Source organism: Rhodanobacter sp. LX-99, assembly GCF_018599185.1.
In the GTDB taxonomy this organism is placed as follows: domain Bacteria; phylum Pseudomonadota; class Gammaproteobacteria; order Xanthomonadales; family Rhodanobacteraceae; genus Rhodanobacter.
This window is the reverse complement of the sequence record NZ_JAHFVL010000001.1, coordinates 2,084,795-2,142,465: the sequence shown is the minus strand read 5'-3', so window position 1 is coordinate 2,142,465 and position 57,671 is coordinate 2,084,795. Positions and strand designations below refer to the sequence as shown.

Annotated in this window: 46 protein-coding genes (1 of these 46 cut by a window edge); 12 read left to right on the top strand and 34 right to left on the bottom strand. The window is 69.0% G+C overall.

Features of this window, described 5'->3' with window-relative positions; genetic code table 11:
• On the bottom strand, positions 1 to 313 hold the 5' portion of the coding sequence (folK, locus tag KK131_RS09845) for a 2-amino-4-hydroxy-6-hydroxymethyldihydropteridine diphosphokinase (RefSeq protein WP_214556464.1). Its footprint begins 176 nt before the window's first position; 313 of the gene's 489 nt are visible here — the first part of the coding sequence; it begins with the start codon at positions 311 to 313; the stop codon falls past the left edge of the window.
• Between the two features lie 3 nt (positions 314 to 316).
• Entirely contained in the window at positions 317 to 676 is a 360-nt protein-coding gene (gene folB, locus KK131_RS09840; protein ID WP_214556463.1) for a dihydroneopterin aldolase, read from the bottom strand.
• Between the two features lie 96 nt (positions 677 to 772).
• Here folB and dbpA point away from each other — a divergent pair, with 96 nt between their 5' ends.
• A complete protein-coding gene (gene dbpA / locus KK131_RS09835) occupies positions 773 to 2,152 on the top strand; it encodes an ATP-dependent RNA helicase DbpA (protein ID WP_214556462.1) in 1,380 nt (459 codons plus the stop codon).
• Between the two features lie 29 nt (positions 2,153 to 2,181).
• Entirely contained in the window at positions 2,182 to 2,958 is a 777-nt protein-coding gene (locus KK131_RS09830; protein WP_214556461.1) for a glutaminyl-peptide cyclotransferase, read from the top strand.
• Between the two features lie 21 nt (positions 2,959 to 2,979).
• Here the strand turns inward: KK131_RS09830 and KK131_RS09825 are convergent, their stop codons facing one another.
• Genes KK131_RS09825 through KK131_RS09815 form a run of 3 tightly spaced genes read right to left on the bottom strand, consistent with a single transcriptional unit; the run spans position 2,980 to position 7,463 of the window.
• A complete protein-coding gene (locus KK131_RS09825) occupies positions 2,980 to 3,687 on the bottom strand; it encodes a c-type cytochrome (RefSeq protein WP_214556706.1) in 708 nt (235 codons plus the stop codon).
• 14 nt (positions 3,688 to 3,701) lie between these two features.
• A complete protein-coding gene (locus KK131_RS09820; RefSeq protein ID WP_214556460.1) occupies positions 3,702 to 6,317 on the bottom strand; it encodes an MtrB/PioB family outer membrane beta-barrel protein in 2,616 nt (871 codons plus the stop codon).
• Positions 6,318 to 6,329: 12 nt separating this feature from the next.
• Entirely contained in the window at positions 6,330 to 7,463 is a 1,134-nt protein-coding gene (locus KK131_RS09815; protein WP_214556459.1) for a DmsE family decaheme c-type cytochrome, read from the bottom strand.
• A gap of 256 nt (positions 7,464 to 7,719) precedes the next feature.
• On the opposite strand from KK131_RS09815, the gene KK131_RS09810 reads away from it, so the two are divergent.
• A complete protein-coding gene (locus KK131_RS09810; protein WP_214556458.1) occupies positions 7,720 to 8,682 on the top strand; it encodes a LysR substrate-binding domain-containing protein in 963 nt (320 codons plus the stop codon).
• An 11-nt stretch (positions 8,683 to 8,693) separates the two neighbouring features.
• On the opposite strand, the gene KK131_RS09805 is transcribed toward KK131_RS09810, so the two are convergent.
• Positions 8,694 to 9,929, bottom strand: a complete 1,236-nt coding sequence (locus KK131_RS09805; protein WP_214556457.1) for a TIGR03862 family flavoprotein — start codon at positions 9,927 to 9,929, stop codon at positions 8,694 to 8,696.
• Between the two features lie 827 nt (positions 9,930 to 10,756).
• Between KK131_RS09805 and KK131_RS09800 the strand changes: the two genes are divergently transcribed.
• Together KK131_RS09800 and KK131_RS09795 are read left to right on the top strand one after the other, a co-directional pair.
• Positions 10,757 to 13,108 (top strand): protease pro-enzyme activation domain-containing protein, encoded by a 2,352-nt coding sequence (locus tag KK131_RS09800; RefSeq protein WP_214556456.1) that lies wholly within the window; start codon positions 10,757 to 10,759, stop codon positions 13,106 to 13,108.
• A 256-nt stretch (positions 13,109 to 13,364) separates the two neighbouring features.
• Complete coding sequence (locus KK131_RS09795; RefSeq protein ID WP_214556455.1) at positions 13,365 to 14,768, top strand: M20/M25/M40 family metallo-hydrolase; 1,404 nt, start codon at positions 13,365 to 13,367, stop codon at positions 14,766 to 14,768.
• A 21-nt stretch (positions 14,769 to 14,789) separates the two neighbouring features.
• On the opposite strand, the gene KK131_RS09790 is transcribed toward KK131_RS09795, so the two are convergent.
• From KK131_RS09790 to gspE, 14 genes are all read right to left on the bottom strand, one after another.
• Complete coding sequence (locus tag KK131_RS09790; RefSeq protein ID WP_214556454.1) at positions 14,790 to 15,476, bottom strand: helix-turn-helix transcriptional regulator; 687 nt, start codon at positions 15,474 to 15,476, stop codon at positions 14,790 to 14,792.
• Positions 15,477 to 15,533: 57 nt separating this feature from the next.
• The gene (locus KK131_RS09785) at positions 15,534 to 18,146 is read right to left on the bottom strand and encodes an EAL domain-containing protein (protein WP_250887421.1); all 2,613 of its coding nucleotides are present in this window, start codon (positions 18,144 to 18,146) and stop codon (positions 15,534 to 15,536) included.
• 172 nt (positions 18,147 to 18,318) lie between these two features.
• On the bottom strand, positions 18,319 to 20,853 hold the full coding sequence (hrpB, locus tag KK131_RS09780; protein ID WP_214556705.1) for an ATP-dependent helicase HrpB: 2,535 nt from the start codon (positions 20,851 to 20,853) through the stop codon (positions 18,319 to 18,321).
• Between the two features lie 53 nt (positions 20,854 to 20,906).
• A complete protein-coding gene (gspD, locus tag KK131_RS09775; RefSeq protein WP_214556452.1) occupies positions 20,907 to 23,237 on the bottom strand; it encodes a type II secretion system secretin GspD in 2,331 nt (776 codons plus the stop codon).
• Positions 23,238 to 23,240: 3 nt separating this feature from the next.
• Positions 23,241 to 23,975 carry a general secretion pathway protein GspN gene (locus tag KK131_RS09770; protein ID WP_214556451.1) on the bottom strand — a complete coding sequence of 245 codons (735 nt, stop codon included), beginning with the start codon at positions 23,973 to 23,975 and terminating at the stop codon, positions 23,241 to 23,243.
• Positions 23,972 to 24,619: a type II secretion system protein GspM gene (gene gspM / locus KK131_RS09765; protein ID WP_214556450.1), complete on the bottom strand. Its 648-nt coding sequence runs from the start codon at positions 24,617 to 24,619 to the stop codon at positions 23,972 to 23,974. The genes KK131_RS09770 and gspM overlap by 4 nt, the downstream gene beginning before the upstream one ends.
• Entirely contained in the window at positions 24,616 to 25,788 is a 1,173-nt protein-coding gene (locus tag KK131_RS09760) for a PilN domain-containing protein (RefSeq protein WP_214556449.1), read from the bottom strand. Before KK131_RS09760 ends, gspM begins: the two co-directional genes overlap by 4 nt.
• Positions 25,785 to 26,654 carry a type II secretion system protein GspK gene (locus KK131_RS09755; protein ID WP_214556448.1) on the bottom strand — a complete coding sequence of 290 codons (870 nt, stop codon included), beginning with the start codon at positions 26,652 to 26,654 and terminating at the stop codon, positions 25,785 to 25,787. The genes KK131_RS09760 and KK131_RS09755 overlap by 4 nt, the downstream gene beginning before the upstream one ends.
• Positions 26,651 to 27,307 (bottom strand): prepilin-type N-terminal cleavage/methylation domain-containing protein, encoded by a 657-nt coding sequence (locus KK131_RS09750; RefSeq protein WP_214556447.1) that lies wholly within the window; start codon positions 27,305 to 27,307, stop codon positions 26,651 to 26,653. Before KK131_RS09750 ends, KK131_RS09755 begins: the two co-directional genes overlap by 4 nt.
• Positions 27,304 to 27,738, bottom strand: a complete 435-nt coding sequence (locus KK131_RS09745; RefSeq protein WP_214556446.1) for a prepilin-type N-terminal cleavage/methylation domain-containing protein — start codon at positions 27,736 to 27,738, stop codon at positions 27,304 to 27,306. The genes KK131_RS09750 and KK131_RS09745 overlap by 4 nt, the downstream gene beginning before the upstream one ends.
• Positions 27,735 to 28,193 (bottom strand): GspH/FimT family pseudopilin, encoded by a 459-nt coding sequence (locus tag KK131_RS09740; RefSeq protein ID WP_214556445.1) that lies wholly within the window; start codon positions 28,191 to 28,193, stop codon positions 27,735 to 27,737. Before KK131_RS09740 ends, KK131_RS09745 begins: the two co-directional genes overlap by 4 nt.
• Positions 28,194 to 28,197: 4 nt before the next feature.
• Positions 28,198 to 28,623 carry a type II secretion system major pseudopilin GspG gene (gene gspG / locus KK131_RS09735; protein ID WP_214556704.1) on the bottom strand — a complete coding sequence of 142 codons (426 nt, stop codon included), beginning with the start codon at positions 28,621 to 28,623 and terminating at the stop codon, positions 28,198 to 28,200.
• 111 nt (positions 28,624 to 28,734) lie between these two features.
• Positions 28,735 to 29,952, bottom strand: a complete 1,218-nt coding sequence (gspF, locus tag KK131_RS09730; RefSeq protein ID WP_214556444.1) for a type II secretion system inner membrane protein GspF — start codon at positions 29,950 to 29,952, stop codon at positions 28,735 to 28,737.
• Between the two features lies 1 nt (position 29,953).
• Positions 29,954 to 31,648, bottom strand: coding sequence for a type II secretion system ATPase GspE (gene gspE / locus KK131_RS09725; RefSeq protein ID WP_214556443.1), 1,695 nt, complete (start codon positions 31,646 to 31,648; stop codon positions 29,954 to 29,956).
• 378 nt (positions 31,649 to 32,026) lie between these two features.
• Between gspE and KK131_RS09720 the strand changes: the two genes are divergently transcribed.
• The gene (locus KK131_RS09720) at positions 32,027 to 32,824 is read left to right on the top strand and encodes a TatD family hydrolase (protein WP_214556442.1); all 798 of its coding nucleotides are present in this window, start codon (positions 32,027 to 32,029) and stop codon (positions 32,822 to 32,824) included.
• Between the two features lie 9 nt (positions 32,825 to 32,833).
• Here the strand turns inward: KK131_RS09720 and KK131_RS09715 are convergent, their stop codons facing one another.
• The 3 genes from KK131_RS09715 to KK131_RS09705 form a co-directional block, all read right to left on the bottom strand.
• Entirely contained in the window at positions 32,834 to 33,370 is a 537-nt protein-coding gene (locus tag KK131_RS09715; RefSeq protein WP_214556441.1) for a pseudouridine synthase, read from the bottom strand.
• Positions 33,371 to 33,383: 13 nt separating this feature from the next.
• Complete coding sequence (locus KK131_RS09710) at positions 33,384 to 34,295, bottom strand: methyltransferase (protein ID WP_250887395.1); 912 nt, start codon at positions 34,293 to 34,295, stop codon at positions 33,384 to 33,386.
• Positions 34,296 to 34,398: 103 nt separating this feature from the next.
• A complete protein-coding gene (locus KK131_RS09705) occupies positions 34,399 to 35,061 on the bottom strand; it encodes an NYN domain-containing protein (RefSeq protein ID WP_214556439.1) in 663 nt (220 codons plus the stop codon).
• A gap of 141 nt (positions 35,062 to 35,202) precedes the next feature.
• On the opposite strand from KK131_RS09705, the gene KK131_RS09700 reads away from it, so the two are divergent.
• Positions 35,203 to 37,320, top strand: coding sequence for a TonB-dependent receptor (locus KK131_RS09700; RefSeq protein ID WP_214556438.1), 2,118 nt, complete (start codon positions 35,203 to 35,205; stop codon positions 37,318 to 37,320).
• A gap of 31 nt (positions 37,321 to 37,351) precedes the next feature.
• Here the strand turns inward: KK131_RS09700 and KK131_RS09695 are convergent, their stop codons facing one another.
• Complete coding sequence (locus tag KK131_RS09695) at positions 37,352 to 38,464, bottom strand: S-(hydroxymethyl)glutathione dehydrogenase/class III alcohol dehydrogenase (RefSeq protein ID WP_214556437.1); 1,113 nt, start codon at positions 38,462 to 38,464, stop codon at positions 37,352 to 37,354.
• Positions 38,465 to 38,534: 70 nt separating this feature from the next.
• Positions 38,535 to 39,455, bottom strand: a complete 921-nt coding sequence (locus KK131_RS09690; RefSeq protein WP_214556436.1) for a LysR substrate-binding domain-containing protein — start codon at positions 39,453 to 39,455, stop codon at positions 38,535 to 38,537.
• Between the two features lie 108 nt (positions 39,456 to 39,563).
• Between KK131_RS09690 and KK131_RS09685 the strand changes: the two genes are divergently transcribed.
• Positions 39,564 to 39,758, top strand: a complete 195-nt coding sequence (locus KK131_RS09685) for a hypothetical protein (protein ID WP_214556435.1) — start codon at positions 39,564 to 39,566, stop codon at positions 39,756 to 39,758.
• A gap of 86 nt (positions 39,759 to 39,844) precedes the next feature.
• Entirely contained in the window at positions 39,845 to 40,789 is a 945-nt protein-coding gene (locus tag KK131_RS09680) for an aldo/keto reductase (protein ID WP_214556434.1), read from the top strand.
• 19 nt (positions 40,790 to 40,808) lie between these two features.
• Here the strand turns inward: KK131_RS09680 and KK131_RS09675 are convergent, their stop codons facing one another.
• The 7 genes from KK131_RS09675 to KK131_RS09645 all read right to left on the bottom strand — a co-directional run bounded on the left by KK131_RS09675 (position 40,809) and on the right by KK131_RS09645 (position 53,363).
• A complete protein-coding gene (locus KK131_RS09675; protein ID WP_214556433.1) occupies positions 40,809 to 41,813 on the bottom strand; it encodes a TraB/GumN family protein in 1,005 nt (334 codons plus the stop codon).
• A gap of 124 nt (positions 41,814 to 41,937) precedes the next feature.
• The gene (locus tag KK131_RS09670; RefSeq protein ID WP_214556432.1) at positions 41,938 to 44,163 is read right to left on the bottom strand and encodes an NADP-dependent isocitrate dehydrogenase; all 2,226 of its coding nucleotides are present in this window, start codon (positions 44,161 to 44,163) and stop codon (positions 41,938 to 41,940) included.
• Between the two features lie 231 nt (positions 44,164 to 44,394).
• Positions 44,395 to 44,913: a hypothetical protein gene (locus tag KK131_RS09665; protein WP_214556431.1), complete on the bottom strand. Its 519-nt coding sequence runs from the start codon at positions 44,911 to 44,913 to the stop codon at positions 44,395 to 44,397.
• Between the two features lie 15 nt (positions 44,914 to 44,928).
• Positions 44,929 to 45,225: a LysM peptidoglycan-binding domain-containing protein gene (locus tag KK131_RS09660; protein ID WP_214556430.1), complete on the bottom strand. Its 297-nt coding sequence runs from the start codon at positions 45,223 to 45,225 to the stop codon at positions 44,929 to 44,931.
• Between the two features lie 116 nt (positions 45,226 to 45,341).
• Positions 45,342 to 48,476: an efflux RND transporter permease subunit gene (locus tag KK131_RS09655; RefSeq protein ID WP_214556429.1), complete on the bottom strand. Its 3,135-nt coding sequence runs from the start codon at positions 48,474 to 48,476 to the stop codon at positions 45,342 to 45,344.
• 294 nt (positions 48,477 to 48,770) lie between these two features.
• Positions 48,771 to 52,010, bottom strand: coding sequence for an efflux RND transporter permease subunit (locus tag KK131_RS09650; protein WP_214556428.1), 3,240 nt, complete (start codon positions 52,008 to 52,010; stop codon positions 48,771 to 48,773).
• Positions 52,011 to 52,112: 102 nt separating this feature from the next.
• On the bottom strand, positions 52,113 to 53,363 hold the full coding sequence (locus tag KK131_RS09645; RefSeq protein ID WP_214556427.1) for an efflux RND transporter periplasmic adaptor subunit: 1,251 nt from the start codon (positions 53,361 to 53,363) through the stop codon (positions 52,113 to 52,115).
• Positions 53,364 to 53,857: 494 nt separating this feature from the next.
• Here KK131_RS09645 and KK131_RS09640 point away from each other — a divergent pair, with 494 nt between their 5' ends.
• Positions 53,858 to 54,379, top strand: coding sequence for a c-type cytochrome (locus KK131_RS09640; protein WP_214556426.1), 522 nt, complete (start codon positions 53,858 to 53,860; stop codon positions 54,377 to 54,379).
• A gap of 185 nt (positions 54,380 to 54,564) precedes the next feature.
• Here the strand turns inward: KK131_RS09640 and KK131_RS09635 are convergent, their stop codons facing one another.
• Positions 54,565 to 55,158 (bottom strand): ACP phosphodiesterase, encoded by a 594-nt coding sequence (locus KK131_RS09635; RefSeq protein WP_214556425.1) that lies wholly within the window; start codon positions 55,156 to 55,158, stop codon positions 54,565 to 54,567.
• A gap of 48 nt (positions 55,159 to 55,206) precedes the next feature.
• Between KK131_RS09635 and KK131_RS09630 the strand changes: the two genes are divergently transcribed.
• Both KK131_RS09630 and zapE read left to right on the top strand, forming a co-directional pair.
• The gene (locus KK131_RS09630; protein ID WP_214556424.1) at positions 55,207 to 55,896 is read left to right on the top strand and encodes an alpha/beta fold hydrolase; all 690 of its coding nucleotides are present in this window, start codon (positions 55,207 to 55,209) and stop codon (positions 55,894 to 55,896) included.
• 16 nt (positions 55,897 to 55,912) lie between these two features.
• Entirely contained in the window at positions 55,913 to 57,037 is a 1,125-nt protein-coding gene (gene zapE, locus KK131_RS09625) for a cell division protein ZapE (protein ID WP_214556423.1), read from the top strand.
• 9 nt (positions 57,038 to 57,046) lie between these two features.
• Here the strand turns inward: zapE and KK131_RS09620 are convergent, their stop codons facing one another.
• Positions 57,047 to 57,595, bottom strand: coding sequence for a DUF1453 domain-containing protein (locus KK131_RS09620; protein WP_214556422.1), 549 nt, complete (start codon positions 57,593 to 57,595; stop codon positions 57,047 to 57,049).
• Between the last annotated feature and the right edge of the window lie 76 nt (positions 57,596 to 57,671).

Here is a 57,671-nt window from a genome sequence, read left to right as displayed (position 1 = left end):
CGTCGAGCACCAGCGCGTCGTAGAACACGATGTCGACGTCCAGCGTGCGGTCCGAATAGCGCGGCACGTCGCGGCGGCGGCCCTGGCGATCCTCCAGCGCGTGCAGCCAGTCGTTCAGCGCCTCGGGCGACAACTCGGTATCCAGCCCCACCGCCAGGTTGACGAAGTCCGCGCTGTCGAAACCCACCGGCTTGCTGCGATAGGCCGGCGACACCGCGATGTCGCCGAAGCGCTCGCGCAAGGCGGCGATGGCCGCCGGCAGATGACGCCGGGGTTCGACGTTGGAGCCCAGGCTCAGATAAGCGCGTGCCATCAGTCAGTCCGGCCGCGTGCCGCGTTCGATCCGCACGCCCACCGCCTTCGCGCCGCGCACCGCGCCCGGCTTGGACAGCTTCAGGCGCACCCAGCCGACCCCGAACTCCTCGCGGATGATCGCCGCGCAGCGTTCGGCCAGCGTTTCGACCAGGCCGAAGCTGGACGCTTCCACGTAGCCGATCAGGCGCTTCGACACGTCCTTGTAGTTCAGCGTCAGCGCGATGTCGTCGCTGCCCGCCGGCACGGTGTTGTCGAACGCCATCTCGATGTCGAACGACAGCGTCTGCCGCACGCGGCGCTCCCAGTCGTAGATGCCGATGACGGCGTCGATGCGCAGGTCTTCGATGAAAACGGTATCCATGGCGATGATCACGAGAGGCGATAGCCGTACAGGGTCCGCGAGCCGGCCGCCGGATGCAAGCCTGTGGCGCGCTGGCCGCCATGCGATCATGTGCGGATGACCGCCTTCAACACGCTCCCGCTCAAACCCGCCCTGCTCGCCAGCGTCGATACGCTCGGCTACGCCGAGATGACCCCGGTGCAGGCGCAAAGCCTGCCGCCGATGCTGCAAGGGCGCGACGTGATCGCACAGGCGCAGACCGGCAGCGGCAAGACCGCGGCGTTCGGGCTGAGCCTGCTGCAGACGCTGGACGCGGACGCGGTCCGGCTGCAGGCGCTGGTGCTGTGCCCCACCCGCGAACTGGCCGACCAGGTCAGCAAGGCGATCCGCAAGCTGGCCGCGAACATTCCGAACGTGAAGCTGCTGACCCTGTGCGGCGGCATGCCGCTGGGGCCGCAGCTGGCCTCGCTGACGCACGATCCGCACATCGTGGTCGGCACGCCCGGCCGCGTGCAGGAACACCTCAAGCGCGGCAGCCTGCATGGCGGCGGGATCAAGGTGCTGGTGCTGGACGAGGCCGACCGCATGCTCGACATGGGTTTTGCCGAGGCGATCGACGACATCATCGGGCGCATCGCGAAACACCATCAGACCCTGCTGTTCTCGGCCACCTACCCGGACGAGATCCGCGCGGTGAGCCAGCGCGTGCAGAAGGACCCGGTGGTGGTCACGGTGGACGCGCCGGCCGAGCAGAAGCCGGCGATCGAGCAGCAGTTCATCGAGGTGGATCCAGCGCAGAAGCCCGATGCGCTGGCGCAGCTGCTGGCCGGCGAGCGCGGCCAGCACGCCTTGGTGTTCTGCAACATGCGCCGCGACGTGGACGCAGTGGCGCAGGAACTGGACCGCCGCGGCTACTCCGCGCTGGCCCTGCACGGCGACATGGAGCAGCGCGACCGCGACGAGGTGCTGGTGCGCTTCGCCAACCGCAGCTGCAACGTGCTGGTGGCTACCGACGTGGCCGCGCGCGGCCTCGACATCGTCGCGCTGCCGCTGGTGCTGAGCTACGACGTGGCGCACGACCCGGACACCCACACCCACCGCATCGGCCGCACCGGCCGCGCGGGCGAAGCGGGCCTGGCGATTACCCTGTGCACGCCGCGCGAGCGGCCGAAGGCGGCGAACATCGAGGAACTCGGCGGCGCACCGCTGCCGTGGCGTGCGCTGAAAGTGACGCCGCCGCGCGGCAAGACCCTGCACCTGGCGCCGATGAAGACGCTGGTGATCGACGCCGGCCGGCAGGACAAGCTGCGCCCCGGCGACATCCTCGGCGCGCTCACCGGCGACGCCGGGCTGGAGGCGAAGGACATCGGCAAGATCGACGTGTTCGCCACCCGCGCCTACGTGGCGATCGGCCGCGCACTGGCGAACAAGGCGCTGGAGCGCCTGCGCGCGGGCAAGATCAAGGGCCGCAATTTCCGCGTGCGTCCGCTAGGCTGAGCGGCCCAACCCGTCCGGAAGCCGACCCGATGCCGCGCTGGCCCACCTGCACCCTCGCCTTCGCCCTGCTCGCCTGTGCCGCTCCGGCCTGGGCGGCCATCCCGGTCTACGGCTACCAGGTCGTACGCGCCTACCCGCACGACACCGGTGCCTATACCGAGGGGCTGTTCTACAAGGACGGCTATCTCTACGAGAGCACCGGCCAGGTCGGCCAGTCGACCGTGCGCAAGGTGGCGCTGGAGAGCGGCGACGTGGTGCAGCGCCACCGCCTGCCAAAGCAGTACTTCGGCGAGGGCATCGTCGACTGGAAGGACCGGCTGGTGCAGCTCACCTGGCAGAGCCAGACCGGCTTCGTCTACGACCTGGCCAGCTTCACGCCGCAGCGCAATTTCAGCTACTCCGGCGAAGGCTGGGCGCTGACCCGCGACCAGCAACACATTTACATGAGCGACGGTTCATCGACACTGCGCGTGCTGGATCCGGAATCGCTGCAAGTGGTCCGCCGCATCACGGTCACTGCCGACGGCGCGCCGGTCAACAACCTCAACGAGCTGGAGTGGGTCGACGGCGAGATCTACGCGAACGTATGGCTGACCGACCGCATCGCACGGATCGACCCGGCCAGCGGGCATGTCGTGGGCTGGATCGACCTCGCCGGCCTGCTCGACGTCAGCCGGCTGCCGAACCCGGTCGACGACGTGCTCAACGGCATCGCCTGGGATGCGGAGCACAAGCGCCTGTTCGTCACCGGCAAGTGCTGGCCGCAGCTGTTCGAGATCAAGCTGGTGAAGCGGCCTGCACCGTGAACCCGTGCCGCGGCGGCGGCGTCACCACGTGCTCAGCCAGGTCGACAGCGCCTGCACGTCGTCGTCGCCGAGCGTGGCCGCTATGCCATGCATCACCTTCGCATTGCTGCTGCCGGCGCGTGCGCCGCTCTTGAAATCGCCCAGTTGCTTGGTCACGTACAAGCCGGACTGGCCACGCAGATGCGGGAAGGTCGCCCACGGCGGCTGCGGCGCGCTGCTGGGGTGCGGCTGCGGACCCAGCCCGGCCGGGCCGTGACAGCCTTGGCAGGGCGGAATGCCCTGCGCCGGATCGCCGGCCAGATACAACTGCGCGCCGCGCGAATTTGCATCGGCCTGGCCCGCCGGCTTCGGCGCCAGCGCGGCGTAGTAGCTGGCCAGATCGCGCATGTCGGCGTCGCTCAGCGCGGCGGCCTGGCCGCTCATCACCGGGTCGCTGCGCTGACCGTCGTGGAACTCCTTCAGTTGCACGTACAGATAGGTGGCCGATTGTCCGGCCAGGTTCGGAAAGTTCGGCGCGATCGCCACGCCCTGCGCGCCATGGCAGGCCGCGCATACCGCGGCCTTGCCGGCACCGGCCTGGGCGTCGCCGCTGACCGGCTGCACGCGGCGCAGATCCAGCACGCCGGCCGGCGCGGCGGACGCCGTCGTGGCGGGTTGCTGCGCGGCGACGTCGAGCACGGCGGTCGACAGCAGCAGGCCGGCCAACAGGAGACTGGTGCGATACGTCATCACGATCACGGCTCCTACAACTTCAGGTTCAACATGACGCCGACCAGGCTCACGTTGTAGTGCAACTGGCCGCCCTTGTCGGTGTAGAGGCGGTGGTCGTAGCTGAGCGTGTTGTCCAGCCCGGCGTAATGCCAGTCGCTGAATGCGCCGGTTTCGTAGCGGCCGTACAGGCGCACGCCGACGTTGCGGTTGACGCGGAAACTCAGGCCCAGGTCGAGCGTGTTGGTGCGGTACTTGTTGTCGGGAAAGCCGTTGGCGGCCGCGGCCACGCCGGCAGGATCGCGATAGGCCAGCGCGCCGATGGTGGCGTAGTTGTAGCCGACATGACCGAACGAGCCGGTGTAGTTGTAGCTGAGATCGGCACGCGCGCGACCGAAGTCGTGGCTGAAGCTCAAGCCCGCATTGCGGTTGCTTTCGCGGTCGAACTCCCACCACTGGTTCGCGTACGGATACAGCGGCCCGCCGAGATCGGGGTTGACCTGGTCGGGCGTGCCGAAGACGGCGCCGTTGTCCGGCCCGTCGGCATCGTTGACGTTGGAGATGCCCATGCGCGAGGTTTCCGCGCCGAGGTAGGCGTTCATCGTGGTGGCCGGGGTCGGCTGCCAGTCCCACTGCAAGGTGGCGCCGGTGGTGCGGGTGTCCTGCCGGCCGATCAGGGCGTCGTACTGGTCGCGGTTGCCGTAGAACGTGGCCGACAGCGTGGCCGACTCGCCCCACGGGTAGGTGACGATCGCGCGCGCCTTGCTCTCGGTGCGGTCGGACAGGTCGTACTTGCGCATGTCGGCGACGGTATGCGCCGGCAGGCCGTTGGCCGGATCGACGAAACCGGGCAGCGACTCGGAGAAGAACGGCACGTACGGATCGTAGTTGTACTTGTCGCCGTCGCGCCTGGCGTACTCCCAGCTCAACCGCACGGTGGCGCCTATGACGTCGCGGCTGACCCAGTCGAACTTGATGCGCTGCTCGTCGACGCGCTTGCGCTCGCGGTACTTCGGCCGGTTGTGGTCGTAGGTGTAGGTGACGCCGAGCGAGCTCTTGCGGCCGAGCTGCCAGTCCGCGCCCAGTTCGAGGATCGCGTCGGTATAGCCGAACGGCACGTTGCGCACGGTGACGTTGCGCGACCAGTACAGCGGGTTGGCCGGGTCGAAGATGCCGGTCTCGCCAGGCACCACGCTGCCCTGCGAGCCGTTCTCGGAGATGTAGCCGTACTGGCCGGTGAGCGGGTTGTAGGCGAGGTAGCGGGTCTTGTTGTCCTCGCGATACCAGCGCAAACCGGCGTGCCAGCCGAAGGCGGGGGTGGGACGGAAGGTGACCCGCGCATCGAACAGGCCGGTGTCGATGCGCGCGTTCGCGCTCTTCTGCGCCAGCGCCGCGGTGGTGTTCCAGTTCGCGCACTGGAAGGTGTAGTCGGCCGGCGGCGCGATGAAGATGCCGCCGGTGCCGGTGCAGGTGGTCGGCGGCAGCAGCGCATCGTTCTGGCGCATCGTGCCCCACGCGCCGGCCACGGTGAACTGGCCGTTCCACTTCAGCTCGCGCGACAGGTCCAGCCGCACGTTGTGGTAGTCGTTGTCCGGCTCCAGCGAGAACTGGCCGTCCTTGATGTCGGCCACCTGCGGCGTGCCGACCACGTTGTACAGGGCGAACGGGCTCTCGAAGTTCAGGTGGTCCTTGTGGTTGCGGAAGAACGAACCGTTGTAGGTGGCGAGGAAGCGCCATACCTTGCCGACGTTGCGCAGGCTGAGGTTGATGTCGGTGGTGCGGAAGTCGATCGGCCGCACCGTTTCCAGGATGCCGCCGTCGTCCGGGAACGGGAAGTTGAAGAACATCGAGCCGCCCCACAGGCGGGTGCCGCTGCGCTTCTCGTTGGTGATCGCGGCGGAGCCGATCCAGTTGCGGTACAGCACGCCTTCGTAGCTAAGCCCGGCGCGGGTGCGGGTGAGCCCGATGCTGCGCCGTGGCGTGGCGGCCGATGCGGCGGCCACCTGCGCCGGCGTGCTGGCGCCGGCGACCAGCGGCGCGGGCAGGGTCAGGTCGGTGCTGCCGACGCCGTTCCAGATCGGGTAGGCGCTGGTCGACACGGTATGCGGCATGTCGCGGTAGAAGCCCTCGATGCGGTAGCTGCCGTAGCGGCCGGCGCGCAGGCGGTAGTACTGGTCGTCGCCGCTGAGGCGGCTGCCGCGGACCTCAACGTAGTTGCCGGTCTTGCGGTTGTCGAAGTTGAGCGCGAACAGGCCCAGCACGGCGCCACTTTTCCAGTCGGCGTACTGGCGGAAGTATTCCGCGTTGCGGTCGCCGCCGACGTGCAGGTAACCGAACTCGATCAGCCCGGCGTAGGTCCAGTCGCCCTGGCCCAGCGGCTTGCCCGGATCGACCATCGGCGGATACGGATACAGCGCGCCGGTCGGCGTGCGCAGCATGCCGGCGTGCAGGTAGGACATGCCGTCGGGATCGGCCGGCTGCAGCATCGGTGTCCAGCCGCGCAGGTCGAGCGCATTGCCGAACTGCATGTCGCCCACGCGCATGGTGCCGCTGGTATCACCGGCCCGCACGCCCTGCGCGCCGAACAGCCCGCACAGCAGAGCCAGCGCCAAGGCTGTGGGCGTCGTGCGATTTCCTTTCAGCGCAAGCATCGTCCGCCTCCGTCACTTGTGGAACTTCGGTCCGGAAGGATTGTTCGAGCCGTGGATATTGCTGTGGCAAGTCAGGCAGCCGCGCCCGATCAGCCGCTCGTCCGGATGCGGGCCGGTGCCGAGTCCGGCCGCGCTCTGCAGATCGTTCGGATGCAGCGTCATGGTGTGGCACTGCTGGCACAGCATCGGGATCGGCGCGACCAGCAGGGTCTGCTGGTTGGAGCCGTGCACGTCGTGGCAGTTGAGGCAGTTCGCGCGCACCGGCGCGTGCTCGAACAGGAACGGCCCGCGCTTCTCGGCGTGGCAGGTGTAGCAGGTCTCGTTGACCGTATCGGTCTTCAGCAGCGGCTTGGTGATCGAGCCGTGCGGGTTGTGGCAGTCGGTGCAGGCCATCTGCCCTTCCGGCAGCGGCATGTGCGAGCGGCGGTTGAACTTGGCGCGGATGTCCTGGTGGCAGGTCGAGCAGACTTCGTTGATCGAGGATTTCGCCAGCACGCCTTCGGGCGACAGCCGCGCCATCGGGTTGTGGCAGTCGGTGCAGGACAGGCCGCGGTTCTGGTGGATCGAGCCGATCCAGTGCTGGCGCGCGCCGCCGGCATGGCAGGCGAGGCACACCCCGGCCTGGACCTGCGGCGAGGTTTTCGCATCGTGGGTGAAGGCGATGATCAGGCCCGGCGCGGTGGGGTCCTTGGCATGCTCGGAACCCGGGCCGTGGCAACTTTCGCAGGCCGCCTGCGGGCCGGTGTTCGCCGCGCCGGCACGGAACGAGGCCACGTGCAGCGTGTGCGAGGCCTGCACGTTTTCCTGCGCGTGGCAGGCCACGCAACTCTTCGCGCCGATCGCGTCGGCCTGCGGCGCCAGCGGGTTGGCCGGAATCGAAGCGGCGTCGAACGGCGTGGCCGGGCTGTCGCCGGCCGGCGGCAGGTGCGGATGGTTCGCCCGCGCCGCGCCTGCGCCCATGTCGGTGGCCGGCAGCATCTTCGCGATGTCGCTCTGGCTGAGCGCGCTGGACGGGCTGTGCGCGGCATCCGCCGGCGCGGGGGCGGTCGCCTGCTGGGCCTGCGCTACCCCGCACCCCGAGAGGATGCCACCGGCACCCAGCGCCACACACAGCAAGGCGGCAGGAAACAACGAAATCACACGCATGGCTTGACGCCCCTTGGCTAGCGTGAACAAACCGCAATCGGCCGGCGCGCCCCTGCCCGGTACGATCTCCCTGGCGGCCGGCCTTGTCCCAAGCCGGAGTATTCACCCGGAAGTGAAAGATTGTTAAGCCTTTTTGATTGCGTTAAATGTCCATGACCACAGAACAATCCCTGATGATTGTGCGTCGCAACAAGACATTGCGCCGTATCGCGCTAGCCTGATCCAAGCCGCCTGATCCCGGCCGCAAGGACATGCCGTGCAGGACCTCAACGACATTTACTACTTCGTGCAGGTGGTGGAGCTGGGTTCGTTCACCGCCGCCAGCAAGGCGCTGGGCGTGGCCAAGTCGCAGCTGAGCTTCCGGGTGGCGCGGCTGGAGGCCAGCCTCGGCGTGCGGCTGATCCAGCGCACCACGCGGCGCTCGCATGTCAGCGAAATCGGCCAGCGCTACTACGAGCAATGCCGGCAGTTGCTGGCCGCCGCCGAGCAGACCCAGCGCGTCATCGACGAAGCCCAGGCCGCACCGCGCGGGCGCATCCACGTGGCCTGCCCGGTGCTGTTCGCACAATTGCTGCTGGCGCCGATCCTGGTCGACTTCCTGCGGCGCCATCCCGAGGTGCAGGTCGACCTCGACATCTGCCACCACCAGGTCGACGTGATCGCCGGCGGCTACGACATCGCGTTCCGCGTGCACGATTCGCTCAAGGATTCCAGCCTGGTCATGCGCAGCTACGGCATGGACCCGCAGGTATTGGTGGCCAGCCCCGAACTGTTGCGGCGCCAGGGCCAACCGACCCAGCCGCTGGAACTCAAGCGTCTTTCCAGCGTGGGCCTGATCAGCGCGGAAGGGCGGCACTTCTGGCACCTGCAGGCCGCCGACGGCCGCACCCAGCAGGTGGAACATCACCCCAGCCTGACCAGCGACGACTTGCAGGTGCTGTACCAGGCGGTGATCGGCGGCGTCGGCGCGGCGCAGCTGCCGCAGTTCGTCTGCCGTGAACCGATTGCCGAGGGCCGGCTGGTGCCGCTGCTGCCGGCGTGGTCGCTGCCGGCGGGCAACGTGCACGCGGTGTACCCCTCGCGCCACGGCCACACCCCGGCGCTGCGCAGCTTCATCGAGTTCGTGGCGCAGCACATGCCGCAGGTACTGCGCCGCACGCAGCAGGGCGTGCTGGCCGAGAACGTGAAACCCGCGCCGGCAGGCCTGATCGCCGGCTGAAACCGGGGCGGCTACGCGCCCAGCCAGCGCGCCGCACCGCGACCGGCGACCAGGCCGCTGGCGAAACAGGCGGTCAGCAGGTAGCCGCCGGTGGGCGCCTCCCAGTCCAGCATCTCGCCGGCACAGAACACGCCGGGACGGGCGCGCAGCATCAGGTTTTCATCCAGCGCTTCCAGCCGCACGCCGCCGGCCGTGCTGATCGCCTCGGCGACCGGCCGCGGCGCGCGCAGGCGCAGCGGCAAGGCCTTGAGCCGCGCCGCCAAAGCAAACGGATCGGCCAGGGTGGGCTTGTCGGCGAGCTCGAACACCAGCGCGCACTTCGCCGCGTCCAGCCCGGCGCGGCGACGCAGCCAGTCGCCGATGCTGTGCTTGCCGCGCGGCGCGGCAAGGCGCGCGGCGAGTGCCGCTTCGGTGTAGCCGGGTACCAGGTCCAGCTGCAGCAGCGCTTCGCCGTACTCGCGAATCTGCTCGCGCAGCTCCGCGCCGATCGCATAGATCAGGCTGCCCTCGATGCCGTATTCGCTGAGCACGAATTCGCCCTGGCGCGAGCGGGCCACGCCGTGGCGGTCGACCCAGTGCGCCACCACCGGCTTCAGCGGCGCGCCGGCGAAGCGGCTGGAAAGATGGTCGCTCCACTCAAGTTCGAAGCCGCAGTTCGCCGGCTGCAGCGGTGCGATGTCGATCCCCACTTCCTGCAACGGTTCTACCCAGGCGCCGTCGGAACCCAGCTGCGGCCAACTGGCGCCGCCAAGCGCCAGCACCACCGCACCGGCCGGCACCGCGCGCGCGCCCTGCGGCGTGTCGAAGTGCAGCGCGTCGTGCGCCTGCCAGCCCAGCCAGCGATGGTGCATATGGAATGCCACGCCGGATTCGCGCAGGCGGCGCAGCCAGCCGCGCAGCAGGGGCGCCGCCTTCAGATCGCGCGGGAACACCCGGCCGGAACTGCCGGCAAAGGTTTCCACGCCGAGTCCATGCGCCCAGGCGCGCAGCGCATCCGCATCGAACGCGTCGAGCCAGCGCCCCACCTCGTCATGGCGCGCGCCGTAGCGTTCGACGAAACGTGCGCGGGGCTCGCCGTGGGTGAGGTTGAGCCCGCCCTTGCCGGCCAGCAGGAATTTCCGTCCGACCGAGCCCTTCGCGTCGTACAGGTCCACCGCCACGCCGGCCGCGCACGCGGCCTCGGCCGCCATCAGTCCCGCCGGACCGCCGCCGATGATCGCCAGTCGGGGAAAGGCTGTCCGGGTCATCCGCGCATGGTCGCATGCCGCCTGTGCGGAATGAACCGGCGGCTTCACCGCCACGGCGGCGAGTGAGCAACCGATCGCATGCCCTGTCTTGCACGACTACTGGTACTGGATCCCGGGGCAACGCCACGCCACCGAGCATTTCAGGGTGAATCAGACATGACCGGACATGGCCGCCATGAGCTGAAATGCCGGGAACGGAATGTGGCGTATCGAGCAATATCTTTCGGAGCACCCATAATAATATCGTTCCAAACGTAACTAATTACGCCAATAAATAGCCACGCCCGAGAAATAAATGCGACGCAAGGGCGCCGTCGGCGCATATCCAGATAATGCCGCCTCGGTGTGATTTTCTCCTAGAAAACCGGATTCATCATGCAATCCTTATCGCACAGCCCGCAGTGCTGAGCCATCTGCAGGCGTCTGCTCCGCGATTCATTCGCTCATTCGAAAATCGTAGATATTTACGCCATCCAGGCTTTTTCATAATCCGTGAATTGTGTGACGACAATCACCGGATCCCTGAAAAAATCCTATTGACGGTTTTCGGTCGCCAACTCTACCGTCAACCAGTTCGCCAATGGGGAGCTTGACGAATGATTCCGTGATGACGTCACACCACCGGCGTTTATTTATCCGGCGGCAAAACAAACCTGCGCGACAACCCGGAGGGATTGACGGGGGGAGGGTCGATCGCAGTACGCACGGGATCGCTGGGCAATCCAAAAAAACCAATGGTGCCGTGCCTGTCCACGGCGCTCACTTCATGAGGTCCACGTGGCCCCAGCGGCTTCGTTCGCCTCGAAAAAACCTTTCGGGAGCTATAAATGCCAAGTCATTTCCGTCTCACGCTGCTGACCGCCGCCATCGGCATGGCCACCATCGCGTCGGCCAACGCCACGTCGGCAAACAGCCAGGCCTTCGTCGCACTGAATCAGCGCGCCACCCAACTGCGCCAGGGCGACGTGGTCAGCGGCCCGCTGGCCACCTCGCAGCCGATCCACATCGAGGTGGCGCTGAAGCTGCGCAACCCGGACCAACTGCACACCTTCCTGGCCACGGCCAAGACCTCGACCCTGGCGATGGTGCAGCACAGGATGTCGAACCAGCAGTTCGTCGCCAACTACTCGCCGACCACGGACCAGGCCAACAAGGTCGCCGCGTGGCTGACCTCGGCCGGCTTCACCAACGTCACGATCGCGCCGAACCGCCTGATGATCTCGGCGGACGGCCGGGCCGACACCGCGCAGGCCGCGTTCAAGACCAGCTTCGCCAAGGTCCGCACCAAGGAAGGCCGCATGGCCTTCATGAACAACAGCGGCGTGCAGATTCCGGCCGCGCTGCAGGACAGCGTGCTGTCGGTGATCGGCCTGCAGAACGTGCACCAGGCGCACACCTTCGCCAAGCCCATGCAGGCTGGCTTCACCACCCAGGCGGTGACCGGCCACAACCCGACCGAGTTTTCCTCGATCTACGGCGGCAACGGCGTAGCCACGGCCGCCGGCGTGCCGGTGGGCATCGTCACCCAGGGCAAGATCACCCAGACCATCACCGACCTGAACACGTTCACCTCGCAGAACGGCCTGCCCACGGTCACCACCCAGACCGTCAACACCAACGGCACCAGCACCGACACCAGCGGCCTCGGCGAGTGGAGCCTGGACAGCCAGGATGTCGTCGGCATGGCCGGCGGCCAGGTCGGCAGCCTGATCTTCTACAACATCCCGACCCTGTCCAACGCCGACCTCACCGCCGACTTCAACACCATCGTCAACGCCAACGCCACCAAGATCATCAACGTGTCGCTGGGCGAGTGCGAGACCAGCGCGCAGGGCGACGGATCGGCCGCGGCGCAGGACCAGATCTTCCAGCAGGCGGTGGCGCAGGGGCAGACCTTCTCGATCTCCACCGGCGACTCCGGCGCCGACGAGTGCGGCAACGGCGGCGTCACGCCGAGCTGGCCGGCCGCATCGCAGTACGTGGTCGCGGTGGGCGGCACCACGCTGAACGCCTCCACGACCACCTGGAACAGCGCCACCGTGTGGGTCAGCGGCGGCGGCAGCTCCAGCACGTTCGAGCCGCAGCCGAGCTGGCAGAACGGCGTGGCCCCGGGCAGCACGCGCGGCCTGCCGGACATCGCCTATGACGCCGATCCCAACTCGGGCGCGAAGATCATCGTCAACGGCGCCACCCAGCAGTACGGCGGCACCAGCCTGTCCGCTCCGCTGTTCGCCGGCGCCTGGGCGCGCGTCATCGCCATCAAGGGCTCCACCGTGGGCTTTGCCGCACCGCTGCTGTACCAGCTGCCGGGCGCCGACTTCCACGACATCACCTCGGGCAACAACGGCGGCGAGACTGCCGGCGTCGGCTACGACCTGGCCAGCGGCCGCGGCGAGTTGATCGTCAGCGCGGCCGCCAGCGACATCGGTGGCGGTTCGCCGCCGGCCAACGTGCCGCCGGTCGCCAACTTCAGCGACTCGGCCAGCGGCCTGACCGTGAACTTCACCGACAGCTCCACCGACAGCGACGGCACCATCGCCTCGCGCTCGTGGAACTTCGGCGACGGCAGCACCTCGACCGCCACCAACCCCAGCCACACCTATGCGGCCGCCGGCACCTACAGCGTGTCGCTGACGGTGACCGACAACGGCGGCGCGACCAACACCAAGACGCAGTCGGTGACGGTCTCCAGCGGCGGCTCGTCGCAGTTGCTCGGCAACACCGGCTTCGAGAGCGGCACGGCCGCGCCGTGGACCATCAGCGCCGGCGCGCTGTGCAGCAACAGCACCTGCACGGGTGAAGTCGCCCATGCCGGCAGCTGGTTCACGTGGCTGGACGGCTATGGCACGACCCACACCGACACGGTGTCGCAGTCGGTGACCATTCCGAGCGGCAAGACCTCGGCCAACCTGTCGTACAGCCTGCATATCGACACTTCGGAAACCACGACAACGACGGCCTACGACAAGCTGAAGGTGCAGGTGTTCAACAGCTCGGGCACCCTGCTCAAGACGCTGGTGACCTACTCGAACCTCAACGCCAACTCGGGCTACACGGTGCACACGAACAGCCTCGCCGCGTACATCGGCCAGACGGTGACGATCAAGTTCACCGGCACGGAAGATTCTTCGCTGCAGACTTCGTTCGTGCTGGACGACGTCACCTTGACCGTGCAGTAAACCGGGGAGGCCTGGCGGCTTGCACGGAGCAAGCCGCCGCCGGTCATCCCCAACGAAAAGCCCGGCCGCGAGGCCGGGCTTTTTTCATCGCCGGCAGGACGAGAACACGCGCGGTGCGAACGAAGCCTGACGCCCACGGCCGCGCGGGTGCAGGGCATCCGCGCGACACCGCACACGCGACCCGAGCGCGGCCGAAGCTGCCGGGGCCTGCGCAGGCGTTGTATCGTGCCTCCTTCCCCGCTGAAGGACGCGAACGATGCTTCGAGCCATACCGGTCCTTTTCTTCTCGCTGCTGGCTGCAGCCGGCGCCAGCCAGGCAGCGGCCGTCACGCCGTCCGAGCAGCCGGCACTGCATGCACTGGCCAACGCCCCGAGCAAAGCGGAGCTGCGCGCGACGATCACCGCGCTGGTCGGTTTCGGCACCCGCCACACCCTGTCCGACACGAAGTCCGACAGTCGCGGCATCGGCGCCGCGCGGCGCTGGGTGAAGTCGCGCTTCGAGGCGATCTCGCGCGACTGCGGCGGCTGCATCGACGTGGTCACGCCGTCGCAGGTGTTCAGCGGCAAGCGCATCCCGCAGCCGACCGAGGTGATGGACGTGGTCGCGATCAAGCGCGGCAAGCGCGATCCGGACCGGGTGATCGTGATGACCGGCCACCTCGACTCGCGCGTCACCGACGTGATGAACGCCACCAGCGACGCGCCCGGCGCCAACGACGACGCTTCCGGCGTCGCCGCCCTGATCGAGGCGGCGCGACTGCTGTCGAAGCAGGACAACGACGCCACCCTGGTATTCGCCGCCCTGTCCGGCGAGGAGCAGGGCCTGTACGGCGGCAAGGTGCTGGCCGACTACGCGGTCGCGCACGGCTGGCAGGTCGAGGCCCAGCTCAACAACGACATCGTGGGCAACAGCCAGGGCCAGAACGGGGTGATCGACAACACCACAGTGAGGGTGTTCTCCGAGGGCACCAAGAGCAACGAGACGGCGGCCCAGGCGGACTACCGCCGCTACCACGGCGGCGAGGTGGATTCGCCCTCGCGCAACCTCGCCCGCTACATCGAACGCCTCGCCGACAACTACCTTCCCGACTTCCAGGTGCGCATGGTCTACCGCACCGACCGTTACGGCCGCGGCGGCGACCAGGTGCCGTTCCTCGAAGCGGGCTACCCCGCCGTGCGCGTCACCGAGGCGCACGAGAACTACACCCGGCAGCACCAGGACCTGCGCAGCGGACGTACCGATCAGGATCGGGGCGTGCACTACGGCGACACCATCGACGGCATCGACTTCCGCTACCTCGCCCGCGTCACCGCATTGAACGCCATCGCCATGGCCGCGCTGAGCCGCGCGCCGGCGCCGCCGACCGGCGTCGACAGCAAGGGCGCGCTGGCCACCGACACCACGCTCAGCTGGCACAAGGTGCCTGGTGCCGCCGGCTATCGCGTGCACTGGCGCGACACCACCGCGGCGCAATGGCAGCACGCGCGCGCAGTCGGCGACGTCGACCAGGCGGTGCTGCAGGACGTGGTGATCGACGACTGGTTCTTCGGCGTGTCGTCGGTCTCGGCCGACGGCTACGAGAGCCCGGTGGTGTTCCCCGGCTATGCCGGCAGCTTCGAGCGTTCGCCGGCAGCGGCATCGGGCAGCGCCGGGCGCTGAAATAACGCCGGCAGCGCCCGCTCAGTCCAACTGCACGCCCAGCAGGCCGAGCCGGTGCAGGCCGTCGGCGCTGGGTTGCAGCGCGCGGCTGCGCGGCAGCGGCCGCAACCAGCCGGCCTCGAGCATCGCCGCGGTCAGCGCCACGCCGAGCGGGCCGCCCAGGTGCATGCGCCGCTCGGTCCAGTCCAGGCAGCTGCGGCCGTACAGCCTGGCCACGTTCGGCAACGACAGTCCGCTGCCGGCCAGCGCATCGACGCCGGCCGGCAGCAGTTGCAGGCCGCGTGACCCGGTGTGCAGCCAGTCGCGTTGCAGCAACGTGGCGCAGAACGCCACGCCCAGCGCGCCGGCAAGGTGGCGATAGCAGCAACGGGCACGGCGCAGTTGCGCATCGCCCTTGGCCGGCAGCGCGTGCAGCGCCGGGGCGCGGGCCAGCGACAACGATTCCAGCATGGCCGCGACGCGCTCGTCGGCGAGCCGGTAGTAGCGATGCCGGCCCTGCGCCTGCAACGCCAGCAGGCCGCCGTCGAGCAGCCGGCGCAGGTGCGCGCTGGCGGTGGCCGGGCCGATCCCGGCCGTCTGCGCCAGCTCGCCCGCCGGCCGCGCGGTGCCGTCGACCAGAGCCAGCAGCATTGCCGCACGCGCCGGCTCGGCCAGCAGGCTGCCGAGTTCGGCCAGTTGATAGCGATTGAGCGGCGCGGCCTCGTCCATGCGTGCAGTCTAGCCAGCGCATGGCCCGGACGCTTCGCCGCGCGGCGAAACGACGGCTCAGTCGCGCTGGAACAGCGCCAGTTCGGGCCGGTGCAGGCTGAAACCCTGCACCCGGTTCACCCCCAGCGCCGCCAGCGCCTGCACGGTTTCCGCGTCGGCCACCCATTCGGCGACCACCTCCAGGCCGAGCCGGTGGCCGATGTCGGTGACTGCCCTGACCATCAGGTGGCTGACCGGGTCGGTAAGCATGTCGCGCACGAAACTGCCGTCGATCTTGATGATGTCCAGCGGCAGGTTCTTCAGATAGGTGAACGAGGACATGCCGGCGCCGAAATCGTCCAGCGCGATGCGGCAGCCCACTGCACGCAGCTGCTCCATGAAGCGCACCACCTGCGACAGGTTGCGCACCGCCACGGTCTCGGTGACCTCGAAGCACACCCGCGACGGCTCGACCCGGTAGCGCCGCAACAGCCCGATGATCAGGCCGGCGAGCTCCTCGTCCTCGACGCTGGCGCCGGACAGGTTGATCGCCACCATGCGCAGCACGCCGCCTGCCGGGTGCAGCTGGGCGAAATTCGCCAGCGTGGTCTCGATCACCCAGCGGTCGACCACCGGCATCAGGCCGTAGCGCTCGGCCGCCGGCATGAACACGCCGGGTACCACCAGTTGGCCGGATTCCTCGCGGAAGCGCAGCAGCATCTCGATGTCGGTATCGCCGCCGGCGGCCAGCGGCAGCGGCCAGATCTCCTGGTAGGTGAGCACCAGGCGATGCTCGTCGACCGCCCAGCGCAGGCGGTTCGCCCATTCCATCTCGCTGTGACGGCGCACCGTCTCGTCGTCGCGCTCCGAATAGAAATGCACGCGGTTGCGGCCGAGCTCCTTGGCCATGTAGCAGGCGGTGTCGGCCTGCGCCAGCAGGTCCTTCACCAGGATGCCGGGGCGGTCGATCATGACGCCGCCGATGCTGGCGCTGATGGTGTAGCTGCGCTGTTCCCAGAGGAATACATAGCCGTCGATGCAGCAGCGCACGCGCTCGGCGATCCGTTCGGCCTCCTCGCGATCGGCCACGCCGGTCACCAGCACGCCGAACTCGTCGCCGCCGAGCCGCGCGAGCATGTCGGTACCGCCCAACTGCTTGCGCATCACGATCGCCAGCTGGGCCAGCAGCTGGTCGCCGGCGAGGTGGCCGGAGGTGTCGTTGATCAGCTTGAACTGGTCGAGGTCGATGTACAGCAGCACGGCCGGCGGGGTACCGATGGTGGTCGCGGTCAGCGCGCCGTGCAGGCGGTGCTCGAACTCGCGCCGGTTGTACAGCTCGGTCAGCGCGTCGTGGCTGGCCTGGTGGCTCAGCAGCTCGGTCAGCTGGCGTTGCTCGCTGATGTCGCCGGCCACCATCAGCAGCTTGCCGCGACCGCTCAGCAGCACCCGCGAGATCGCCACGCTGGCCCAGAAGCGGACGCCTTCGCCGTTGTGCAGGGCCGCCTCGATCCGGCTGCAGCCGCGGGTATCGGCGTCCTGCAGCTGCGTGCGCAGATCCTGGTCCTCGAACAGGTCGGCCAGCTGCCGTTCGGTCACGTGCTCGCCGAGGCGGTCGCGCGAGGCCTGGTTCGCGTAGGTGATCTGCCCGCCATCGACCTCGGCCAGCAGCACCAGCGCCGGCAGCAATTCGTTCAACGCACGGAAGCGCTCCTCGCTCTCGCGAAAGCGGCGGCTCATCCGCCAGCCGAGCTCGAGCGCGCGCTGGCGGGTGCTCACGATGGAGTACACCAGCAACGCCAGCAACAGGCTCGCCAGCAGGCCGGCGGGCAAGGTGGACCGGCGCCAGTCGATCGCGAGCGCGCGGGAATCGCGCGGTTGCATCAACACGTTCCACACCCGGCCGCCATAGGCCAGCCGGCGCTCGAACCGGTAGCCGTCCGTCGCCGTCGCCACGCCCGGATCCGAGTCGAACAGCGGCAGCACGTGCCGGGCATCGGTGACGTCGCTGAGACGCAGGCGCAACTCGTGGGCCGCCTCGTCCGGCAAGGCATTGCCGATCAGGCGGCCCACCCGGAACGACACCGCGATCGAGCCGCGCATGCGTTGCCGCCGCTCCCCGACCGACTGCGGCGGATTCCCCGGACTGAATACCGGCAGCCGCAGCGTGATGCCGTCAGCCGCCCCGGCGATGGCCGGCTGCTGCACCGGCCGGAACGGCGCCGACAAGGTTGCCCGGTCGCTGTCGCGCGAAGCCAGCAGCCCGGCGAGATTGTTCGGCTGCGCGCCCACGTCGAGCCCGACCACCGCCTCGTTCCCCGCCATCGGCTCGACCCAGCGCGTCACGTAGCGCACGCCATCGGGGCCCGGTTCGCGCTGCGCATAGGCCAGCGCAAGCAGGCTGGGAAACTGTTCGCGGGGATGCAGATTGGTATAGAAGCTGTTGAACTCGGACGCAGTCACTTCATCCGAAGCGAGGAACAGGGTCTGCACCGCGCGCAGCAGCGACTCCGCCGAATGCAGCTTGCTCTGCAACCCGGCGTAGGTCTTGTTGGCCAGCTCGTCGCGGAGGAAGGTCCGTTCCGCCTCCTGCCGCTGTTTCTGCTGATGGTGCACGGCCAGTGCCAGTGCCAGTCCCGCGAGCAGGGCGAGCAGGCTCCACAGCCAAGCCGTCAGCCGCCACGACGAAGGCATCGGGATCGCGGGATCGGACTCGCCGCGACTGTCCGTCGCCGCCAGCGGATCAAACTCGTCGAAATCCTTGTTTCCTGGCAAGGGGCCCACCACGCGATACCGTGACCACGAATGGTACACAACTGCGTTGTGGTTGCACCGTCACATCCGTCACGATGCCCGTCGGCAGAACTCAACGCCGTTCGCGCGGCTTCGCCCGGTGGGTCGGCGTGGCGGTCCACGGGTCGTCCGGCCATGGGTGGCGCGGGTAGCGGCCCTTCAGTTCCTTCTTCACTTCCGGGTAGGTGCGTTCCCAGAAGCCCTTCAGGTCCTGGGTCACCTGGATCGGCCGGCCCGCCGGCGACAACAGGTGCAGGGTGACCGGGATGCGCCCGCCGCCGATGCGCGGCGTGTCGGCCAGGCCGAACAGTTCCTGCAGCTTCACCGCCAGCACCGGCGGCTCGCCTTCGGCGTACTCGAGCCGGCGGCTCTGCCCGCTCGGCACGAGCAGGCTTTCCGGCGCCTGCGCGTCGAGCGTGCGGCGCTGTTCGTAGTCGAAGCGCGACGCCAGCGCCTGCGACAGCTCCTCCGCACCCAGCGCGTCGAAGCGGTGCTTGCCGTCGAGGTACGGCGCCAGCCAATCCTCCAGCGAGGCGAGCAGCGCCGGCTCGGAAACATCCGGCAAGCCCAGCTCGGGCATCCACGCGCGCAGCGCCTGCATGCGCGCGCGCAGCCGCCGCGCATGGTCGCTCCACGGCAACGCGTCGAGGCCACGGGCGCGCACGGCGGCCAGCAGGGTCGGCAGCGCATCGGCGGGCTTCACCGGCACGCTGCGGCGCTCCAGCACGATCGCGCCGAAACGCCGTTCGTCGAACGCCTCGGCGGCGGCGCGTTCGTCGTTCCAGCGCAGCGTGCGTTCGCGCGAGAACTGCGCGGGATAGTCGCGTTCGAGCACGCGCGGATCGAGCGGCGCCGCGGCCAGGATCAGGCTGTCGCGCGCCTCGAAGCGCAGGTCCAGCGCGACCAGCCACGGCTCGCCCAGCAGCGCGGTGTTCTCGTGCAGGCGTGCACCGCGGCCGTTGGCCAGCGTGTAGCGCAGCGGGTTCGCCTCGTCGCGGCGCGCGATGCGGTCGGGAAAGGCGTGCAGCAGCAGATCGCCGACCGCGTGGCTGTCCGGCGTGCCGCTGGCGGCGCCGCGCACGTCCAGGCGACGACGCCAGCGCATCGACGCCTGCTCGATCGCGGCCAGCGCACCGGCGTCGGCGCCATGGCTGCGGCGATCGCGCCAGGCGTGCAACGCAGCCACGCGTTCGCGGAAGTCGTCGCTGCGGCCCCGCTCGCCGCGCAGCGGCGAACGCGCCTCCATCAAAGCCAGCAGGTCGGCGACCAGCGCGTGCAGCTCCGGCGGCGCGCGCAAGGCGGCGGCACCGAGCCGCGGCGTGGCGCCCAGTTCCAGCATGCGCCGGCCCAGCGCGGTGATGCGGCCGTCGGCGTCCAGCGCGGCAAGCTCCAGCAGCAGTTCGCGCGCCTGCGCCAGCGCGCCGGGCGGCGGCGGGTCCAGCCACGGCAGCCCGGCGCTGCTGCTCGCCGTGACGCCCCAGGCGGCCAGTTCCAGCGCCAGGCCCGACAGCTCCGCCTGCATGATCTCGGCCGTGCGTGCCGGCTCCAGCCGCCGGCCCTGCGCCCACAGCCGGTACGCCGTGCCCTCGGCCACGCGGCCGGCGCGGCCGGCGCGCTGGTCAGCCGAAGCCTGCGAGATGGCCACCGTCTCCAGCCGGGTGAAGCCGGAGTTCGGATCGAAGCGCGGTTCGCGCGCGAGCCCGCTGTCGATCACCGCGCGGATGCCCGGCGCCGTGACGCTGGACTCGGCCACGTTGGTGGCCAGCACGATCCTGCGCACGCCCGGCTCGGCCGGCGCCAGCGCGGCCTGCTGTTCGGCCAGCGACAGCTCGCCGTGCAGCGCGACGACTTCAATACGCGCGCTTTCCCCTCTCCCGGAGGGAGAGGGGAGCACCTGGCCAAGCACCGCCTGCGCCCGTGCGATCTCGCGCCGGCCGGGCAGGAACGCCAGCACGTCGCCGTCGTTCTCTTCCAGCGCCTGCCGCGCGACGCGAGCCAGCTGGTGTTCGAGGGTTTCCTGCGCGCGCGCCGGGGGATATTCGACGCGCACCGGGAAGCTGCGGCCCGGACTGCTGAGGCGCGGCGCATCCAGCCACGCCGCGATGCGCTCGCCATCCAGCGTGGCCGACATCAGCAGCAGGCGCAGCTCCGGCCGCAGCGTGGCCTGCACGTCCAGCGCCAGCGCGGCGCCGAGGTCGCCGGCGAGATGGCGTTCGTGGAACTCGTCGAACACGATCGCGCCGATGCCGGCCAGCTCCGGGTCGTGCTGGATCAGGCGGGTGAGGATGCCTTCGGTGACCACCTCGATGCGCGTCGCCGCGCTCACCTTCGACTCGAAGCGGATGCGGTAGCCGACGGTCTGCCCGACCGCTTCGCCGAGTTGCTGCGCCATGAACTGCGCGGCGGCGCGCGCGGCGATCCGGCGCGGCTCCAGCATCACGATCTTCTGTCCGGCCAGCCACGCCGCGTCGAGCAGGGCGAGCGGCACCTGGGTGGTCTTGCCGGCGCCCGGCGGTGCCTCCAGCACCAGCCGCGGCTGTGCCGCCAGCGCCGCACGGATCTGCGGCAGCAGCGGGGTGATCGGGAACGGGGGCGGCGCACTGCTCATCGCGCGCATGATAGCGGGCGCCGCCGTGCGCCCGCCCCCGATCGATCAGAACATCACTTGGGCTTCGCGCCGGCAGCGGCCGGTGCGCGCAGCGGCTCCAGCGATTCGAACTTGCTCTGGTAGTCGTCGGTGATCTGCTTCGCGTCCGCGCCGCCGCGGATCACCCGCGGCGTGATCAGCACGATCAGCTCGGTGCGGTTGCGGCTGCGGTTGGTACTGCCGAACAGCCGGCCCAGCACCGGGATGCGGTTGAGCCCCGGGATGCCGGTGTCGGTGTTGCCCTCGGCCTGCTGGATCAGGCCGCCCAGCAGCACGGTCTGGCCGCTCTGCACGGCGACCTGGGTGGCCAGCTTGCGTTGCGAGATGGCCGGGTTGCCGTTGACCAGCGGCACCGACTTGTCGGCCTGGCTGACTTCCTGGCTGATGTTCATGTAGACCAGGCCGCCGGGATTGATCCGCGGCTGCACGTTGAGGATCACGCCGGTGCTCAGATAGTTGACCTGGCTGTAGCTGGTGGGCGTGCCGATGCCGGTGTTCACGCTGGTCTGGTTGATCGGGATCTGGTTGCCGACCGCGATGCTGGCCACCTGGTTGTTCATCACCACCATCGACGGCGCCGACAGCGTCTTGGTGTTGCCGCTGGTCTCCATCGCGCGCACGGCGACCTGCAGGTCGCTGTTGAGGAAGGAGTAGAAGAACGGTTCGCCGCCGAACGCGTTGCCGCCCTGGCCCAGGCCGAGCTGGCGATGCCGGTACGGCTGGCCTAGCTGGAACGTGCCGTCCGACGTGCTGCCGGTGCTGCCGGTCAGTCCTTCCAGGTACCACTGCACGCCGAACTGGAATTCGCCGGTGAGGTTGACCTCGAGGATGCGCGTCTCGATCTGCACCTGCAGCGGCACGTTGTCGAGCTTGTTGATCGCGCCCTTGATCTCCTCCCACTGCGACGGGCGCGCGCGCACCAGCAACTGGTTGCTGCCGTCGACCGAGCTGATCCGCACGCTGCCGTCGCTGGAGCTGTACTGCTGCTCGCTGGCCGCGCCGTTGCCGCCGCCGGCCGGGTTGCTGCCGAAAGCGGTCGAGCTGCTGCCGAAACCGCCGGCCGCATTACCGCCGTCGCGACCGCCGGTGGCGCCGAGGCCGCTGCTGCCCATGCCAGAGTTGACCTGGCCGCCGCCGCGCGAGACATCGGCCGGGTTACCGAAGCTGCCGGCGGTGCTGCCCATGCTGGTCGCGCCGGCGTTTTCGGCGCTGCCCAGGGTAGCCCCGGCCAGGCCCGGCCCGACCTGGCCGCCGTTGTCGCCGCCGCTGCCGGCGCCGTTGGTGTAGATCTGCGCCAGGTACCTGGCCAGGTCCGACGCCTTGATGTTGCGCACGTCGTAGACGAACAGCTGCGGCTCGTTGCCGCCGCCGCGGTCGATGCGGGCGATCCAGTCGCCGACTTCCTGCAGGTAGTCGGGCTGGGTGCTGATCACCACCAGCGCGTTGGTGCGCTCGATCGGGATGAAACGCAGCATGCCGGCCAGCGGGGTGTTGCCCTGCGGGCCGAACATGCCGTCCAGCTTCGGCATCAGCTCGCCCACGTTCGCGTACTGCAGGTTGAACACGCCCACCGACATGCCGCGCAGCCAGTCGACGTCGAACGTGCGCACCATGCTCTGGTAGTTGGCCAGTTCCTGCGGCGTGCCGGACATCACCAGCAGGTTGCGCGCCGGATCCACCAGCAAGGTGGCGTCCGGCCGCGCGAACGGCTTGATCAGCTTCTGCATCTCGGTGGCGGAGATGTAATGCAGCGGGAACAGCCGCGCCTGCAGGCCGCCCTGCGGCGCGGCGGCGCCCAGGCTGGGCACCAGGTTGCCGGCCACCGCATCCTTCTGCGGCATCACCACGTAGCCGCCGTCGCGGCGCACCAGCGCGTTGCCGGTCCACGCCAGCAGGGTCTCCAGGATCGGCAGCGCCTGACTCGAATCGACCGGTTCGGAAGTGGAGAACGAGATGTTGCCCTGCACGCCGGGCACGATCGTGTAGTTCTGCTTGAGCAGGTCGCCGAGGATCGCCTTGACCACCGCCTGCACCGGCTGGTTCTCGAAGTTGAACGTCACCGCACCGTTGCCGCTGGCCGCCGGCCGCGGCGTGGCCAGCGCGCCGGGGCGGATGAACTGGCCGCTGCCGTGGCTGACCTCGGCGGTCGCCGCGGTTGCACTGCGGCTGCCGCCGTCGCTGTTCAGCGGCAGCGGCGCCGGCACCGGGTTTTTCGTGCCGGCCATCGCCTCGCGCTGCAGTGCGCCGTCGTCGTGCGGCTGCGGCAGGCTGGCGCAACCGGCCAGGCCCACGACGAGGGCGAGCGTGGCGGTGCGCAGGATTTGCTGGGTGAGCGTGCGGGACATGGATCAACGTACTCCTTCGTGGGCCGCGGCGGCACGGGCGGCCCGACGTTTCTGGATGTTTTTGCGCAGCCGCTCGGCGGCCGATTCCCCGGCAGGCTGCGGCGAGGCCGCCGGGGCGGGACGCATCGGCACGATCGTGGCGCGGCCGGAGCCGGCGCGCTCACCCGCCGGCGGCGCCCCGGCATCGCCTGGCGCGACCTGCATCGCCGCCTCGCCGGCCGGCTGGCCGCGCGCGTCCGGCCCGGCCCGCGGCTGATCGATCGGCGCGCCGGCCGGCAGCTTCAGTTCGGTGCGTCCCGCCGGCGAGTCGAACAGCGCCGAGCGCGGGCGCAGCTCGACCAGCTTCACGCTGCCGTCGGGCAGCGCCTCGCCTTCGCGCAGGCGCACCTGCTTGTCGCCGTTGCGGTCGTGCAGCAAGGCCATGCGCAGGCCGGGGGTGAGGATGATGCCGGTCAGTTCGAGATCGCCGAGATTGCTGCCGCCGTCGGCGGCGCGCGCGACGGGCTTGCGGTCGGGGCTGAACAACGGCTTCTGCCAGACCAGCGCGAACTGCTGCAACGGCACCGGCTGCGGCAGGTTGGCGGGATTGCCGGCCGGCGGCAGCGGCGCCAGCGGTCGCGGTTCGTCCCACTGTGCGCCGCGGCCGATGCCGGCCAGCAGCAACAGCAGCACGGCCCCCAGCACCACCACGAGCGCGATCAGCAGCGGGGTCAGCTGACGCTGATTGGCGGCGTTCATGGCGCGGCTCCCGCGGCGTCGGGCGAACGGCTGGACGGCGCCGGCGCATTGCGCGCCGGGCGCACATAGCCGGACAGGGTGAACTGCACCTCCAGCGGTGCGGCGCTGTCCTGCTGCGCGGCGACCGGGTTGCGGTAGATGCTGAGATCGTCGACGAACAGATACGGCGTACCCTGCTCCAGTGCCTGCAGCACCGCCGCCAGCGGCTCGACGTCGCAGCTCAGGCTGATGCTCACCGCCGCCTTGCGATACGGCTCGCCGGCGGTGGCCGGCGGGTTCGGCAACGGCATCTTCTGGCTCACCACGCAACGCCCGCCCGTGGTGTTGCCGGCGACCACGTCGACCACGCGCTGCATCAGGTCCGCCGCGGCGGTGTTCGGATCGTCGGCGGCGAGGAACGCGCTGCTGGCGGCCTGGCCGGCGCCGAGCGCGGCGATGCGCCGCTGCAGCGCCGGCTTCTCGGCGATCGCGGCGGCGTAGCGGCTGTGCGTGTCGCGCAGGTCGGCCATCTCGCTGCGCACCTGCTGCAACGGCGCCACGAACCACCAGTGCAGCAGCGTGAAGTAGGCCAGCAGCAGCGCCAGCAGCAACAGGAGGATCGCCGCGATGCGGCTGTCGCGCGGACTCAGGGCGGTCATCTTCATGGCGCACTCCCGCCGGTTGCCGGGGTCGCTGCCGGCGGCTTCGGCTGGTTCACGCGCGCGGTCAGGTAGAAACGCTCCTTGCCGGTGGTCGGGTCGGGCTGGATGCTGCCCTGGAAACTGGCGTCGGTGATCAGTTTCGAATCCTTCAGCGCGTCGAGCAGTTTCGCCGCCTGCTGGCTCTGCCCCTGGAAGCCGAGCTGGCCGGTGTTGTCGACGCTGAAGCGTTCCAGCCACGCGCTGTCCGGCAGCCGCGCGGTGACGTCCTGCAGCAGGCTGAGCATGGCTACCGTGTTCTTCTTGCGCTGGGCCAGGAAGCCGGCCGCACCGGCGTTGTCCTGCAGCTGCTGGCGCAGCGCGGCCACCTGCTGTGCCTCGCCGCGCATCGCCTCGACCTCGGCCTGCATCTGCGCCAGCGCCACCTGCCGGTTGTGCAGCCACTCGCCCAGCACCAGGGCCAGCAACAGCACGCACGCGGCCGCCAGGATCAGGTTCAGCCGGCGGCGCGGACGCGCGCGATGCGGCACCTGCTCCGGCGGCAGCAGGTTGACGCCGAGACGGCCGTCGCCCACCGCCAGGTCCACCGCGTCGACCTCGATGTCCTGCGCGCGCAGGCGCGCCAGCAAGGGATCCAGCGCGTCGCGGGTGACCACCACCAGTTCCGCGTTGAAGCGCCCGGGCGCGGCGGGCGTGCCCAGCTCGCGCACGGCGTAATGCACCTGCGCCACGCCGAACGGGGTCTGCCGGTCCATCTCGAAACCGGCCACCTGCAGCAGGTTATCGCGCGCGGCCAGCGGCAGCGCCAGCGTGCGCCGCAGCACCACCGCGGGCGGCAGCAGCAGCGCCAGCCGCAGGTCCTCGCGATCCACGCGCTGCAAGGCGGCGTTCAGCGCGACCGGCAGGACGCGCACGCCATCGGCGGCCATGTCGGCGCCGTCGTCCCAGTTCGCCAGCACGTCGCCGTGGCCGCTGCGGCGCAGGCTCCACTGCGCGCCGGCGTGCTGCAGCAGATGCCAGTCCGCGCCGCTGCCGAACCAGCCGCGCCAGCGCGGCGGCAGCATGCCGCGCAGCTCGCTGCCCCACCAGCCGAGGAATCCCGGCAACGGCGAAGCACGCCAGCCGCGGCGTACACGATCCACCCACGGCTGCAGCGACTGCGTTGCCGTACTCATTCTGCCTCCCCCTCCTGCCAGCGCAGCACGGTATACGGTTGCACCTGCCCCGCCTGCAGGCGAATCGTGGCGCGCAGGACCGCACGCGTGCCGTCGGCCAGCGTAGCCTCGGACCGGATACTATGCGTCGTTCCGTTGTTCAGAACCAGCCGCGGATCGTTCGCGTTCCGCTGCCGCGCCGCCTCGACCATCTTGCGCTGCTCCGGCGTCATCCCCGGGATCGCGGCCAGCGCCAGCGGCGGCGCGGTGTTCGGATCCGGGCTGGCACCACCTGCCCAGATCGTCACCGCCGGCGCCACCTGCCGGTACAGCGCCGGCGTCATGCCCAGCACCATCTGCAATTCCTCGATGCTGGCGAACGGGCCGTTGCGCGGGCCGTAGTCGCGCCCGTCCGCCACGTAGGCGGCACGCTGGCTGGCGGCCTCCCCTTCGAGGCCGACCGGGTTGCGCCAGTCGACCACGCGGTCGGCCAGGGCCTGTGCCTTGTCCGGCTTCAGCCCGGCGGCCTGGAACAGGCCAAGCAGCACGTCGGGCGAAGCGGCGTTGAGGTCGACCTTGCCGCCTTCGTCGATCGCACGCACGCTGACCGTGGCGCCATCGTAGCGGAACGTGTAGGCCCGGCCGTCGCCGACCCAGCGCTGCTCCGGCTGCGGGCTCTGCAAGCCGTAGACGGCGCGCATCAGGCCGGCCTCGGCGGCGTAATGCGCCTGGGTCTGGGCGAACTGGTAGCGTGCCTGCAGGCCTTCGGTGCGCGCCAGCGCGGCGTAGCCGCCGAGCAGGATCGCCAGCAGCGTGCACGCCCACAGCACCAGCAGCAGGGCGACCCCGCGCTGGCTGGCCGACGACCGCCGCGGTGCGCGCTTCATCGCAGGCTCCCGCCGCGCAGGCCCAGTTGCGGCAGGCCGGCCTGCGCCGGATTCACCCGCAGCGGCACGTCCAGTTGCGGCCAGTCCACCGTGTCCGGCACCTGCAGTTCGACGCGCACCAGCTGCGGCAGCAGGCGGCCATCGGCCCATATCGGCGACCACGGCAGCGCCGCGCCCTGCCGATCGACGCCGCGATAGTGGAAGCCGCCGGCCTTGATGTGGTCGAGCAGCACCTGCGGCTCGCCCAGCGGCTGCGGCGGCTGGCCGTCCGGCGGCAGCAGGGCCAGGCTCAACTCCAGCCGCAGCCCGCCATGGCCGTCGTCGACCAGTCGCAACCGCTGCAGCTGCGGACCCAGCTTGCCGAGGTAACCGGGCAGCGGCGCCACGTAACGCATCTCGCGCGCGCTGCCCTCGAAATAAACCGGCTCGCCATGATCGGTATGGCCGATCGGCTGGGTCAGGCTTTGCGCCAGTTCACGGCGCAGGAACTGCTGGGCCGAACGCACCTGGTCGATCCGCTCGATCGCCGCGGTGCCCGAGCGCACGCTGTGGGTGGCGGTGCGGATGCCCGAGTACACCCCGACCAGCAGCAACGCCAGCAGCACCAGCGCGGCCAGCACTTCCAGCAAGGTGAAGCCAGCGACGCGTTTCACGGGGACGCCTGCGCATTGCCGGCAAGCACCGGCCCACCCAGCCGCAACGTGCGGAAGTGCGCCGAACGCGGATGCGCCGACGGCCCCCACGACACGGCAAGGTCCAACTGATACAGCTGCAGCGCCGCGCCCGGCAACGCCGGCCCGGCCTGGTTCCACGGGGTCACGTCGAGTTGCCAGCGGTACTGCGGATCGAAGCGGCCGGAGCGGCTGCCCGGTCTGACCGGCTCGCCCACGAACGCGCTGTCGAGCAGGCTGCGCGCCCACATCGCCGCCTCGCTGTGTTCGGCCGCGTTGTGGGTCAGGTTGATCGAGGCGCCGGCCACCTTCATCAGCGCGGTGAACGCGATCGCCAGCAGCATGATCGCGGCGATCACTTCGAGCAGGCTGAAGCCGCCTTGATGCCGGGAATGGGGAATCCCGGCTTTCATCGCTGCGCCACCGCATCGACCACGCGCACTTCGCCGGTCAGCCACGACACGTTGACGTGCCACTCGCGCCGGCCGCTCTGCAGCGTGATGCGCCCGCCGGTGGAACTGCCGTCGGGGAAGAAGCGGATGCGCCCGGTATGGTCGTTCGGCTGATCTTCCTTGGCGCTGGTGATGCTCACGCGCAGGCCTTTCGGCAGGCGCATGCCCTGCCGCTTCGCGCCGTCGTAGCTGTTCGCGCGGGTGTCCACGTCGAAGTGCTGTTCCTCGCCGCGCACGATCGCCTGCGCGCGGGTGGCCCGCAACGCGCCGGCCAGCTCGCTGCTGGCCGCGCGCACGCGGGCACTGGCCAGGCCCTGGGTTACCGAGACCGACACCGCTGCCGCCGCGATCCCGATCAACAGGATCACTGCCAGCATTTCCAGCAGGGTGAAGCCGTTGGCGCGCGAGACTCTCACATGCTTACTGCCAGTTACCCACGTCCTTGCTGTAGCCGTCGCCGCCCGGCTTGCCGTCCTGGCCGTAGAAGATCAGGTCGAAGCCGCCGTGCTGGCCCGGATACTGGTAGCCGAACGCGTGGCCCCACGGGTCCTTCAGGTCGGACGCCTTCGCGTACGGGCCCTGCCAGTTCGGCGCATTCGCCGGCTTCACCGCCAGCCCTTCCAGTTGCTGCGGCGGCGCGCCGTTGTCCAGCGCGTAGTTCTCGATCTTCTGGCTCAAGGTCATCAGCTGCGCCTTGCCGGCGCCGTACTTGCCCTTGTCGACGTTCTTGCCGACCTGGGTCACCACCACCGCGCCGATGATGCCGATCAGCACGATCACCGCGAGCATTTCGAGCAGGGTGAAGCCTGCGGCGCGCGATGCGCGCCGCAGGCCGGGAGTCGGGATTCGGGAGTCGGGATTAGTGAAAGCGGACGGCCGGCGCTGGCGCACCCTGCCGAACCCCGCATCCCGACTCCCGAATCCCGTCATCTGTTCAGTCATGACTATCTCCACGTTTCATTGAATGTTGCTGGTCAGGCTGAGCAGCGGCAGCAGGATCGCGGCCATGATGATCGCCACCAGCACGGTCATCACGATGGTCAGCGCCGGTACCAGCGCGGCCAGCAGGCGGTCGATCGCGCGTTTGGACTCGAGCTCGAACGTGTCGGCGACCTTCAGCAGCATGGTGTCGAGCTGGCCGGCTTCCTCGCCGACCTGCACCATCTGCATCGCCAGCCGCGGGAACAGTTTCGACTGGCCCAGCGCCAGGCTCAGGCCCGCGCCGCCCTTGACCTGTTCGTGCGCCGCGTCCAGCGCCGCGTCCAGCGCGCGGTTGCCGGTGACCTGGCGCGCGATGCTCAACGCGCTGAGCAACGGTACGCCGTTCTTCAGCAAGGTGCCCAGCGTGCGCGCGATGCGCGCGGTCTCCACCTTCAGCAGCAGCGGGCCGACCAGGCGCAGCCGCAGCAGGCGGGCGTGCCAGGCCAGCCGCGCCGCCGGGTCGCGCAGCCGCGCGCGCCAGGCGAACAGGCCGCCGCCGAGCAGCAGCAGGATCAGCCACCACCAGGATTGCAGCGCGTTGCCGAGCGCCAGCACCGCGGCGGTGATCCACGGGATCGGCACCTGCATGTCCTCGAAGATCGGCACGAACTGCGGCACCACGTAGGCCAGCAGCAGCACCAGCGAGCCGAGCACGCCGACCAGCAGGAACGCCGGATAGATCAGCGCGTTGACGATGCTGCCGCGCAGCTGCTGCGCGCGCTCCAGATAATCGGCCAGCCGGCGCAGCGTTTCTTCCAGCGAACCGCCCGCCTCGCCGGCGCGCACCAGGCTGACGTACAGCTTGGGGAACACGCCATGTTCCTCGTCCAGCGCCGACGACAGGCTGTTGCCGCCGCGCACGCGATCGCGCACGCGCTCGACCAGCTTCTTCGCGTGCTCGCCCTCGGGCAGTTCGAGCAGGATGCCGAGCGCGCGGTCCAGCGGCTGGCCGGCGCCAAGCAGGGTCGCCAGCTGATGGGTGAACTGGGCCAGCTGGTCGCCACTGAACGGACCGCGCCTGAACAGCGCGGCGAGGCCGCTGCCGCCGCCGGCGCCATCGGCCGGCAGGGCTTCCAGCGGCGTGTGGCCCTGGTCCTGCAGGCGGCCGATCACTTCCTCGACACTGGCGGCCTCCATCTGGCCCTGCAGCGTCTCGCCGGCATCGTTGACCGCCTTGTAGCGGAACTGCGCCATCTCAGCCTTCCTGCGTGACGCGCAGGACCTCTTCGAGCGTGGTGATGCCGGCCACGGCCTTGGCGATGCCGTCCTCGTACATCGTGCGCATGCCTTCGGCGCGCGCCTGCCGCTCGATCTCGCCTTCGCTGGCGCGCTGCATCAGCAGCCGGCGCAGCGGATCGCTCATGGTGAGGAACTCCATGATCGCGCGACGGCCGCGATAGCCACTGGGATTGGCCGCGCTGCTGCCCGGCTTCCACAGGCGGATCGGGCGCTCGTCGGTGTACTTCTCCAACTCGAATTGCGCGATCACCTCCGGCAGCGCTTCGTACGGAATCGCCGTTTCCGGGTCGAGCCGGCGCACCAGCCGCTGCGCCAGGATGCCATTGATGGTGGAGCCGAGCAGGTAGTCCTCCACGCCCATGTCGAGCAGGCGCGTGATGCCGCCGGCCGCCGAGTTGGTATGCAGCGTGGACAACACCAGATGGCCGGTGAGCGCCGACTGGATCGCGATGCGGCAGGTCTCCAGATCGCGCATCTCGCCGATCATGATCACGTCCGGGTCCTGGCGCATGATCGAGCGCAGCGCGCCGGAGAAATCCAGACCGATCTGCGGCTTCACCTGGATCTGGTTGATGCCTTCGAGCTGGTATTCGACCGGATCCTCGACGGTGATGATCTTCACGTCGTTGGTATTGATCCGCGACAGCGCGGTGTACAGCGTGGTGGTCTTGCCCGAACCGGTGGGGCCGGTCACCAGCAGGATGCCATGCGGCTTTTCCAGCACGTCGACGAAGCGCTGCTGGAAGCTGTCGGTGAAGCCGAGCGAGGCAAAGTCGAACACCACCGACTCGCGGTCGAGGATGCGCATCACCACCGACTCGCCGAAACTGGTGGGCACGGTCGACACGCGCAGGTCGAGCTCCTTGCCCTGCACGCGCAGCTGGATGCGGCCGTCCTGCGGCAAACGACGCTCGGCGATATTCAAACGCGCCATGATCTTCACGCGCGAGATCACCGCGGCGGTGGACGACGACGGCGGCGCTTCCACTTCATGCAGCACGCCGTCGATGCGGTAGCGCACCTTCAGGCGGTTCTCGAACGGCTCGATGTGAACGTCCGACGCACGCTGCTCGACTGCGCGCTGCAGGATGAGATTCACCAGCCGGATGACCGGCGCCTCGGACGCCAGGTCGCGCAGGTGCTCGACGTCGTCCTCTTCCGCCGCGCTGCCGTCGAGGTTCTCCACGATGGTGCCCATCGCCGAACGGCCGCTGCCGTAATAGCGTTCGATCAGGCCGTCGATTTCCGAGCGCAGCCCGACCCGCAACGCCACGGGTCGACCGGCGGCGAGTTCGACCGCCTGCAGCGGATACGGATCGGCCGGATCGGCCACGATCAACGCCAATCCGTGCTCGTCGTCCTGCACCGGCACCACGTGCTGCTGCTTCAGGAAGCGCAGCGATACATCGAGGTCGGCCGGCGGCAGTTCCGGCGCGTCGCGCGCCGCCAGCAGCGGCACCTGCAGCAAATCGGCCCAGGCCTCGGCCAGGTCGCGTTCGGACACCAGCCCGAGCCGTGCCATCAAGGTGGTCAGCGTGCCCTCGGCCGATTCCTCGTGCAGGCGGCGGGCGCGACCCAGGTCGCTGTCCTTCAGGCGGCCGCGCGCGACCAGCCACGCGCAGACTTCCGCCTCGCGATCGTTCACGGCCATGCCCGCCCCGCTGACCGCCGGCTCAATGGCTGCCGACATCCTCCACCCCGCTCGATACCTGCAAAAGTCGCCGACGTCTCCTGCTGCAAAACGGCGATCGTCATTGTTATCACATACGCCAACCGGCAAGCGAGCATCATCCGCCGCCATATCCTGCCCGTTCATGCAGCCCGCTTGCCGGGAACGCCCATTGTGACGGCTGCACCCGGCCTCATGGGCGTCCGCGGCCTAGGAAAATTTCCCGGTCCGCGGCGGGTGTGATGCGGCTAGCGCAAGTTGTTCCGACGACATCGCAGCGCCGCCTCCCGGGCCCGAAGCCGTGGCCTGCGCCTGCCGGGGTCTGGGACAATGCCGGTCTTCGATGACCGGTCACCCACCATGCAACTGCTCGACATCGGCGCCAACCTCACCCACGAGTCGTTCCATCACGATCTCGATGCCGTGCTGCAGCGTGCGCACGCGCAGGGCGTGACGCGAATGGTGGTGACCGGTGCGTCGCGCGACGGCAGCGAGCATGCGCTGGCGCTGGCGAAGGCGCATCCCGGCACGCTGTTCGCCACCGCCGGCGTGCACCCGCACCACGCGATCGACTACGACGACGCCACCGATGCAACGCTGCGCGAACTGGCGCGGGATCCTGCGGTACGAGCGGTCGGCGAGACCGGACTGGACTACAACCGCAACTATTCGCCGCGCGACGTGCAGCTGCAGGTGTTCGAACGCCAGCTGCGGATCGCGGCCGACCTGCAGATGCCGCTGTTCCTGCACCAGCGCGACGCGCACACGGACTTCGTCGCGCTGCTCAGGCGCTATCGCGACAAGGTACCCGGCGCGGTGGTGCACTGTTTCACCGATACCGGCGGGGCGCTGCGCGACTACCTGGCGCTGGATTGCCATATCGGCATCACCGGCTGGATCTGCGACGAACGCCGCGGCACCCATCTGCGCGAACTGGTGCGCACGGTTCCGGCGAACCGGCTGTTGATCGAGACCGACGCGCCCTACCTGCTGCCACGCACGGTACGGCCGCCACCGGCGCACCGGCGCAACGAGCCGATGTACCTGAAGCACATCTGCGAGGAGATCGCGCGCGACCGCGGCGAGAGCGCGGAAACCACCGCGGCGAACAGCACGGCGACGGCCGAGGCGTTCTTCGGCTTGGCGCCCGTTCCGTAGGGCGCGTCCCTACCGCAAGAGCACGCGCGTCTCACCCGGCGCCAGGCCGTCCAGCGCGTATTCGCCGATACGCACGCGGATCAGCCGCAGGGTCGGGAAACCGGCCGCCGCGGTCATCCGGCGAACCTGGCGGTTGCGGCCTTCGCGCAGGGTCAGGCTGAGCCAGCTGGTGGGAATGGCCTTGCGGAAACGCACCGGCGGATCGCGTGGCCACAGCCAGTCAGGTTCGCTGGCGAACTCGGCTTCGGCCGGCAGGGTCGGCCCGTCGTTCAACATCACGCCGCGGCGCAAGGCCTGCAGTGCCGCCGCATCGATCGTACCGTCGACCTGCGCCAGGTAGGTCTTGGCCTGCTTGTGGCGCGGGTCGGTGAGCCGGTGCGCCAGCCGGCCGTCGTCGGTCAGCAGCAGCAGTCCCTCGCTGTCGTGGTCCAGCCGTCCAGCCGCATAGACGTCTTTTTGCCCGACGAAATCCGCCAGCGTGGCGCGGCCGCGATCGTCGGTGAACTGGCACAGCACGCCGTACGGCTTGTTCAGCGCAATCAGCACGGCGTGCGTCGGGTCAGGGGGTCGAAGCCGCTGCCGGCACCACGGGTTTGACGAAGCGCAGGGTCATCCGGTCGGACTCGCCGATCGCCAGGTACTTCGCCCGATCCTGTTCGCCCAGGGTAAGCGTGGGAGGCAGCGTCCACACGCCCTTCGGGTAATCCTTGGTGTCCTTCGGGTTCGCGTTGATCTCGCTGCTTTCGTCCAGCGTGAAACCCGCCTCGGTGGCCAGCTTCACCACGTAGCCGGTGGGCAGGTAGCCGCTGCGCTTCACCGCTTCCAGCGAGGCGCTGTCGTCGGCGCGGTGGTCGACCACGCCGAGTACGCCGCCGGGCTTGAGCACGGCGAAGAACGCCTTGAACATCGCCGGCGCGGTGCCGGCCATCACCCAGTTGTGCACGTTGCGGAAGGTCAGCACCATGTCGGCCGAAGCCGGCGCGCCGAACACCGGCGCCTTCGGATCGAACTGCACGATGCGGGCGTTGCCGTAGTGCGCTGCGTCGGCGGCGAATTTCCTGCGCAGGGCGCTGTCGTCGTCGCGGGCCTCGCTGTCGGCGGCGGGCGCCTTCTCCGCCGCGACATAGTGGCCGTTGTCATGCAGCAGCGGCGCCAGGATCTCGGCATACCAGCCGCCGCCGGGGGTGATCTCGATCACCGTGCGGTCCGGACGCACGCCGAAGAACTGCAAGGTGGCCTTGGGGTGGCGGTACACGTCGCGGGCGCGGTTCGCCTGCGAGCGCCAGCTGCCGGCCAGCACGCTGTCCAGCTGCGAGGCGGTGAAATCGCTGGCGCTGGTGGGGGGCACCAGCACGTCGGCCGGCTGGTCCGGCTCGGCCGACGCGGCCTGCGCCACTTGCGCGCCGGCCACCGCGGGCAGGCCCAGGCAGGCCGCCAGCAGCAGTGCCGCGACCAGGCGTGGCGTACCCATCCTTGTCACTCGTGTCCCGCGGTTCATCGATGACTCCTTGGCACGTTGGCCGTCCGGATTTGACGCAATATCACGAAAATCATGTGCAGACTGGGTAGATGGCTCAAAACGGCCGCGGGCACACCGATTGCAGGCCGTCGATATGTTCGTGCAGGTCCGGCGCGATGCCCTGCCACATCGGGTCGAGGATGAAGTCGATGCCTTCGTAGCGGGCCAGCTTCGCGGCCGGGATGAAATCCGCGTCGCCGGCGATCAGGATGATCTGGTCGACCAGCTTCTTGTAGGTCAGCGCGGCGATGTCGATGCCGATCTTCATGTCGACCTGGGTCTGCCGCATGTCCGGCTCGAAATGTTCGTCGCCCAGATCGTCCCAGTGCAGGCTGCCGTCGCGCAACTGCTGGTAGGCGTTGCGCTTCAACTGCCACTCGCCGCGCTCGGCCAGCCGGCCCAGCCGCAGCGCCATCTTGCGCTGGCGGCGCAGCTGGTCGTGCAGCTCGCGGCGGAACGCGGCGGCGCCGGTGCGGCCGAAGTCGATGCTGTCGCCGCTGATCGGCTTGACGAAGCTCTTTTCCAGCGGCGGGCAATCGTAGAAGAAGATGCGGTACAGCTGCTCGCGCGGCCGGTCGACCGCCTTCAGATGCTCCAGCGCCATGCTGAACACGGTCTTCGCCACCGCGCGCGCGTCGCCGGCATCACGCTCGCCGTACACCTTGCGGTAGCGGGCAAGAAAAAAGGCGCCGTCGACGAGGATGGCGGTGCGATTCATGAAGTGACCTTGGCGAATAAACGGGATGGATGCGCTGGCATGGCTGCGGATCGGCGTCGCCGGCGATGGGGTTGGCGACTCACGTATTCTACGGCATGCACCTGCCTCTGCAGCAGCGCCCGACGTTCCGACGGAACCGCCATGCCCGACCAGCGACATCTGCGCCACGGATCTTTCCTGCTCCTGCTGGGCATGACCACCACCGCCACCGCCGCACCGCCCCAGACGGCGCTGCCGCCGGTTTCGGTGACGGCGACGCGCAGCGCGCAGTCGCCGTTCGACGTGGCCGCCTCGATCGACGTGGTGGCCGTGCCGGCCAGCGGATCGCCCGGCATCAACCCGTCCGAGCTGCTGCAGGGCGTGCCCGGCATCCTTGCGCGCGACCGCCAGAACTACGCGCAGGACGAGCAGATCTCGATCCGCGGCTTCGGCTCGCGCACCACTTTCGGCATCCGCGGCGTGCGCCTGTACGTCGACGGCATCCCGGCCAGCATGCCCGACGGCCAGGGCCAGGTATCGCATTTCAATCTCGACTCGGCCGAACGCATCGAAGTGCTGCGCGGCCCGTTCTCCGCGCTGTACGGCAATGCCTCCGGCGGCGTGGTGCAGCTGTTCACCGCCGAAGGCAGCGACCCGCCGCAACTGCGCCTGGGCACGGTCGGCGGCAGCAACGGCCTGCTGCGCAGCAGCGCCAACGCGCGGGGTCTCGACGGCCCGTTCGACTACAACCTCGACTTCACCCGTTTCCAGACCGCCGGCTATCGCGCCCACAGCCGCGCGCGGCGCAACTCGGGCAATGCGCGGCTGGGCTGGCAGCTGGACGACCGCCGCCGGCTGACCGTGGTGCTGAACACGCTGAGCCTGCCGCAGGCGCAGGATCCGCTCGGCCTCACGCCCGACCAGTACCGCCGCGACCCGCGCCAGGCCGATGCCGCCGCCATGCAATACGACACGCGCAAGAGCGTCGCCCAGCAGCAGGTCGGGCTGACCTACGACGACCGGATCAGCGCCGCCAGCGAGCTGCACCTGATGGCCTACTACGGCGAGCGCAGGGTGCTGCAGTACCTGTCGATTCCGCCGGGCGCGCAGGCCAGCCCGCTGCATGCCGGCGGCGTGGTCGACCTGGGCAACGCCTATGGCGGCGTCGACGCGCGCTGGAACTGGCAGCACACCCTGGCCGGCCGGCCCTTCGAGCTGACCGCCGGGGCCAGCTACGACAACCAGCACCAGCGCCGCCGCGGCTTCGAGAATTTCGTCGGCGACACCCTCGGCGCGCGCGGCGCGCTGCGGCGCGACGAGCGCGATCGCGTGCGCGATGCCGACCAGTACGCCCAGGCCAGTTGGCGCGTGGCCCCTGCCTGGACGGTGACGGCCGGCCTGCGCCGCAGCGTGGTGAACTTCACCACCGCCGACCGCTACGTCACCGCCGGGAATCCCGACGACAGCGGCCGCGCGCGCTACTCGGCCAGCACGCCGGTGGCTGGCGTGCTGTACCGGCTCGCGCCGGGCGCACACCTGTACGCGTCCTACGGCAAGGGTTTCGAAACGCCCACCTTTTCCGAACTGGGCTACCGCGACGACGGCCGCGGCGGGCTCAACCTCGGCCTGCGCGCGGCGCACACGCGCAGCGCCGAAATCGGCCTGAAACTGCGGCCACAGCCGGGCACGCAGGCCGGCATCGCCGTGTTCCGCGCGGACAGCCGCAACGAACTGGCGGTGGCCACCAACCTCGGCGGGCGCACCACCTACCAGAACATCCACCAGGCCCGCCGGCAGGGTGCGGAGGCGTCGCTGGCCCATGCACTGGGCGCACGCTGGAAACTGCACCTGGCCTACACCTATCTCGATGCCGCGTTCCGCTCGCCGTTCCTCGCCTGCGCCGGCCGCTGCGCCACGCCGGCAACGCCGGTGGCGGCGGGGGCGCGCATGGCCGGAGTGCCGCGTTCGCAGGCCTACGCGGCGCTGCATTTCGGCGGCGAGCGCGGCTGGCAGGGCGACCTGGACGGACGTCACCTCGGTGCCGTGCCGGCCGACGACCTGGGCACCGTGTCGGCGCCCGCGCATGCCGTGTTCGGCATCGGCGCAGGTTACGTCGCCGTCCTCGGCCAGTGGCGCACGCATGCCTTCGCCCGCATCGACAACCTGCTGGATCGCCGCTACGTGGGCTCGGTCATCGTCAACGACGGCAACGGACGCTACTTCGAACCCGCGCCCGGCCGCAGCTTCCTGCTCGGCCTGGACCTGCGCCGGGAGCCATGAGCGGGCCGGCGCCAGGCTAAGGAGACGGGCGTCAGTAGTGGATCACCGAACGGATCACCTTGCCCTCGTGCATCAGCTCGAACGCCTCGTTGATGCGCTCCAGCGGCAGTACCTCGGTGATCATCTCGTCGATCTTGATCTCGCCGGCCAGGTAGCGCTCGACGTAGCCGGGCAGCTGCGAGCGGCCCTTGACCCCGCCGAACGCCGAGCCGCGCCAGACCCGCCCCGTGACCAGCTGGAACGGCCGCGTGCTGATCTCCTGGCCCGCGCCGGCCACGCCGATGATGATCGATTCGCCCCAGCCCTTGTGGCAGCACTCCAGCGCCGAGCGCATCACGTGCACGTTGCCGATGCACTCGAACGAATAGTCCACGCCGCCGTCGGTGAGCTCGACGATCACCTGCTGGATCGGCGTGTCCGGGTAATCCTTCGGATTGATGAAATCCGTTGCGCCGAGCAGTTTCGCCATCTCGAACTTCGCCGGATTGGTGTCGACCACCACGATGCGCCCGGCCTTCGCCATCACCGCGCCCTGCACCACCGACAGGCCGATGCCGCCCATGCCGAATACCGCCACCGACGCGCCCGGCTCGACCTTCGCCGTGTTCAGCACCGCGCCGATGCCGGTGGTGATGCCGCAGCCGAGCAGGCACACCTTCTCCAGCGGCGCCGCCTTGTTGATCTTCGCCACGGAGATCTCCGGCAGCACGGTGTATTCGCTGAACGTGCTGGTGCCCATGTAGTGCAGCAGCGGCTTGCCGCTCAACGAAAAGCGCGAGGTGCCGTCCGGCATCAGGCCCTGGCCCTGGGTGACGCGGATCTTCTGGCACAGGTTGGTCTTGCCGGAGCGGCAGAATTTGCACTCGCCGCATTCGGGCGTGTACAGCGGAATCACGTGATCGCCCACCTTGAGCGAGGTCACGCCTTCGCCCACTTCCTCGACGATGCCGCCGCCCTCGTGGCCGAGGATCACCGGGAACATCCCTTCCGGATCGGCGCCGGACAGGGTGAACGCATCGGTGTGGCAGACGCCGGTGGCGACGATGCGCACCAGCACCTCGCCGGCCTTCGGCCCCGCCACGTCGACCTGTTCGATGCTGAGCGGCTTGCCTGCTTCCCAGGCGACGGCGGCGCGTGACTTCATGATTCAACTCCTGACGATGGACCGGCACGACCCACGATGATGACGCGTCCGGCCCGTTTGCGAAACCGCATCAATCGACCGCCGTGTCGCCGGGCCGGAACGCCGACATCTGCCGACGGTAGTCGTCCGCCTCGGCCAGCAGCCATTCGCGGAACAGCTGCAAGCCGCGATGCTCCTGCGAGCGTGGCGGATACACCAGCCAGTACGCCTCCTTCACCGCCAGGTAGTTTTCGCCCAGCACCTGCAAGCGCCCGGCGTCGATCAGCGACTTCGACGTCACCATCCGCCCCAGGGCCACGCCGAGGCCTTCCAGCGCCGCATGCCGCAGCGCATCGAGGCTGTCGAACTGCGCCACGTAGCGCGTCGGCGGCGTGCCGCCGGTGCGGTTGAACCAGTCGCTCCAGCGCGTGGAAGGATTCGGCTCGCCGAGCAGCGGCCAGCGCGACAGGTCGCGCGGATCGACGCCGGCCATCCGCGCGATCAACGCGGGCGCGGCCACCGGTGCGATCCATTCGCCGAACAGCCGTTCGCAGTGCAGGCCGGCCCATTCGCCGCGACCGTAACGCAGGGCCACGTCGACCGGTTCGCGCGTAAAGTTCACCAGCGTCGAACCGGACTGCAGGCTGAGCTCCAGCTCCGGATGCGCGGCCACCAATTTCGGCAACCGCGGCACCAGCCAGCTGGACATGATGCCGGGGCTGGCGCTGAGCGTGAGCGCATCGTGGTGGCGCGTGCGGTAATGCGAGAGCGCGTGTTCGATGCCGTCGAAATGTTCGCCGACCGCCTCCAGCAGGCTGCAACCGTCGACCGTCAGCGTCACCCCGCGCGGGCCACGTTCGAACAGGCGCCGTTCCAGGCGCTCTTCCAGCTGGCGCATCTGATGGCTGAGCGCGCTGACGGTGAGATTCGCCTGCGCCGCGGCGCGCGACAGGTTGCCCAGCCGGGCGACCAGCACGAACTGTTGCAGCAGACCCAGCGGCAGCTTTCCCATCTTGAATATCTCTCAAGGCTGGCTTGCGAATATATCGCTTTTTGGCGACCTCAGGCACGCGTACCTTGAGCGCACCCCAAGTCCAAGGCTTCCCAAGGAGGCTTCCCCATGAGCTCGATCTGGAAAGATTTGCTGTTCCTGCACGGTCACCTCACCAACATCGATCCGTCCTGGCGGCCTGATCCGCAAGACGATGCAGGCGAACGCAAAGCCATCGCCGACAAGGCCGCCGCCAAGAAGGTCAAAGTGATCGCGGCGATGTGCTGCGCATCGGCGTGGCCGCGGCTCGTCCGGCCCCGCTGATCCGCACCGCGGCGGCCGGCGCTTGATTCCGGCGCCGGCGGCAACCACCTCGGATGGAGTGTCCCCAGCTCCGTCCGAGGTTTTCCATGCAGCAGCGTCCACTCGGCCATTCGCCGCTTTCCATCGCCCCGCTCGCCTTCGGCGGCAACGTGTTCGGCTGGAGCGTGGACGAGAAGCGCTCGTTCGAACTGCTGGATGCGTTCGTCGACGCCGGCGGCAACCTGATCGACACCGCCGACGTCTATCCGGCCTGGGTGCCGGGCAACGCCGGTGGCGAGTCGGAAACCATCATCGGCAAGTGGCTGAAGAAGAGCGGCAAGCGCGACCGCGTGGTGATCTCGACCAAGGTCGCCAAGTGGGCCGAGCATCCCGGCCTGTCGCCGGTGAACATCCGCCAGGCGGTGGACGGCTCGCTGCAGCGCCTGCAGGTCGACTGCATCGACCTGTACCAGGCGCACCAGGATGACGCCAGCGTGCCGATGGCGGACACGCTGGGCGAATTCGCGCGGCTGATCGAGGCCGGCAAGGTGCGCGCGATCGGCGCGTCGAACTTCGGCGCCGCCCGCTTCGCCGATGCGCTGGCCGTCTCGAAACAGCACGGCCTGCCGCGCTACGAAAGCCTGCAGCCGGAATACAACCTGGTCAGCCGCGCCGGCTACGAGAAGGAACTGGAGCCGCTGATCCGCCGCGAGAACATCGGCGTGATCAGCTACTACGCGCTGGCCAGCGGCTTCCTCAGCGGCAAGTACCGCAGCGAAGCCGACCTGGCCAAGAGCAGCGCACGCGGCGGCGCGGTGAAAAAATTCCTGAACCCGCACGGCCTTCAGGTGCTCGCCGCACTCGATGCGGTGGCTGCCGCGCACCACGCCACGCCGGCCCAGGTCGCGCTGGCCTGGCTGATCGCCCGCCCCGGCATCACCGCACCGATCGTCAGCGCCACCAGCGTGGAACAGCTGCGCGAGCTGCTCGGCGCCACTTCATTGCAGCTGAGCGACAACGAGATCGCGCAGCTCGACCTGGCCAGCGCCTGATCACGGCTCCCGGCGTACCTCACTCCGGCGCGTCGACCTGGTAGCCCTCGGCTTGCAGCGTGGCCAGGTAGCCATCCGGTTTCAGCAGCTCGTCCATCGGCAGCAGCGCGAAGGTCTGCGCGTTGCCGGCCAGCGCCTTGCGCGCGGCGGCCAGCCACACGGCGCGCTGCTTCGCCGGCACGTCGCCAAGCCCGAGCGCCTGCGCAAAGCCGGCGCCTGCCACCGCCGCCACGCAGGCGTCGTGGCGGTCGCTGTCGGGCAGTTCGCGCAGCGCCTGCAGATCGCCGGTGGCCCAGGCATTCGCGCGGGCGGTCATCGCCGGCATGTCGTGCTCGACGCTGTCCAGGGTGCGGATGAAGCAAGTGGTGTCGCGCGGCGCGGCCTGCTTGAACGCCTTGATCGCCGCGCGCGGATGCTCGATCAGCACGTGGTAGTCGGTCGGCAGCTCGGGCACGCCGTGGCGCTTGGCCAGCGCGTCGATGTTCGCCTTGATCCCGCCGGAACGGCTCAGCCCATTTGCCTTCAGCGCCTTGCGGTACAGCTCCTGCGACGCGAACAGCGGCCGCCAGCGCTCGATGCCGCGATCGTCGCCGATGTATTTCTGCTTCAGCGTTTGCCAGCGCGCATACACCGGCGGCGGCAGCACCTGCTGCAGGGTTTCGCCATCGGCGTTCTTGCGCGCGCTGTAGGCCGAAGGCAGCAGGAACATCTTGCCGAAGAAACCGACGTCGGCCTTCAACTGCACCGAAGGCGCCAGCAGCACCTGCTGCGAGGCGCCGATCGCCTGCTCCACTTCGCGCGACTGCCACTGCATGGCGCGCGGCAGCGGCGACAGCGTGCCGAGCACCCACATCACGTGATCGCCCTTGCTCACCTTCCACAGGCCGGGACCAGGCTGCACGCCGCTGACCACCACGGCAGGCAGGTCGGCCACGTCCGGCGCCGGCGGCGTGGCGGCCGACTGCGCGAACACCGGCGACAGCCCGCCCAGCGCGAACAGGAAAGCGAGGTACGGCAGACGCATGACGGACAGCTCCGGCTTCGACAGTCGCCATTGTGGCAGGACGACGCTGAGTCGCAGATGGCCGACGACGACAAAAAAACGGGGCGCCGTGCAGCGCCCCGTTCCGCAACCCATGGTCAGCGCATCACGCCGACAGCTTCGCCAGCGCGGCGTTGAAGGTGGCGCTGGGGCGCATCGCCGCGCCGACCCGCGCCAGGTCGGGGTGGTAGTAGCCGCCGATGTCGACCGGCTTGCCCTGCACGCGGTTGAGCTCGTCGACGATGGCCGCTTCATTTTCCGTCAGCGCCTTGGCCAGCGGCGCGAACCTCGCCTTCAGCGCGGCGTTCACGTCCTGCGCGGCCAGCGCCTGCGCCCAGTACAGCGCCAGGTAGAAGTGGCTGCCGCGGTTGTCGATGCCGCCGACCTTGCGCGAGGGCGACTTGTCGGTGTCGAGGAACTTGCCGTTGGCCTGGTCCAGCGTCTTCGCCAGCACGTCGACCTCGGCGCTGCCGTAGCGGTTGCCCAGGTGTTCCAGCGACGCGGCCAGCGCGAGGAACTCGCCGAGCGAATCCCAGCGCAGATAGTTCTCTTCCAGGAACTGCTGCACGTGCTTCGGCGCCGAGCCGCCGGCGCCGGTCTCGAACAGGCCGCCGCCGGCCATCAGCGGCACGATCGACAGCATCTTCGCGCTGGTGCCCAGCTCCATGATCGGGAACAGGTCGGTGAGGTAGTCGCGCAGCACGTTGCCGGTGACCGAGATGGTGTCCAGGCCCTGGCGGATGCGCTCCAGCGAGAATTTCGTGGCCGCCACCGGATCCATGATGCGGATGTCCAGGCCGCTGGTGTCGTGGTCCTTCAGGTAGCGCTCGACCTTCTTGATCACCTGGGCATCGTGGGCGCGCTGCGGGTCCAGCCAGAACACCGCCGGCGTGTGCCGCGCGCGGCTCACCGCCAGCTTCACCCAGTCCTGGACCGGCGCGTCCTTGGTCTGGCACATGCGCCAGATGTCGCCGGCTTCGACGTCGTGCTGCAGCAGCACGCTGCCGGCCGCGTCGATCACCTTGACCACGCCGTCGCCGGCGATCTGGAAGGTCTTGTCGTGCGAGCCGTACTCCTCGGCCGCCTGCGCCATCAGGCCCACGTTCGGCACGCTGCCCATGGTGGCCGGGTCGAACGCGCCGTGCGCCTTGCAGTCCTCGATGGTCGCCTGATAGACGCCGGCGTAGCTGCGATCGGGGATCACCGCCTTGACGTCCTGCAGCTGGCCCTGCGCGTTCCACATCTTGCCGGAGTCGCGGATCATCGCCGGCATCGACGCATCGACGATCACGTCGCTGGGCACGTGCAGGTTGGTGATGCCCTTGTCCGAGTTGACCATCGCCACGCCCGGGCGCTGCGCGTACTCGGCGTCGAGGTCGGCCTTGATCGCCGCCTGTTGCGCTTCCGGCAGCGCGCCGAGGCGCGCGTACAGGTCGCCGATGCCGTTGTTCGGGTTGAAGCCGATTTGCTTCAGCGCATCGGCGTGCTTCGCCAGCACGTCTTTATAGAACTCACTGACCGCCACGCCGAACATGATCGGGTCGGAGACCTTCATCATGGTGGCCTTCAGGTGCAGCGAGAACAGCACGCCTTGCCGCTTCGCGTCCGCGACCTGCGCGTCGACGAACGCGGCCAGCGCCTTGCGGCTCATCACCGCGGCGTCGATGATCTCGCCGGCCAGCAGCGCGGTCTTCGGCTTCAGCACGGCGTGGCTGCCGTCCTTGCCGAACCACTCGATGCTGACTTTGCCGGCCTGCGCGATCAGCGCGGACTTCTCGCTGCCGTAGAAATCGCCGCCGTCCATGTGCGCCACGTGGGTCTTCGAATCCTTGTTCCACGCGCCCATCTTGTGCGGATGCTTGCGCGCGTAGTTCTTCACCGAGGCCGGCGCGCGGCGGTCGGAATTGCCCTCGCGCAGCACCGGGTTCACCGCGCTGCCCTTGACCCGGTCGTAGCGCGCCTTGATGTCTTTCTCGCTGTCGTCCTTCGGCGCATCCGGGTAATCCGGCAGCGCGTAGCCCTGGCCCTGCAGCTCCTTGATCGCCGCCTTCAGCTGCGGCATCGAGGCGCTGATGTTCGGCAGCTTGATGATGTTCGCCTCCGGCGTGGTGGCCAGCTGGCCCAATTCGGCGAGATCGTCGGCCAGCTTCTGCCCGGCCTGCAGGCATTCCGGGAACAGCGCGACGATGCGCGCGGCCAGCGAGATGTCGCGCGTCTCCACCCGGATGCCTGCCGTGCCGGTGAACGCAGCGATGATCGGCAGCAGCGACTGCGTGGCCAGGAACGGGGCTTCATCGGTCAGCGTGTAGATGATCTTGGGCGTGGTGGACATTGTCTGTGTGGACCTCTTTAGCTACTGCATTGGCCGAAAGGGCACCGTGCTGCCGGACACTGGCGGCAGCCTGATACAAGCCTCCCATTGTCGCGTTTTCGCCGGGGTGGGGAAAGCGTGACGCGGCCACTGCCGTCAACATGCGGCAACGTACTGTGGCGTCACGCGTGACAAAACGACGAAGGCGCGGCATGGCCGCGCCCTCGTTTCATCCGTCATCGCCGCGACGACTTACTTCACCGAGAAATCCTTGCTGGCGACCTGGTTGCCGTTCAACGAGATATCCACCTTGTAGTTGCCGGCGGGGAACCCGCCGGGCTTGCTGATCATGAACGCGGTGGTCTCCGGGCCCATGGCGTTGAGGGCCTTGCTGTCCTCATGCACGACCTGGCCGTCCTGGTAGGTCCATTTCGCCGCCAGCGTGGCGTTGCCGCTGCCGCTGGTGTCGACCGAGGCGTAGATGCTGTCCTTCGGCGCGAAACTGGTGCCGCTGGCGAGGATCTTGTTGTTGGCGTCGACCGTCGAGCCCAGCTCCACCGAGCTGAACGTGACCCCGGCAGGCGCGTTGTTCATGGCCATCGGCGCCGTGGAGGCTGGCGCAGGCGCGGCAGGTGCTGGGGCCGTGGCGGCGGCTGGCGGCGTGGCGGACGGAGCCGGCGCGGTCGATTCATCATGTTTGCCGCATGCGCTCAGGGCCAGCACGGCAACCAGCGCTGCGGCGAGGATCAAGGGTTGGCGAGTCATCTTCATGGGATACCTCCTGCTTCAGGACTGGGCGGGAATCTTCAACGTCTGGCCGGGCTTGATCCGGTCCGGATCGGTCAGCTGGTCGCGGTTTGCGTCGAAAATCCGCTTCCACGCATTCGCATTGCCATAGAAGTGCCTGGCGATCTTCGACAGGTTGTCGCCTGCCGCCACGGTATAGGTGGTGGCCGCGTCGGCAGTCGATCTGACCTGCGACTGCACGCCACTGAAATCCGCCTTGGGCGGTGCATCCGGCGCGGTGGACTTCACCCCGCCCTGCACATCGGAAAAATCCGGTTTGCTGGTCTCGTTGCCCATCGCACGCAACTCCGTCTCGGAAGAGGAGTCAGTGATAACCACCTTGCAGTTAACGGGTTGTGAGTGCGTTGGCGGAGCGTTCAGCTGGGACCGCAACCACCCAGCGCCCCCTTGGATCAGCCAATGCCAGGCCTGGCCAGCAGCGCCTTGCGCCCTTGCCGCCGCGCCCACCACGCTCTCCGCCGCTCGGCGAGGCACGAGAAGATCACGTACAGCGCCGGGGTGCTGAGCAGGGTGAGGCTTTGCGAGATCAGCAGGCCGCCGATCAGGGCGATGCCGAGCGGGCGGCGCAGTTCGCTGCCTTCGCCGAGGCCGATCGCGATCGGCAATGCGGCGAGGATGGCGACCATGGTGGTCATCATGATCGGGCGGAAGCGCACGATGCACGCTTCGCGTGCGGCTTCCAGCGGCGGCTTGCCGTGTTCGCGTTCGGCGACCAGGGCGAAGTCGATCATCATGATCGCGTTTTTCTTGACGATGCCGATCAACAGCACCAGTGCGATCTGCGCCACCACCGACAGCTCGGTGTCGGTCAGCCACAGCGCCAGCAGCGCACCCACGCCGGCGGCCGGCAGGGTGGACAGGATGGTGATCGGGTGGACCAGGTTCTCGTACAGCATGCCGAGCACGATGTAGACGGTGAGCACGGCGGCCAGGATCAGCCAGCCCATGCCGCTCTGCGACTGCTGGAAGCGGCGGAAGTCGTTGCCCATCTGCACCCGGATGTCGCCGGGCATGCGCATGTTCTTCACGGTGGACTGGATGATCGCCATCGCCTCGCCCATGCTCACGTCGGGCGCGAGGTTGAAGCTCAAGTCCATCGTGGTGTACTGGTTTTCGTGGGTGATCTGCGACGGCGCCAGCCCCGGCTCCTGCCGCGCGAACGCGGTGATCGGGATCATCTGGCCGCTGCTGGAGCGCACGTAGATGCGGTTGAGCGCCTCCGGCGTGGCGGTCTGTTCGGGCAGCGCGTTGACCACCACCTGGTACTGGTTGATGTCCGAGTAGATGGTGGACACCTGGCGCTGGCCGAACGCGTCGTACAGCGCGCCGTCGATGCTGCCGATCGACACGCCGAGCCGCGCGGCCTTGTCGCGGTCGATCACGATGTTCTGGCGCAGGCCGGCCTCGTCGACGTCGGTGCCGACGTCGCGCAGCTTCGGGTTCTTCTTCAGCTCGGCCTGCAGTTTCGGCAGCCACTCCTGCAGGCTGGCCAGGTCGTTGCCCTGCAGCGACACCTGGTATTGCGCGCCCTGGCTGGTGCCGCCGCCACCGCCGCTGGGCAGGTCCTGCACCGGGCGCAGGCGCAGGTTGAGGTCGGGGTAGTTCGCGGCCTTCGCGCTGAGCCGCGCGAGCACCGCGAAGGTGTCGTCCTGGCGGCCTTCGGCGCGGGTCTTCAGGTCGATGTTGAACGAGCCGCTGGTGCCCTGCCGGCTGCTGCCCAGGCGCGAGCCCACGGTGGCGACATCGGGGTCGGCCATCAGCATCGCGGTGAGCCGTTCCAGCCGCTGCCTGCTTTCGGCGAACGACACGGTGGCGCTGGAACTGGCGCGGCCCCAGATCAGGCCGGTGTCCTGCGCCGGGAACAGGCCGGCCTTGACCACGCCGAACAGGTAGAACGTGGCCACGATCAGCACCAGCGGAGTCAGCGAGAACAGCAGCGCGTGGCGCAGCGAGAAGTTCAGCGCGCGGGTGTACACGCGCAGCATGCCGGCGTGGAAACCGTCCAATGTGCGCGCAAGCCGCGACGGCTGCGCCTTTTCCCTTGCGGCATGCCCGCCGAGGAAGCGGCCGCACAGCGCCGGCGTCAGCGTCAGCGAGACCAGCGCGGAGACCACGATCGCCGAGACCAGGGTCACCGAGAACTCGTGCATGAACATGCCGGTGACGCCGCCGGCGAACAGCAGCGGGATGAACACGGCGATCAGCGAGGCGGTGATCGAGACGATGGTGAAGCCGATCTCGCGCGCGCCGGCCAGGGTCGCCTGCATGCGCGACATGCCGCCGTCGATGTGGCGGATGATGTTCTCGATCACCACGATCGCATCGTCCACCACGAAGCCGATCGCGATCACCAGCGCCAGCAGGGTGAGGTTGTTTAGCGTATAGCCGAGGATGTACATCACCACGAACGCGCCGGCCAGCGACAGCGGCACCGCCACCGCGGCGATCAGCGTGGGGGCGAGCCGGCGCAGGAACAGCGCCATCACCAGAATCACCATCGCCAGCGAGATCAGCAGCGTGGCCTGCACTTCGTGCAGCGAGGCGCGGATGGTCGGCGTGCCGTCGAAGAACGGGGTCAGCACGGTGCCCGGCTGCAGGTATTCGCGCAGCAGCGGCAGCTGGTTCTTGACCAGGTCGACGGTGGCGATGACGTTGGCGTCGGCCTTCTTGTAGACGTACATCAGCACGGCCGGTTTGCCGTGGAACCAGGCGGCCTGATACGCATCCTGCTGGCCGGCGTAGACGTTCGCCACGTCGGCCAGCCGCACCGGCGTGCCGTTGCGGCTGGCGATCACCAGCTGGGCGAACTCGTCCGCGCTGTGCAGCTGGGTGGTGGCGCTGACCGACATGGTGGTGGTGCCGTTGGACAGGAAGCCCTCCGGCGAGGTCACGTTGGCCGCGCTCAGCGCATTGCGCAGCTGGTCCGGCGACAGGCCCATCGCGTTCAGCGCGCGCAGGTTCACGTCGACGCGGATCGCCGGCGTGGCCGCACCGGCGATCTCCACCGACGACACGCCCGGCAACTGGCGCAGCCGCTGCGCCAGCAGGGTGTCGGACAGGTTGTACAGGTCGGCCGCCGATTGCGTGGCCGAAGTCAGCGCGAGCGCGATGATCGGGTCGTCGTTCGGGTTCGCCTTCTGGTAGCTGGGCGCGCCGTTGAGGCCGCTGGGCAGGTCCGGTGCGGCCGAGTTGATCGCCGCCTGCACGTCGCGCGCGGCGGAGTCCAGGTCGGTGCCGTTGCGGAACATCATGAAGACGAAGGTGCGGCCCTCGGAGCTGGACGAGCGCATCGTCTCGATGCCGGGCACCTGGCCCAGGTGCCGTTCCAGCGGCGCGGCCACGGTCGACGCCATCGTGCTGGCGTCCGCGCCGGCCTGGCTGGCCTGCACGAAGATCGCCGGGAACTGCATGTTCGGCAGCGCCGCCACGCCGAGCAGGGCGTAGCAGATCATGCCGGCCACGAACAGGCCCATCGCCAGCAGCGAAGTGCCGATCGGGCGGCGGATGAAGGTGCCGGAGATGTTCATGGATTCAACGTGGACGGGGGATGGGCGGGGTACGGCAGACGGCGCGCGAACGAATCATCCCACCCTCAACGTCCATGCCGCGAAAAGGTTGATTGCGGGACTCCACGAAGAGCGCTCCTCCATCTGAAGGACTCCCCGCGGTCGCCCGGCCCTCCCCTGCGAGCAAGGGAGGGAGCAAGGCAAAGCAACTCCTGGTCGGGAGGGGGGGGTGCTTTTGACTTTGCGGCGAAGAATGACCCTTCCCCGGCCCTCCCCTGCAGGCAGGGGAGGGAGCAAGACGGAACATCGGCGGAATCACGCCGCGCTGCTGGCCTGGGCGTGGTTCAGGGCGCGCCGCTCGCGGCGGGCGGCCAGCCAGTCGGAGAAACGTTCCATGTACAGGTAGATCACCGGCGTGGTGTACAGCGTGACCAGCTGCGACAGCAGCAGGCCGCCCACGATCGACACGCCCAGCGGCCGGCGCAGTTCCGCTCCGATGCCGTTGCCCAGCGCCAGCGGCAGCGCACCGAGCATCGCCGCGGCGGTAGTCATCATGATCGGGCGGAAGCGCAGCAGGCAGGCGCGGCGGATCGCGTCGCGCGCGTTGAGGCCGGTGCGCCGCGCCTCGATCGCGAAGTCGATCATCATGATCGCGTTCTTCTTCACGATGCCTATCAGCAGCACGATGCCCACGATGCCGTCCACCGACAGGCTCATGCCGCAGATGATCAGCGCCAGCAGCGCGCCGACACCAGCCGGCGGCAGCGTGGAGATGATCGTCAGCGGGTGGATGTAGCTCTCGTAAAGCACGCCCAGCACGATGTAGATCACCACGATCGCGGCCAGCAGCAGCAGTACCTCGTCGCCCAGCGAGGAGGTGAACTCGGCGGCCTTGCCGACGAACTCGCCTCGGATCTGCGGCGGGAAATTCAACTGCCGCTCGACCTCGTGGATCGCCGCCACCGCGTCGGACAGCGAGTAGCCCGGCGCCACGTTGAACGCCAGCGTCACTGCCGGCAACTGCTGCTGGTGGCTGACCACCAGCGGCGCGCTGGTGACCTGGGCGCTGACCAGCGAGGACAGCGGGATGGTGCCGCCGCCGCCGATCTCGAAGCCGATGTTGCCGGTGTTGCCGATGCCCGACGGAGTCGCCGAGTTGCTCGACTTCAGCTGGCCGAAGCTGGTCGCGTTGCTGCCGGTGAGCGCGCCGTTGCCGTTGCCGCGCACGGTGAGCTTGTTGAGCAGGTCGTCGCTGCTGCGGAACTCCGGCGCCACTTCCAGCACCACGCGGTACTGGTTGAGCTGGGTGAAGATGGTGGAGATCTGGCGCTGGCCGAACGCGTCGTACAAGGTGTCGTCGATGCTCTGCACCGGCACGCCGAGGCGGCTGGCCTTCTCGCGGTCGATGGTCAGCTTCAGCGCGTTGCCGTTGTCGGCCAGGTTGTTGTCCACGTCGGCCAGCTCCGGCCGCTGGCGCATCGCCTGGGTCATCTGGCTGGCGTAGCCGGCCAGCTCCGACGATTTCACCGCGGACAGCGAGTACTGGTATTCGGTGGCGGCGACGCGGCTGTCCAGGGTCACGTCCTGCACCGGCTTCAGGTACAGTGCCACGCCGGGAATGCCGGCCACCGCGTGCTGCAAGCGCGGCAGCAGCTCGTCCAGGCCGTCGCGGTCGCCGCGGTCCTTCAGCACGATCGAGAGCTGGCCCTGGTTGAGCGTGGGATTGATGGTGCCGGCGCCGATGAAGGCGGCCACGCCGGCCACCGCCGGATCCTTGCGCAGCGCCTCGGCGACCGCCTTGGTGCGGTCCTCCATCTGCGGGAAGGCGATGTTGTCGTCGGCCTGCACCACGCCGGTGATCAGGCCGGTGTCCTGCTCGGGCAGCAGGCCCTTGGGGATCACGACGTACAGGAACACGGTGAGCACCACCGCCGCGCCGGCCACCAGCATGGTCAGGCGCTGGTGGTCGAGCACCCAGTCCAGTGAGTTCTCGTAGATATGCACCGTGCGCGACCACACCGTGCGCTTGCCGGCCGCGGCGTGGCGCTCGTGCGCGTCGTCGCCCTCGGGCAGCTGGTCGGGCTTGAGCAGGTAGGCGCACATCATCGGCGTCAGCGTCAGCGACACCAGCATCGAGATGGTCACCGCGATGGTCAGCACCCAGGCGAACTCGTGGAACAGCCGGCCGGTGACGCCGGGCATCAGCAGCAGCGGCAGGAATACCGCCACCAGCGACACGGTCAGCGACAGCACGGTGAAGCCGATTTCCTTCGCGCCGACCTCGGCCGCCTCCTTGCCGTCGCGGCCCTGCTCGATGTAGCGCACGATGTTCTCGATCATCACGATCGCATCGTCCACCACGAAGCCGGTGGCGACCGCCAGCGCCATCAGCGACAGGTTGTCCAGCGACATGCCGGTGAACGCCATCACGCCGAACGTGCCCATCAACGACAGCGGCACCGCCACCGACGGAATCACGGTGGCCCACAGCCGGCGCAGGAACACGAAGATCACGCCGATCACCAGGAACACGGTGAGGATAAGGGTGAACTCGACGTCGTGCACCGAGGCGCGGATGGTCACCGTGCGGTCGGCGAACACGTCCAGATGCACGTCGGCCGGCAGCGCGCTGCGCAGTTCGGGCAGCACGCGGCGGATCTGCTCCACCGTCTGCACGATATTGGCGCCGGGCTGGCGGCGCACGTCCAGCAGCACCGCCGGCTGGCCGTTCGCCCACGCGGCGAGCTGGTCGTTCTCGACGCCGTCGACCACCTTGGCCACGTCGGACAGCCGCACCGGCGAATTGTTCTTGTAGCTGATGATGGTGCTCTTGTACTCGGACGCGTCGCTCAACTGGTCGTTGGTGCCGATCGAGTAGCTCTGCGTCTTGCCGTTCAGCGTGCCCTTCGGCGCGTTGACGTTGGCCTGGGTCAGCGCGCTGCGCACGTCTTCCAGGGTCAGGCCGAGGTTGGACAGCTGCGCCGGGTTCACCTGCACGCGCACCGCGGGGCGCACGTTGCCGGCGATCGAGACCAGGCCCACGCCCTGCACCTGCGACAGCTTCTGCGCGATGATCGAGTCGGCCAGGTCGTTCACCTCGCGCAGCTGGCGGCTGTCGGAGGTGAGCTTGAGGGTGAGGATCGGCGCGTCGGCCGGGTTGACCCGGTTGTACACCGGCGGATACGGCAGGTTGCCCGGCAGCGTGCCCTTGGCCTGGTTGATCGCGGCCTGCACGTCCTGCGCGGCGATGTCGACGTCGCGGTCCATCGAGAACTGCAGGATGATCGTGGACAGCCCGGCGGAGGAATCCGAACTCATCATGGTGAGCCCGGAGATCTGCCCCAGGTTGCGCTCCAGCGGCGTGGTGATCAGCGCCGCCATGGTGCTGGCGCTGGCGCCCGGGTACTGCGTGCTCACCACCAGGCTGGGCGCCTCGATCTCCGGCAAGGCGGACACCGGCAGCTGGCGATAGCCGAGGATGCCGAGCAGCAGCACCGCCACCATCAACAGCGAGGTGGCGATCGGGCGGCGAATGAAGAGGGTCGAGAATCCCATGGCTATCCGTAACGTGTAGGTGCGGGTTCAGCCGCGATCATGGCCGGGGCACGGCCGGTTTCGCACGACTGCGGTGGCGTTGCACTGTCGGCGCGCGGCCGCTCAGCCGCGACGGCGACCGCCACCCTTGCTGCTCTGCTTGGCTTTCTCCAGTTCGGCCGCGGTCGGCGCCGCCGGCACTTCGCCCGGCTTCAGCGCGTTGACCTTGCTGCCCGGCTTCAGCCGGAACTGGCCTTCGGTGACGACGCGGTCGCCGGCCTTGAGGCCGCTGCCGATCATCACGTGGCTGTCGCCCACTTCACCGGCGACCGCCACCGCCTGCATCTTCACCGTGCTGTCGGCCTGCACCTGGTAGACATAGTCGCCGTCCGGCCCGCGCTGCACCGCTTGCGCCGGGATCACCAGGCCGCCGTCGACGGTGCTGACCAGCAGCTGCACGTTGACGAACTGGCCCGGCCACAATTCGTTCCTGTCGTTCGGGAACTCCGACTTCAGGCGGAACGTGCCGGTGCTGGTGTCGATCTGGTTGTCGATCACCTTGAGCACGCCGCCGCTGGCGATCGGGTGCGCATCGGTGCGGTCCAGCGCGGTCACCTGCAGCGAGGCGCCTTTCTGGGCGGCGGCGGCACGCACCATGTCGAGGTTCTGCTCGGGCAGGGTGAACATCACGTTGATCGGATGCAGCTGGGTCAGCGTGACGATGCCGGTGCTGGTGGTCACCACGTTGCCCGGATCCACGTTGCGGATGCCGGCGAGACCGTCGATCGGCGAGATCACCTTGGTGTAGGCCAGTTGCACTTGGCTGTCGCGCACGCTGGCCGCATCGGCGGCCACCATGGCCGCGTACTGGGCGGCCGTGTTGCGCAGGGTGTCCAGGTCCTGTTTCGAGATGTAGCCCTGGGCGGCCAGGTCCTGGCTGCGCGTCAGGTTGCTCTTCGCCGTCTCCAGCAGCGCCTGGTCCTGGCGCTGCTTCGCCGCAGCCTGGTCGTAGGCGGCCTGGTAGGTACGCGGATCGATCTGCGCCAGCACCTGGCCCTTCTTCACCGGCTGGCCTTCGGTGAACTCCAGGCTGAGCAGTTGGCCGCCCACCTGCGGATTCACGGTGACCGTGTTGAGCGCCTGCACCGTGCCCAGCGCGGTCAGGTAGACCGGCACGTTCTGCTTGACCACCGGCACCACGGTGACCGGCACCGGCGGCGTTTCATCCTTGCCGTCCTTGCCGCCCTTGCTCTTGGTGGCGGACTGCGCCGACGCGGTACCCGCCGGGGACGGCTTGTGCAGCAGGCGGAAACCCACCGTTGCCACCACGATCACGGCAATCACGATCAACGCGATCTTCCAAAAACGCGACATGTAAAACTCCTGGATTGAACGGTGCGCCCGACCGGCGCACGACTGCGTAGCATGCGTTTGCGAAATGACGGACGCCTGCCGGGCCATGCCGACACGCGTCTCTCGGGATCAAAGCATAGGGGCAGATCAACGAGCTTGAACAATGCCGGTTGACATGGGTCCGGCATGACCGATGGCAGGGGCGCCGCCCGCTGCAGGGCCATCCGCAGGCACCGCGCGGGCTGCCGCGGCAGGCACGGTCGCCGCGGCGGGTCGCCGCGGAGGCCTGAAACTTGCCGCGCGCTTCGTTTATAATCGCCGACTGTTGCCTGTCCGACCCACGAATCCGGGTCGAACGGCAAACGTGATCCGTGCCGTGCACTCACGCACGGCAATCCGCACCGGGATGCGTCCATCGGGCCGGTGCGACAGCAACAGGCAATTCAGGCAGGTCGGAACAGCCATCGTGGCGCTCCGTCCTGCCCACTGACAGGAGTACGTGCGTGAGCGGTCCCATGAGCAAATCCGATCAGAGCGTCTTGCGCCAGTTCTCGATCATGATCGGCGGTCTGGCCGTGCTGACGGTGGTGCTGATCTTCGCGGCGCTGGCGATCCACGACCACGAACCGAAGGAAACCAACCCGAAGCAGCCAGCCAAGGTTGCCGCGCGGATCGCGCCGGACGGCGCCGTCTACGCCGGCAATACCGGCCGCGCCGCCATGCAGGCCGCCGCCGATGCCGCCGCCAAGGCCGCCGCCTCGCAGGTTGCCTACGGCGGCACCACCGACGGCAAGGCGATCTACGACCACCTGTGCACCAGCTGCCACGGCTCCGGCGTCGCCGGCGCGCCGAAGACCGGCGACAAGGCCGCCTGGGGTCCGCGCCTGGCGCAGGGCATCGACACCCTGGTCAAGCACGCGATCGAGGGCTACCACGGCCCGGACGGCAACTTCATGCCGCCCAAGGGCGGCAACCCGGCGCTCACCGCCGAACAGGTGACCAACGCCGTGCACTGGCTGGCTGATCAGGCGAAGTAACTTCGCCTGATCCGGCAAGCTTTCGCCAAACGCCGCCTTCGGGCGGCGTTTTCGTTGGCCCCCTCTCCCCTCGGGAGAGGGTTGGGGAGAGGGTACGGGCCCACCCGCGCTCCACCAAAGCAAAAGCAAAAACCCGCAGGCAGCATTCTTTTTTTCCCCGTTCCCGCTTCGCGTGGAAAGGGGGCTCACCCCACGTGCGCCTCGACCCACGCCCGCGCGAACTCCCGCACCTGCGGGAAGAACGCCTCGAAGCGCGGCTGCAGCTGCGCCTCGCGCTGCTGCAGCACCGGCAGCGCCGAGGCCAGCGGATTGGCGCGGCGCAGGCGCTGGCCGATGCCGCCCAGCGCCTCGCCCAGCAGGTCGTCATCGGTGTACGCCGCCGGCAGGTCATGCGTCTCCATGTAACCGCGGAAGCGCCGCAGCTGTGGCGGCAGCAGCGCGTCCTGCCGCCACAGCAGGGCGCGCAGGGCGGCGGAATACTCCGGCAACGGCTGCGCACTCCAGCGCGGAAAATCGCGCGCCAGGCAGCGGTCGAACCACATGTCCAGCAGGATCCCGGCATAGCGTCGATACGGCGATGGCAGCAGCGCCTTCGCCGCCAGCACTTCGGGATGGGCGTCGGTGTACACGTCGATCGCCCGGTGCAGGCGGATGCCGGCGATCACCCGCGACGGGAACAAACTCCCGTCCGGCTGCCCGTGCACGAAATCGCCCAGCATTCCGCCGAGCTGCAGGGCCTCGTCGTCGCCGGCCAGCAACGCATGCGCCAGGTGGTTCATGCGGAGCGTCCGCGGCAGCCGATCCGCCCGGCGGTTATCATCGTGCACATGAATCCCACCGAGCTCTCTGCCGAACCTGCCAGCTTTCCGGACGTCGCCGCCAGTTTCATGCTCGATGGCCCCGCCGGCAAGCTCGAGACCATCAGCGACGTCGCCGAGCCCGCCTGCGCACGCCGCGGCGTGGCCGTGCTCTGCCATCCGCTGACGATCGAGGGCGGCAGCATGCACAACAAGGTGGTGACGATGGCCGAACGGGCGCTGCGCGAATCCGGGCTGGATACGGTGCGTTTCAACTTCCGCGGTGCCGGCAATTCGCAAGGCGACTACGACACGGGCCACGGCGAAAGCGACGACCTGGCTGCGGTGGTGGCCTGGGTGCGCCGCATGCGCCCGGACGATGCGCTGTGGCTGGCCGGCTTCTCGTTCGGCAGCTACGTGGCCATCGCCAACGCGGTGCGCCTGCGCGCCGATGCACTGATCAGCATCGCGCCGCCGGTCGGGCGCTGGCCGTTCGAGGCGATCGCGTTGCCGACCTGCCCGTGGCTGATCGTGCAGGGCGAGGCCGACGAGATCGTCGAACCGCAGGCGGTGTTCGACTGGGTCGAGACGCTGGCGCACCGGCCCGAACTGGTGCGCATGCCCGAAACCAGCCACTTCTTCCACCGCCGGCTGATGGATCTGCGCGGCGCGATCAAGCACGCGGTGCACGGCTGGCTGCCGCCGTTGCGGCATGGCTGACGCCTACCCACGCTCCATGAGTGAAATCCCCTCGCTCGCGCCCAGCGCGCGCTACCTCGAAGGCGTCGCCGCGCACCGCTGGGAGTCCGACCCGACCCAGCTGGCGCTGCTGCCGGAGTTCGACCGCATGCACGCGGCGCTGTGCACCGAGCCCGCCAGCGGCAACGGCAACGGCCTGTTCGGCCGGCTGAAATCGCTGCTCGGCAACGACCCGCCCGAGGCGGTCGCGGGGCTGTACCTGTGGGGCACGGTCGGCCGTGGCAAGACCTTCCTGATGGACCTGTTCGCGGCCAGCCTGCCGCACGGCGTGGCGCTGCGCCGGCACTTCCACCGCTTCATGGGCGAGGTGCACGAGAGCCTGCGCGCATTGGGCGAGCGGCAGAGTCCGCTGGTCGAAGTCGCCGCCGACATCGCCGCGCGTTGCCGCGTGCTGTGCCTGGACGAGTTCCTGGTCAACGACATCGGCGACGCGATGATCCTGTCCAACCTGCTCGACGCGCTGTTCGCGCGCGGCGTCACCCTGGTCACCACCTCCAACACCGCGCCGGCGAACCTGTACAAGGACGGCCTGCAGCGCGCGCGCTTCCTGCCTGCGATCGCGCTGATCGAACGGCACTGCCACGTAGTCGAGATGGCCTCCTCGCGCGACTGGCGCCTGCGTGCGCTGACCCAGGCACCGGTCTACCTGACCCCGCCCGGCGCCGAGGCGCATCGCGCGCTGGAGCGCATCTTCGCCAGCCAGGCCAGCGGCAACGTGCAGGAGGATGGCGTGCTGCACGTCAACAGCCGCGACATCCCGTTCCACAAGCGCGCCGACAACATCCTGTGGTTCGACTTCGCCGCGCTGTGCGAAGGCCCGCGCGCGGTCGCCGACTACATCGCACTGGCCAAGGCCGGCCCGGCGATCATCGTGTCCAACGTGCCGCAGTTCACCATCTACAGCGAGGACGCGGCGAAGCGTTTCGTGCAATTGGTCGACGAGTTCTACGACCGCCACGTCAAGCTGGTGCTGTCCGCCGCCGCACCGATCACCGAGCTGTACGACGGCGAACGCCTGCGCGCCGAGTTCGGCCGCACCGAGTCGCGGCTGATCGAGATGCAGAGCGAGGAGTACCTGGCGCTGGCGCATCGCCCGGAGTGAAGCGACGGCTCACAGCGCCGTCGCGCTACCGGCCTGCGTCCGCTGGAAGCGGCGGTGGTGGATCAGCAGGCCGCTGAAGTAGGCGATGTAGTAGCCGACCAGCAGGCCGATCACCAGCATGGTCAGCGGACTGGAGGCGTAGCCCGCCGGGTACGCGCCGGCCTGCGCCGCGGCCGGGTCGTGCTGCATCTGCGGCCACAACACCAGAAAGCGCCAAGCCAGCCGGCCCAGCAGCAGCGCGGTGAGCAGCGCACCGATCCACGGGTTCGGCACATAGCAGTCGCCCTTGACCGGATCCACCTCGAAGCGGGTCAGGCGCAGGCCGAGCAGGCCCAGCGCGCCACCGACCAGGATGCCGCCGAGCAGGCCCTCGGCCAGTGCGACGTGGTGGAATCCGCTGAGCGCAAGCAGGCCGCCGATGATCGCGAACACCACGATGCGGAAGATCATCCGCTTGCGCCGGATCGGCTGGCGGCCGAACTGGCGGCTGACGCGGCGCCACACGATCCAGGCGAGGATCGGCAGCATGACGAGGTAGTTGGTCAGGTGCGCTGGCATGGCGTGATCCGGTGGAGAGCCGGCCGCCAGCTTAGTGCGGCAGACCCATGCGTAGCGACTGACGATTGTCACCCTT

Bases quoted from the DNA above. Each gene is read 5' to 3' on its own strand.
- folB (WP_214556463.1), bottom strand. From the start codon at position 676: ATGGATACCGTTTTCATCGAAGACCTGCGCATCGACGCCGTCATCGGC.
- dbpA (WP_214556462.1), top strand. From the start codon at position 773: ATGACCGCCTTCAACACGCTCCCGCTCAAACCCGCCCTGCTCGCCAGC.
- KK131_RS09830 (WP_214556461.1), top strand. From the start codon at position 2,182: ATGCCGCGCTGGCCCACCTGCACCCTCGCCTTCGCCCTGCTCGCCTGT.
- KK131_RS09825 (WP_214556706.1), bottom strand. From the start codon at position 3,687: ATGACGTATCGCACCAGTCTCCTGTTGGCCGGCCTGCTGCTGTCGACC.
- KK131_RS09820 (WP_214556460.1), bottom strand. From the start codon at position 6,317: ATGCTTGCGCTGAAAGGAAATCGCACGACGCCCACAGCCTTGGCGCTG.
- KK131_RS09815 (WP_214556459.1), bottom strand. From the start codon at position 7,463: ATGCGTGTGATTTCGTTGTTTCCTGCCGCCTTGCTGTGTGTGGCGCTG.
- KK131_RS09805 (WP_214556457.1), bottom strand. From the start codon at position 9,929: ATGACCCGGACAGCCTTTCCCCGACTGGCGATCATCGGCGGCGGTCCG.
- KK131_RS09800 (WP_214556456.1), top strand. From the start codon at position 10,757: ATGCCAAGTCATTTCCGTCTCACGCTGCTGACCGCCGCCATCGGCATG.
- KK131_RS09795 (WP_214556455.1), top strand. From the start codon at position 13,365: ATGCTTCGAGCCATACCGGTCCTTTTCTTCTCGCTGCTGGCTGCAGCC.
- KK131_RS09790 (WP_214556454.1), bottom strand. From the start codon at position 15,476: ATGGACGAGGCCGCGCCGCTCAATCGCTATCAACTGGCCGAACTCGGC.
- KK131_RS09785 (WP_250887421.1), bottom strand. From the start codon at position 18,146: ATGCCTTCGTCGTGGCGGCTGACGGCTTGGCTGTGGAGCCTGCTCGCC.
- hrpB (WP_214556705.1), bottom strand. From the start codon at position 20,853: ATGAGCAGTGCGCCGCCCCCGTTCCCGATCACCCCGCTGCTGCCGCAG.
- gspD (WP_214556452.1), bottom strand. From the start codon at position 23,237: ATGTCCCGCACGCTCACCCAGCAAATCCTGCGCACCGCCACGCTCGCC.
- KK131_RS09770 (WP_214556451.1), bottom strand. From the start codon at position 23,975: ATGAACGCCGCCAATCAGCGTCAGCTGACCCCGCTGCTGATCGCGCTC.
- gspM (WP_214556450.1), bottom strand. From the start codon at position 24,619: ATGAAGATGACCGCCCTGAGTCCGCGCGACAGCCGCATCGCGGCGATC.
- KK131_RS09760 (WP_214556449.1), bottom strand. From the start codon at position 25,788: ATGAGTACGGCAACGCAGTCGCTGCAGCCGTGGGTGGATCGTGTACGC.
- KK131_RS09755 (WP_214556448.1), bottom strand. From the start codon at position 26,654: ATGAAGCGCGCACCGCGGCGGTCGTCGGCCAGCCAGCGCGGGGTCGCC.
- KK131_RS09745 (WP_214556446.1), bottom strand. From the start codon at position 27,738: ATGAAAGCCGGGATTCCCCATTCCCGGCATCAAGGCGGCTTCAGCCTG.
- gspF (WP_214556444.1), bottom strand. From the start codon at position 29,952: ATGGCGCAGTTCCGCTACAAGGCGGTCAACGATGCCGGCGAGACGCTG.
- gspE (WP_214556443.1), bottom strand. From the start codon at position 31,648: ATGGCCGTGAACGATCGCGAGGCGGAAGTCTGCGCGTGGCTGGTCGCG.
- KK131_RS09720 (WP_214556442.1), top strand. From the start codon at position 32,027: ATGCAACTGCTCGACATCGGCGCCAACCTCACCCACGAGTCGTTCCAT.
- KK131_RS09710 (WP_250887395.1), bottom strand. From the start codon at position 34,295: ATGGGTACGCCACGCCTGGTCGCGGCACTGCTGCTGGCGGCCTGCCTG.
- KK131_RS09705 (WP_214556439.1), bottom strand. From the start codon at position 35,061: ATGAATCGCACCGCCATCCTCGTCGACGGCGCCTTTTTTCTTGCCCGC.
- KK131_RS09700 (WP_214556438.1), top strand. From the start codon at position 35,203: ATGCCCGACCAGCGACATCTGCGCCACGGATCTTTCCTGCTCCTGCTG.
- KK131_RS09695 (WP_214556437.1), bottom strand. From the start codon at position 38,464: ATGAAGTCACGCGCCGCCGTCGCCTGGGAAGCAGGCAAGCCGCTCAGC.
- KK131_RS09690 (WP_214556436.1), bottom strand. From the start codon at position 39,455: ATGGGAAAGCTGCCGCTGGGTCTGCTGCAACAGTTCGTGCTGGTCGCC.
- KK131_RS09685 (WP_214556435.1), top strand. From the start codon at position 39,564: ATGAGCTCGATCTGGAAAGATTTGCTGTTCCTGCACGGTCACCTCACC.
- KK131_RS09680 (WP_214556434.1), top strand. From the start codon at position 39,845: ATGCAGCAGCGTCCACTCGGCCATTCGCCGCTTTCCATCGCCCCGCTC.
- KK131_RS09675 (WP_214556433.1), bottom strand. From the start codon at position 41,813: ATGCGTCTGCCGTACCTCGCTTTCCTGTTCGCGCTGGGCGGGCTGTCG.
- KK131_RS09670 (WP_214556432.1), bottom strand. From the start codon at position 44,163: ATGTCCACCACGCCCAAGATCATCTACACGCTGACCGATGAAGCCCCG.
- KK131_RS09665 (WP_214556431.1), bottom strand. From the start codon at position 44,913: ATGAAGATGACTCGCCAACCCTTGATCCTCGCCGCAGCGCTGGTTGCC.
- KK131_RS09660 (WP_214556430.1), bottom strand. From the start codon at position 45,225: ATGGGCAACGAGACCAGCAAACCGGATTTTTCCGATGTGCAGGGCGGG.
- KK131_RS09655 (WP_214556429.1), bottom strand. From the start codon at position 48,476: ATGAACATCTCCGGCACCTTCATCCGCCGCCCGATCGGCACTTCGCTG.
- KK131_RS09650 (WP_214556428.1), bottom strand. From the start codon at position 52,010: ATGGGATTCTCGACCCTCTTCATTCGCCGCCCGATCGCCACCTCGCTG.
- KK131_RS09645 (WP_214556427.1), bottom strand. From the start codon at position 53,363: ATGTCGCGTTTTTGGAAGATCGCGTTGATCGTGATTGCCGTGATCGTG.
- KK131_RS09640 (WP_214556426.1), top strand. From the start codon at position 53,858: ATGAGCAAATCCGATCAGAGCGTCTTGCGCCAGTTCTCGATCATGATC.
- KK131_RS09635 (WP_214556425.1), bottom strand. From the start codon at position 55,158: ATGAACCACCTGGCGCATGCGTTGCTGGCCGGCGACGACGAGGCCCTG.
- KK131_RS09630 (WP_214556424.1), top strand. From the start codon at position 55,207: ATGAATCCCACCGAGCTCTCTGCCGAACCTGCCAGCTTTCCGGACGTC.
- zapE (WP_214556423.1), top strand. From the start codon at position 55,913: ATGAGTGAAATCCCCTCGCTCGCGCCCAGCGCGCGCTACCTCGAAGGC.
- KK131_RS09620 (WP_214556422.1), bottom strand. From the start codon at position 57,595: ATGCCAGCGCACCTGACCAACTACCTCGTCATGCTGCCGATCCTCGCC.